The 48,635-nt window shown below is 74.2% G+C and carries 39 protein-coding genes and 4 pseudogenes; 24 read left to right on the top strand and 19 right to left on the bottom strand.

Annotated features, from left to right (window positions below):
- Window positions 1–93: 93 nt before the first annotated feature.
- The gene (locus tag ACFVHV_RS27680) at window positions 94–2,586 is read right to left on the bottom strand and encodes a Tex family protein (protein ID WP_380354380.1); all 2,493 of its coding nucleotides are present in this window, start codon (window positions 2,584–2,586) and stop codon (window positions 94–96) included.
- A 178-nt stretch (window positions 2,587–2,764) separates the two neighbouring features.
- On the opposite strand from ACFVHV_RS27680, the gene ACFVHV_RS27675 reads away from it, so the two are divergent.
- The 4 genes from ACFVHV_RS27675 (at window position 2,765) to ACFVHV_RS27660 (ending at window position 5,653) form a co-directional block, all read left to right on the top strand.
- Window positions 2,765–3,157, top strand: a complete 393-nt coding sequence (locus ACFVHV_RS27675) for a PPOX class F420-dependent oxidoreductase (protein WP_359912243.1) — start codon at window positions 2,765–2,767, stop codon at window positions 3,155–3,157.
- 92 nt (window positions 3,158–3,249) lie between these two features.
- Window positions 3,250–4,149 (top strand): aminoglycoside phosphotransferase family protein, encoded by a 900-nt coding sequence (locus ACFVHV_RS27670; protein ID WP_380354378.1) that lies wholly within the window; start codon window positions 3,250–3,252, stop codon window positions 4,147–4,149.
- 106 nt (window positions 4,150–4,255) lie between these two features.
- Entirely contained in the window at window positions 4,256–4,909 is a 654-nt protein-coding gene (locus ACFVHV_RS27665) for a TetR family transcriptional regulator (RefSeq protein ID WP_380354375.1), read from the top strand.
- Between the two features lie 9 nt (window positions 4,910–4,918).
- Window positions 4,919–5,653, top strand: a complete 735-nt coding sequence (locus ACFVHV_RS27660; RefSeq protein ID WP_359912252.1) for a tyrosine-protein phosphatase — start codon at window positions 4,919–4,921, stop codon at window positions 5,651–5,653.
- A gap of 64 nt (window positions 5,654–5,717) precedes the next feature.
- Here the strand turns inward: ACFVHV_RS27660 and ACFVHV_RS27655 are convergent, their stop codons facing one another.
- The gene (locus tag ACFVHV_RS27655; RefSeq protein ID WP_380354372.1) at window positions 5,718–6,656 is read right to left on the bottom strand and encodes a pentapeptide repeat-containing protein; all 939 of its coding nucleotides are present in this window, start codon (window positions 6,654–6,656) and stop codon (window positions 5,718–5,720) included.
- A 129-nt stretch (window positions 6,657–6,785) separates the two neighbouring features.
- On the opposite strand from ACFVHV_RS27655, the gene ACFVHV_RS27650 reads away from it, so the two are divergent.
- Window positions 6,786–7,448, top strand: a complete 663-nt coding sequence (locus tag ACFVHV_RS27650; RefSeq protein ID WP_359912258.1) for a GNAT family N-acetyltransferase — start codon at window positions 6,786–6,788, stop codon at window positions 7,446–7,448.
- A 6-nt stretch (window positions 7,449–7,454) separates the two neighbouring features.
- Here ACFVHV_RS27650 and ACFVHV_RS27645 read toward each other — a convergent pair whose 3' ends face one another.
- Window positions 7,455–8,246 carry an SGNH/GDSL hydrolase family protein gene (locus ACFVHV_RS27645; protein WP_380354369.1) on the bottom strand — a complete coding sequence of 264 codons (792 nt, stop codon included), beginning with the start codon at window positions 8,244–8,246 and terminating at the stop codon, window positions 7,455–7,457.
- Window positions 8,247–8,497: 251 nt separating this feature from the next.
- A pseudogene (locus ACFVHV_RS27640) lies at window positions 8,498–8,851 on the bottom strand (winged helix-turn-helix transcriptional regulator); the annotation flags it as partial.
- Between the two features lie 97 nt (window positions 8,852–8,948).
- Here ACFVHV_RS27640 and ACFVHV_RS27635 point away from each other — a divergent pair.
- Together ACFVHV_RS27635 and ACFVHV_RS27630 are read left to right on the top strand one after the other, a co-directional pair.
- Window positions 8,949–10,163, top strand: a complete 1,215-nt coding sequence (locus tag ACFVHV_RS27635) for a pyridoxal phosphate-dependent aminotransferase (protein ID WP_359912264.1) — start codon at window positions 8,949–8,951, stop codon at window positions 10,161–10,163.
- A gap of 31 nt (window positions 10,164–10,194) precedes the next feature.
- On the top strand, window positions 10,195–10,527 hold the full coding sequence (locus tag ACFVHV_RS27630) for a YnfA family protein (protein WP_359912267.1): 333 nt from the start codon (window positions 10,195–10,197) through the stop codon (window positions 10,525–10,527).
- A gap of 60 nt (window positions 10,528–10,587) precedes the next feature.
- On the opposite strand, the gene ACFVHV_RS27625 is transcribed toward ACFVHV_RS27630, so the two are convergent.
- The 3 genes from ACFVHV_RS27625 to ACFVHV_RS27615 form a co-directional block, all read right to left on the bottom strand.
- Entirely contained in the window at window positions 10,588–12,255 is a 1,668-nt protein-coding gene (locus ACFVHV_RS27625; protein ID WP_359912270.1) for a metallophosphoesterase family protein, read from the bottom strand.
- Window positions 12,256–12,451: 196 nt separating this feature from the next.
- A complete protein-coding gene (locus ACFVHV_RS27620; protein WP_359912273.1) occupies window positions 12,452–12,706 on the bottom strand; it encodes a hypothetical protein in 255 nt (84 codons plus the stop codon).
- 150 nt (window positions 12,707–12,856) lie between these two features.
- The gene (locus ACFVHV_RS27615; RefSeq protein WP_359912276.1) at window positions 12,857–13,273 is read right to left on the bottom strand and encodes a (2Fe-2S) ferredoxin domain-containing protein; all 417 of its coding nucleotides are present in this window, start codon (window positions 13,271–13,273) and stop codon (window positions 12,857–12,859) included.
- A gap of 188 nt (window positions 13,274–13,461) precedes the next feature.
- Here ACFVHV_RS27615 and lepB point away from each other — a divergent pair, with 188 nt between their 5' ends.
- Complete coding sequence (gene lepB / locus ACFVHV_RS27610) at window positions 13,462–14,094, top strand: signal peptidase I (RefSeq protein ID WP_359912279.1); 633 nt, start codon at window positions 13,462–13,464, stop codon at window positions 14,092–14,094.
- Between the two features lie 17 nt (window positions 14,095–14,111).
- On the opposite strand, the gene ACFVHV_RS27605 is transcribed toward lepB, so the two are convergent.
- Window positions 14,112–15,767, bottom strand: coding sequence for an FAD-binding dehydrogenase (locus ACFVHV_RS27605; RefSeq protein WP_380354363.1), 1,656 nt, complete (start codon window positions 15,765–15,767; stop codon window positions 14,112–14,114).
- A 369-nt stretch (window positions 15,768–16,136) separates the two neighbouring features.
- Between ACFVHV_RS27605 and ACFVHV_RS27600 the strand changes: the two genes are divergently transcribed.
- A complete protein-coding gene (locus ACFVHV_RS27600) occupies window positions 16,137–17,075 on the top strand; it encodes an SGNH/GDSL hydrolase family protein (protein ID WP_380354361.1) in 939 nt (312 codons plus the stop codon).
- A 144-nt stretch (window positions 17,076–17,219) separates the two neighbouring features.
- On the opposite strand, the gene ACFVHV_RS27595 is transcribed toward ACFVHV_RS27600, so the two are convergent.
- A complete protein-coding gene (locus ACFVHV_RS27595) occupies window positions 17,220–18,350 on the bottom strand; it encodes a HoxN/HupN/NixA family nickel/cobalt transporter (protein WP_380354358.1) in 1,131 nt (376 codons plus the stop codon).
- A 259-nt stretch (window positions 18,351–18,609) separates the two neighbouring features.
- Here ACFVHV_RS27595 and ACFVHV_RS27590 point away from each other — a divergent pair.
- The 4 genes and pseudogenes from ACFVHV_RS27590 to ACFVHV_RS27575 form a co-directional block, all read left to right on the top strand.
- Window positions 18,610–19,584: pseudogene (locus tag ACFVHV_RS27590) on the top strand (hydrolase); the annotation flags it as partial.
- Window positions 19,585–19,741: 157 nt separating this feature from the next.
- Entirely contained in the window at window positions 19,742–21,595 is a 1,854-nt protein-coding gene (locus tag ACFVHV_RS27585; protein ID WP_380354355.1) for a CocE/NonD family hydrolase, read from the top strand.
- A gap of 60 nt (window positions 21,596–21,655) precedes the next feature.
- Entirely contained in the window at window positions 21,656–22,651 is a 996-nt protein-coding gene (locus ACFVHV_RS27580) for a helix-turn-helix domain-containing protein (RefSeq protein ID WP_380354353.1), read from the top strand.
- Between the two features lie 129 nt (window positions 22,652–22,780).
- A complete protein-coding gene (locus ACFVHV_RS27575) occupies window positions 22,781–23,251 on the top strand; it encodes a hypothetical protein (RefSeq protein ID WP_380354351.1) in 471 nt (156 codons plus the stop codon).
- 70 nt (window positions 23,252–23,321) lie between these two features.
- On the opposite strand, the gene ACFVHV_RS27570 is transcribed toward ACFVHV_RS27575, so the two are convergent.
- The 5 genes and pseudogenes from ACFVHV_RS27570 to ACFVHV_RS27550 form a co-directional block, all read right to left on the bottom strand.
- Window positions 23,322–24,218 carry an aminoglycoside phosphotransferase family protein gene (locus tag ACFVHV_RS27570; protein WP_380354348.1) on the bottom strand — a complete coding sequence of 299 codons (897 nt, stop codon included), beginning with the start codon at window positions 24,216–24,218 and terminating at the stop codon, window positions 23,322–23,324.
- Between the two features lie 71 nt (window positions 24,219–24,289).
- Window positions 24,290–24,955, bottom strand: coding sequence for an HAD family hydrolase (locus tag ACFVHV_RS27565; RefSeq protein ID WP_380354345.1), 666 nt, complete (start codon window positions 24,953–24,955; stop codon window positions 24,290–24,292).
- A gap of 75 nt (window positions 24,956–25,030) precedes the next feature.
- Window positions 25,031–25,759, bottom strand: a pseudogene (locus tag ACFVHV_RS27560) (putative Ig domain-containing protein); the annotation flags it as partial.
- 201 nt (window positions 25,760–25,960) lie between these two features.
- Window positions 25,961–26,578: pseudogene (locus ACFVHV_RS27555) on the bottom strand (serine protease); the annotation flags it as partial.
- A gap of 175 nt (window positions 26,579–26,753) precedes the next feature.
- Window positions 26,754–27,656, bottom strand: a complete 903-nt coding sequence (locus tag ACFVHV_RS27550; RefSeq protein WP_380354342.1) for a hypothetical protein — start codon at window positions 27,654–27,656, stop codon at window positions 26,754–26,756.
- A gap of 150 nt (window positions 27,657–27,806) precedes the next feature.
- On the opposite strand from ACFVHV_RS27550, the gene ACFVHV_RS27545 reads away from it, so the two are divergent.
- Together ACFVHV_RS27545 and ACFVHV_RS27540 are read left to right on the top strand one after the other, a co-directional pair.
- Window positions 27,807–28,928 carry an alpha/beta hydrolase gene (locus ACFVHV_RS27545; protein WP_380354340.1) on the top strand — a complete coding sequence of 374 codons (1,122 nt, stop codon included), beginning with the start codon at window positions 27,807–27,809 and terminating at the stop codon, window positions 28,926–28,928.
- Between the two features lie 71 nt (window positions 28,929–28,999).
- Window positions 29,000–31,360, top strand: a complete 2,361-nt coding sequence (locus tag ACFVHV_RS27540) for a glycosyltransferase family 39 protein (protein ID WP_380354337.1) — start codon at window positions 29,000–29,002, stop codon at window positions 31,358–31,360.
- A gap of 129 nt (window positions 31,361–31,489) precedes the next feature.
- Here ACFVHV_RS27540 and ACFVHV_RS27535 read toward each other — a convergent pair whose 3' ends face one another.
- From ACFVHV_RS27535 to moaA, 3 genes are all read right to left on the bottom strand, one after another.
- The gene (locus ACFVHV_RS27535; protein ID WP_380354335.1) at window positions 31,490–33,055 is read right to left on the bottom strand and encodes an alpha/beta hydrolase; all 1,566 of its coding nucleotides are present in this window, start codon (window positions 33,053–33,055) and stop codon (window positions 31,490–31,492) included.
- Between the two features lie 70 nt (window positions 33,056–33,125).
- Window positions 33,126–33,896 carry an HNH endonuclease family protein gene (locus ACFVHV_RS27530; protein WP_359907996.1) on the bottom strand — a complete coding sequence of 257 codons (771 nt, stop codon included), beginning with the start codon at window positions 33,894–33,896 and terminating at the stop codon, window positions 33,126–33,128.
- Window positions 33,897–34,038: 142 nt separating this feature from the next.
- Complete coding sequence (gene moaA / locus ACFVHV_RS27525) at window positions 34,039–35,058, bottom strand: GTP 3',8-cyclase MoaA (RefSeq protein ID WP_359907999.1); 1,020 nt, start codon at window positions 35,056–35,058, stop codon at window positions 34,039–34,041.
- Between the two features lie 130 nt (window positions 35,059–35,188).
- Between moaA and ACFVHV_RS27520 the strand changes: the two genes are divergently transcribed.
- From ACFVHV_RS27520 to ACFVHV_RS27500, 5 genes are all read left to right on the top strand, one after another.
- Window positions 35,189–35,806, top strand: coding sequence for an NTP transferase domain-containing protein (locus tag ACFVHV_RS27520; RefSeq protein ID WP_380354331.1), 618 nt, complete (start codon window positions 35,189–35,191; stop codon window positions 35,804–35,806).
- Window positions 35,807–35,980: 174 nt separating this feature from the next.
- Entirely contained in the window at window positions 35,981–36,829 is an 849-nt protein-coding gene (locus ACFVHV_RS27515) for a hypothetical protein (RefSeq protein ID WP_359908005.1), read from the top strand.
- Between the two features lie 275 nt (window positions 36,830–37,104).
- Entirely contained in the window at window positions 37,105–37,947 is an 843-nt protein-coding gene (locus ACFVHV_RS27510; RefSeq protein WP_380354328.1) for a hypothetical protein, read from the top strand.
- Between the two features lie 160 nt (window positions 37,948–38,107).
- Window positions 38,108–39,031 carry a (2Fe-2S)-binding protein gene (locus ACFVHV_RS27505; protein WP_380354325.1) on the top strand — a complete coding sequence of 308 codons (924 nt, stop codon included), beginning with the start codon at window positions 38,108–38,110 and terminating at the stop codon, window positions 39,029–39,031.
- Window positions 39,032–39,245: 214 nt separating this feature from the next.
- Entirely contained in the window at window positions 39,246–40,352 is a 1,107-nt protein-coding gene (locus ACFVHV_RS27500) for a DUF2637 domain-containing protein (RefSeq protein ID WP_380354322.1), read from the top strand.
- A 62-nt stretch (window positions 40,353–40,414) separates the two neighbouring features.
- Here ACFVHV_RS27500 and ACFVHV_RS27495 read toward each other — a convergent pair whose 3' ends face one another.
- Complete coding sequence (locus tag ACFVHV_RS27495) at window positions 40,415–42,841, bottom strand: SpoIIE family protein phosphatase (RefSeq protein ID WP_380354319.1); 2,427 nt, start codon at window positions 42,839–42,841, stop codon at window positions 40,415–40,417.
- Between the two features lie 357 nt (window positions 42,842–43,198).
- On the bottom strand, window positions 43,199–43,573 hold the full coding sequence (locus tag ACFVHV_RS27490) for an ATP-binding protein (protein WP_359908016.1): 375 nt from the start codon (window positions 43,571–43,573) through the stop codon (window positions 43,199–43,201).
- 723 nt (window positions 43,574–44,296) lie between these two features.
- On the opposite strand from ACFVHV_RS27490, the gene ACFVHV_RS27485 reads away from it, so the two are divergent.
- The 4 genes from ACFVHV_RS27485 to ACFVHV_RS27470 all read left to right on the top strand — a co-directional run bounded on the left by ACFVHV_RS27485 (window position 44,297) and on the right by ACFVHV_RS27470 (window position 48,506).
- On the top strand, window positions 44,297–45,007 hold the full coding sequence (locus tag ACFVHV_RS27485; protein WP_359908019.1) for an urease subunit gamma: 711 nt from the start codon (window positions 44,297–44,299) through the stop codon (window positions 45,005–45,007).
- Complete coding sequence (locus ACFVHV_RS27480) at window positions 45,004–46,725, top strand: urease subunit alpha (protein WP_380354315.1); 1,722 nt, start codon at window positions 45,004–45,006, stop codon at window positions 46,723–46,725. The genes ACFVHV_RS27485 and ACFVHV_RS27480 overlap by 4 nt, the downstream gene beginning before the upstream one ends.
- Before the next feature lie 55 nt (window positions 46,726–46,780).
- Entirely contained in the window at window positions 46,781–47,830 is a 1,050-nt protein-coding gene (locus ACFVHV_RS27475; protein ID WP_359908021.1) for an agmatine deiminase family protein, read from the top strand.
- Window positions 47,831–47,906: 76 nt separating this feature from the next.
- Entirely contained in the window at window positions 47,907–48,506 is a 600-nt protein-coding gene (locus ACFVHV_RS27470) for a TetR/AcrR family transcriptional regulator (RefSeq protein ID WP_359908024.1), read from the top strand.
- The last annotated feature ends 129 nt before the right edge of the window (window positions 48,507–48,635 follow it).

Here is a 48,635-nt window from a genome sequence, read left to right as displayed (position 1 = left end):
TTTGTTTGTTTTTATTTTGTTTGGGGGTTGGGGGTGGGGGTGGCTGCTGGCCGCCGCCCCCCCCGCCCCCGGCCGTGATCCGTCCGTCCCGGCTCAGCGCCGCCCGGAGCGCCGGTCGCCCGAGCCGCCGTCGCCACCGCCGGTCAGGCCCGCGCGGCGCAGCGCGTCCGCCATGGCGCTGTTGGCGGGCGCACCGCCGCCGGAGCCGCCCCGGTCGTTGCCCCGGTCACCGCTCCCGCGCCGGTCCTGGCCGCCACGGCCGCCCTGACCGCCCTGGTTGCCCTGACCGCCGCCGCGGCGCTCCTGGCGCGGCGGGCGGCCCTGGCGGTCGCCCCGGTCGCCCCGGTCACCGCGGTCGCCGCCGCGCTCGCGCCCGACCTCGTCGTCCAGCCGCAGGGTCAGCCCGATCCGCTTGCGCGGCACGTCCACCGTGAGCACCCGGACCTTGACGATGTCGCCGGGCTTGACCACCTCGCGCGGGTCCTTGACGAAGTTCTTCGACAGCGCCGAGACGTGCACCAGCCCGTCCTGGTGGACGCCCACGTCCACGAAGGCGCCGAAGGCGGCCACATTGGTGACCACGCCCTCCAGCACCATGCCGACCTCCAGGTCGCCGATCTTGTCGACGCCCTCCTTGAAGGTCGCGGTGCGGAAGGCCGGGCGCGGGTCGCGGCCCGGCTTGTCCAGCTCGCCGAGGATGTCGGTGACGGTCGGGACGCCGAAGGTGTCGTCGGCGAAGTCCGCCGGACGCAGCGCCCGCAGCCGCTCGCCGTTGCCGATCAGCTCGCGCAGCTCCCCGCCGGTGGCGGCCAGGATCCGGCGCACCACCGGGTAGGCCTCGGGGTGCACGCTGGAGGCGTCCAGCGGGTCCGCGCCCCCGGGGATGCGCAGGAAGCCGGCGCACTGCTCGAAGGCCTTGGGGCCGAGCCGGGAGACGTCCTTGAGCTGCTTGCGGGTACGGAACGGGCCGTTGGCGTCGCGGTGCGCCACGATGTTGTCGGCCAGCGTGCCGGTGATCCCGGAGACCCGGGTGAGCAGCGGGGCCGAGGCGGTGTTGACGTCCACGCCGACGGCGTTGACGCAGTCCTCGACCACGGCGTCCAGGGAGCGGGAGAGCTTCACCTCGCTCAGGTCGTGCTGGTACTGGCCGACGCCGATCGACTTGGGGTCGATCTTGACCAGCTCGGCCAGCGGGTCCTGGAGCCGGCGGGCGATCGAGACCGCGCCGCGGATCGACACGTCCAGCTCCGGCAGCTCCTGCGAGGCGAACGCGGAGGCCGAGTACACCGAGGCGCCGGCCTCGCTGACCATCGCCTTGGTGAGCTTCAGCTCGGGGTGGCGCCCCAGCAGGTCCTCGGCGAGCTTGTCGGTCTCCCGGGAGGCGGTGCCGTTGCCGATCGCGACCAGGTCGACGCCGTGCTTCGCCGCCAGCGCGGCCAGGGTGGCCAGGGCCGCGTCCCACTTGTTGGCGGGCTGGTGCGGGTAGATCGTGTCGTACGCGACGACCTTGCCGGTGGCGTCCACCACGGCGACCTTCACGCCGGTGCGGAAGCCCGGGTCCAGGCCCATGGTGGCGCGGGTGCCGGCCGGGGCGGCGAGCAGCAGGTCGCGCAGGTTGGCGGCGAAGACCCGCACCGCCTCCTCCTCGGCCTCGGCGCGCAGCCGGGCGCGCAGGTCGATGCCGAGCCGGACCAGGATGCGGGTGCGCCAGGCCCAGCGGACGGTGTCGCCGAGCCACTTGTCGGCCGGGCGGCCGCGGTCCGCGATGCCGAAGCGGGCGGAGATGCGCTGCTCGTAGTCGTTCCCGCCGGGCAGGTCGCCCTCGGACTCGCCGTCGTACGGGGAGAGGTCGAGGTCGAGCACCTCCTCCTTCTCGCCGCGCAGCATCGCCAGGATGCGGTGCGAGGGGAGCCTGGTGTACGGCTCGGCGAAGTCGAAGTAGTCGGCGAACTTGGCGCCGTCGCCCTCCTTGCCGTCGCGGACCCGGGCGACCAGCCGGCCGCGGGTCCACATCCGCTCGCGCAGCGAGCCGACCAGGTCGGCGTCCTCGCCGAAGCGCTCGACCAGGATCGCCCGGGCGCCCTCCAGCGCGGCGGGGCCGTCCGCGACCGACTCGTTCAGGTACCGCGCGGCCAGCGCGGCCGGGTCCTGGCCCGGGTCGGCCAGCAGGGTGTCGGCGAGCGGCTCCAGGCCGGCCTCGCGGGCGATCTGCGCCTTGGTGCGCCGCTTCGGCTTGAACGGCAGGTAGATGTCCTCCAGCCGGGCCTTGGAGTCAGCGGCGAGCACCCGGGCCCGCAGCGCGTCGTCCAGCTTGCCCTGGGCCTCGATCGACTCCAGGACGGCCGCCCGGCGGTCCTCCAGTTCGCGCAGGTAGCGCAGCCGCTCCTCCAGGGCGCGCAGCTGGGCGTCGTCGAGGGAACCGGTGACCTCCTTGCGGTAGCGGGCCACGAAGGGGACGGTCGAGCCGCCGTCGAGCAGGTCGACGGCAGCCTTCACCTGCCCCTCGCGGACACCCAGCTCCTCGGCAATCTTCCGCTCGATCGCCTGCTGGGCCTGCCGGGCCACCTGTTCGACTGCCGTGGTCACGAAGCCGGTCACCTTCTCCATCAGTGCTTGCGCCGTACGCCCTGCATTCTGGCAGGTGCCGACGACGACGCCCGGCCGCACCCGGGACGGCCGGGCGTGGCGCGCCGTCCGGTGCCGTGCCGGGCGGCTCCACCGAGGCTTGAGCGGGGCCCAGTTGCCGCTTCCTAGGCTGGCGGGCATGGACACTCTGGATGCCGCCGCCGAGTTGGAGCGGCTCGCCGCCGCCAAGTACCTGCTGTTCACCACGTACCGGAGGAACGGCACTCCGGTCGCCACCCCGGTGTGGGTCGCGCGCGACGGTGACGCGCTGGTCTTCACCACCGTCACGAAGACGGGCAAGGTCAAGCGCCTGCGCAACCGTTCGGACGTGCTGGTCGGGCCGAGCGACATCCGCGGGAACCTGCTCGGCGCCCAGGTGCCGGCCGCCGCGGTGCTGGACCCGGACCGGGCGCCCGCCTACCGGAAGCTGCTGCGGCGCAAGTACGGGCTGCTGTGCGCGGTGGCGCTGACCGCCAACGTGCTGCGCTTCGGCAAGGGCGGCACCATCGGGGTGCGGGTCACCTTCGACTGATCGTCCGCCGATCGCTTTCGAATGGCCTTCGGAATGTGCGCAGTTCGGGAATCGGGCTGAACGGTAACGACCAGCGCTGTACGCTGCCGGGCATGTGCGCTGCCACCCGGATGCACCCCGACGGGCCGGTGGTCGACGCGGCCCTGGTCCGTCGGCTGATCTCCGTCCAGTTCCCGCAGTGGGAGCGCCTTCCGATCACCCCGGTCCCCGCCCCCGGGGCGGACAACGCGATGTTCCGCCTCGGGCCCGAACTCGCCGTCCGGCTGCCCCGGGTGGAGTGGGCCGCCGGGGGCCTGCGGCGGGAGCAGCAGTGGCTGTCCCGGCTGGCGCCGCGACTGCCGCTGCCCGTCCCGGCGCCGCTCGCGGTCGGCCGGCCCGCCGCCGGCTACCCGTGGGAGTGGTCGGTGCTGCACTGGCTGGACGGCGCCAACCCGGCCGTCAACGCGCTGGCCGCGCCCCAGGCCCTGGCCCGCGACCTGGCCGGCTTCGTCAACGCGCTGCGCGCCGTCGACCCGGCCGGCGCCCCGCCCTCCCAGCGCAGCGCCCCGCTCGCCTCCCGGGACGGCGCCACCCGCGCGGCCATCGCCCAGCTCTCCGGCTCGATCGACACGGGCGCCGCAACCGCCCTGTGGGACAAGGCGCTTCGGCTGCCCGAGTACGCCGGCCCGCCGGTCTGGATGCACGGCGACCTCACCCCGGGCAATCTGCTGCTCGCCCCCACCGGGCGGCTCTCCGCCGTCATCGACTTCGCCCTGATGGGCGTCGGCGACCCGACCGCCGACCTGATCGTCGCCTGGAACCTGCTGCCCGCCGCCGCCCGTCCGGCCTTCCGCACCGCCCTGCGCGCGGACGAGGCGATGTGGGCCCGCGGCCGCGCCTGGGCGTTCTCCATCGCCCTGGTGACGATCCCGTACTACCGCCACACCGACCAGGCGCTGACCGCCAACGCCCGCCACGTCGTCCGCGAGGTGCTCGCCGACCGCGGTGTCTAGGGGCGTCCGCCGTACGCGGTGGCGGCCCTCCCGGGCCGGGACACGCCCGCCGGAGGACCGGGTCCAAAACCTGTCCCGGTCAATCCCCGCTGCTAGCCTGAGGCGCATGACGGGACTGCGGGAGCTGAAGAAGGAGCGGACCCGGCGGGCCATCTCCGAGGCGGCCATCGCGCTGTTCCTGGAGCACGGCTTCGACCGGGTGTCGGTGGCCGACGTCGCGGCCGCCGCCGAGGTCTCCAAACCGACGCTGTTCTCCTACTTCCCCACCAAGGAGGACCTGGTCGTCCACCGCTTCGCCGACCACCAGGAGCAGGCCGCCGAGGTGGTCCGCGCCCGGCCGCCCGGCGAACCGGTGCTCGACGCGCTGCTGCGGGACTTCCTGGCCGGGCTCACCCGGCGCGACCCGGTCACCGGCCTCAACGACCACCCCGCGGTGCTCGCCTTCACCGGCCTGGTCCACGGCACCCCCAGCCTGGCCGCCCGGGTCGGCGAGTACGTGGCCCGCGCCGAGCAGTCGCTGGCCGAGGCACTGCGCGCGAGCCCCGGCCTGCCCGGGCCGCAGGAGCTCACCGCCACCCTGCTCGCCGCCCAGGTCACCGCCACCCAGCGGGTCCTCGCCCTGCACAACTGGCGCCGCATCCGGGACGGCCGCACCGCCGACGAGCTGTACGCCGAGGCCGTCGGGGACGCCACCGGCGCCTTCGGCCTGCTCGCCCACGGCTACGGCCCACCCCCCGGCGAGCGGCCCGCCGCTGACTAGAGTGCGCGCATGACGACTCGTCACCACTCCTTCGATGCCCTGCACAACTTCCGCGACCTGGGCGGCTACGCGGCCGCCGGCGGACGCTCCGTCCGGTGGGGGCTGCTGTACCGCTCCGACTCGCTCGGCAAGCTCGACTCCCCCGCGGACCTCGACCGGCTGCACGCCCTCGGCGTGCGGACCGTGATCGACCTGCGCTACCCCTGGGAGATCGCCGCCAAGGGCCGGGTGCCCGCGTTCGAGGGCCTGGAGTACCACAACCTCTCGATCGAGCACCGCCCGTACGACCAGGCCGAGATCGACCCGGAGCTCGACCCGTGGCGCTACCTCGCCGACCGCTTCGCCGAGGTCGCCGAGGACGGGGTGAAGGAGATCCGCCAGACCCTGGACGTGATCACGGCCGCCGACGCCCCGGTGGTCTTCCACTGCGCCTCCGGCAAGGACCGCACCGGGCTGATCGCCGCCCTGCTGCTCACCCTGCTCGGCGCCGGCGAGGACGACATCGCCGCCGACTTCGCCCTCACCGAGCTCGCCACCCCGCACTTCGTCGCCGACTGGCACGCCGCCCACCCCGGCCGCACCCTGCGCTGGCCCGCCTTCGGGCGCGCCCCGGAGGCCGTCATCCGGCTCACCCTCGCCGGCCTCGCCGACCGCTACGGCTCGGTCGAGGCCTACCTCACCGGCACCCTCGGCATCGACCGGGAGCAGACCGCCGCTCTGCGCGCCCGCCTGCTGACCGGCTGAGCCCCGCCTCCCCGCGCGGGAAGTCGGCCGGCCCGCCGGGGCTTCCGGAGATGTCGGAGACGCCCTAGCGTCGGCGTCCGCCCCGGGCGGGGCGGCTGCCGCCCTTGCCGGAGCGGGGCCCGGCCCCTCCTCCGGCCCGGCCGCCGGCCGCCGGGGCCGGGGCGGTCTCGGGCCAGTGGGCGGGCCGGGTGAGGCCGTCCGGGAGGCGGGTGGTGGCGTCGCCGCGGGCGGCGTTGAGCTGGGCCTGGGTGAGGAAGAGGGCCGTGCCGAGGTCCGCGCCGGCCAGGTCGGCGTCCCGCAGGTCGGCGCCGACCAGGTCGGCGAGGCGCAGGTCCGCGCCGGAGAGGTCGGCCGCGACGAGCAGGGCGCCGCGCAGGTTGGCCCCCCGCAGGTCGGCGCCGCGCAGGCGGGCACCGAAGAGGTCGGCGCCCCGGAGCTCGCGGCGGCGCGGGACGGCGGCGCGGACCAGTTCACCGGCGCGCAGCAGCAGCTCGCTGACCCGCTGCCGGTGGGCCGGGACGTCGACGGCGAGGATCTCCTCGGGGGTGCCGCCGGCCAGCCGGTCGGTCTGCGCCAGCGCCTGCCGCAGTTCGTCGTGGACGGGAGCGGCGGCGGCGAAGGTGAGCGCCTCGGTGAGGTAGCGGAGCAGCTCGTGCAGCTGCCGCACGACCGGGAAGACGTCGAACATCGCCTTGGCGCTGTCCGGTTCCTCGCGCCAGCTGCGGCCGCCGAAGGTCACCTGGGAGACCCGCTGCCCGGCGCCGAAGCAGTCGTAGACCGTGCAGCCCTGGAAGCCCCGGTCGCGCAGCTGGGCGTGGATGCCGCAGCGGAAGTCGGTCCGGAGGTTGTGGCAGGCGCTGCCGGCCGCCTTGTTCATGGCGAAGTCGCTGCCGGCGGCGAACGGCAGCGCGACGCAGCAGAGGCCGAAGCAGCTGCCGCAGTCGGATTCCAGCGGGGTCGGCGCGGCCGCCGTGGGGTCCTGCGGCGGCTCGGTCTCGCGCACGTTCCGGGGTCCTTCCAGCAGTCGGCGCCGGGCGGCGCCGTGAACCCGGAAATCCTACTGGCCCGACGACCCTCGCTGCCGGTAAGCTGTGCACTGCCTTTGAGACCATTACACACGGGGGTGGGCGACATGCGGGAACCGGACACCAGGGACCTGGTCCGGATGTGGATCTCCGGCTGGGCCGTCTCGCGCGGCTCCGCCGAGCCGGTGGACCAGCCCTGGGGCTGGAGCATCGACGTCGGCGCGCCGGCCGGCGAGGTGGGCCGGCACGTGCTGCCGGAACCGACCGAGGCCGACGTCCGCAAGCTCGCCGAGACCGTCACCGCGCCGACCACCTGGCTGAAGCTGTTCGCCGAGGACGCCACGGTGCGCCCCTGGCTGGACGAGCGGTGGCGCCTGGACGCGCCGGGCTTCCTGATGAGCGTGCCGCTCGCCGCCGAGCGGCCCGAGGTCCCGGCCGGGTACACCGTGACCGCCTGGGAGCGGGGCGGGGTCCTCCGGGCGCTGGTGCGCACCGGGGACGGGCACCTCGCCGCGCGCGGCCAGGCGGGCCTGGCCGGCCCGGTGGCCGTACCGGACCAGATCACCACCGTGCCCGAGCACCGCCGCCGGGGCCTGGGCGTCCTGGTGATGCGAACGCTCCAGTCCGCCGCGCACGAGCGGGGCGCGCACACCGGCGTACTGGTCGGCACGCCGGAGGGACGGGCGCTCTACGAGGCGATGGGCTGGACCACCCACGCCCCGATGGCGAGCCTGGTCCTCGACGCGCCGGGCGCCGGCGCCGGGGAGTAGCGGGCCTCAGCGGTACGGCAGCAGCTCCGGCCGCTTCGCCGGGCGGCCGTCGCCGGAGGAGCGGCCGGTGAGGCGGCGGCCGATCCACGGGCCGACGTGGGTGCCCAGCCAGCGGGCGTCCTCGCGCAGCCGCTCGGCGCGCCCGGCCGGGGCGGCGGCGGGCAGCGGGGCGCGCCAGTCGAAGGCCGCGGGGCGGCCGAGCGCCTCCAGCACTCCCGCGGCGACCCGGCGGTGACCCTCGGGCGAGAGGTGCAGGCGGTCCTCGGCCCACAGCCGGCGGTCGTCGAAGCAGGGCGCGGAGAACAGGTCGACCACGGCGAAGCCGTCCTGCCGGCCCAGCTCCTGGACGAAGGCCTTCATCCGCAGGATGGCGGGCAGCAGCCGGGCGCTGCCGGCCATGCGCCGGGTGGGGTCGGTGCTGGTGAACAGCACGACGGTGGCGCCGGTGGCGCGCAGCCCGGCGGCGCAGCGACCGAGCAGCCGCTCCACCGCGTCGATGTCGCAGCCGGGGCGCAGCACGTCGTTGAGGCCGCCGGCCAGGGTGACCAGCTCGGCCCCCATCGCGGTGGCGGCGGCGAGCTGCTCGTCGTGGATCTGGCCGATGAGCTTGCCGCGGACGGCGAGGTTGGCGTACCGGAAGCCGGCCTCCGGGGGCTGCGCGTCGGTGCGCTCGGCGGCCAGTGCCGAGGCGACCCGGTCGGCCCAGCCCCGGTAGTGGCCGTCCGGCAGCAGGTCGTCGCCCATGCCCTCGGTGAAGGAGTCGCCGACGGCGACATAGCTGCGGTAGGGGGTGGGCACGGGCTGGCCTCCGCTCTCCTGGAACGACTCCGGCGGTCCGACGATCGTACGTGCGTGCCCGTCCGGGGCGGCGACGGGCCCCGGCGCTCATCGCACGCCGATCGTTCGTTTATCGGCCCGGGACACTCTGAGGGCACACGGGGCGGCGGTCGGCGACGGGGGCCTTGCCGCCGCCCCGTCCGGGTGACCGGGCACGCCCGCGGTCGTCAGCCGGCCGCGACCGCCGCCGGCTCCTCCGCCACGCGGGGCGTGAACCAGTGCTCGCGCACGGCGTCGGTGGGCCGCTGCTCGCCGAGGGCGGCCAGCCCCCACTGCCCCAGCGCCTCGACGACCGGCCGCAGTTCACGGCCCCGCCCGGTCAGTTCGTAGACCGTCGCATTGGCGGGCCGCTCCAGCCGGCGGCGGGTCACCAGCTCCTCCGCCTCCAACTGCTTGAGCCGGGCGGCCAGGATGTCGGTGGAGACGCCGGGCAGGTCGGCGTGCAGGTCGGTGTAGCGGCGCGGGCCGCCGAGCAGCTCACGGACGATCAGGAGGCTCCAGCGCTCCCCCACCGCGTCCAGGGCGCGGGCGACGGCGCAGTACTGGTCGTAGCTTCGGCGTGACATGTGGATCAGCATAGCCAAGAGGTTGGACTTTCCAAGTACACACTTGGTAGAACAAAGCTGAAGCAACGGAGCGGTGGTGACGGTCGGGAGGCCGCAGATGGAGTTTCGACAGTCCAGCAAGCTGAATGACGTGTGCTACGAGATCCGGGGCCCGGTGGTCGACCAGGCCAACGCCCTGGAGGAGGCCGGGCACAGCGTGCTGCGGCTGAACACCGGGAACCCGGCCCCGTTCGGCTTCGAGGCGCCCGAGGAGATCATCCAGGACATCATCCGCAACCTGCCCAAGGCGCACGGCTACAGCGACTCGCGCGGCATCCTGCCGGCCCGCCGGGCGGTGGTGCAGTACTACCAGCAGCGCGGGGTCCAGGGCGTCAGCGTCAACGACGTCTACCTCGGCAACGGCGTCTCCGAACTGATCCAGATGGCCGTCACCGCGCTGGTGGACGACGGCGACGAGGTCCTCGTGCCGATGCCCGACTACCCGCTCTGGACGGCCGCGGTCCGGCTGGCCGGCGGCAAGGCCGTGCACTACCTGTGCGACGAAGAGGCCGAGTGGTACCCGGACCTGGACGACATCGCCGCCAGGATCACCGCCCGCACCAAGGCGATCGTCGTCATCAACCCCAACAACCCCACCGGCGCCGTCTACCCGAAGGAACTGCTGGAGGGCATCCTCGACCTGGCCCGCCGCCACCACCTGATGGTGCTGGCCGACGAGATCTACGACAAGATCCTCTACGACGGCACCGAGCACCACTGCCTGGCCGCCCTGGCCGACGACGTGCTGACCCTCACCTTCAACGGCCTCTCCAAGTCCTACCGGGTGGCCGGCTTCCGCAGCGGCTGGCTGGTCGTCTCCGGCCCCCGGCAGCACGCCACCGACTACCTGGAGGGCCTGACCATGCTCTCCGGCATGCGGCTGTGCCCCAACGTGCCCGCCCAGTACGCCGTGCAGGCGGCACTCGGCGGCCACCAGTCCATCAACGACCTGGTGCTGCCCGGCGGCCGGCTCACCGAGCAGCGCGACATCGCCGTCAAGGCGCTCAACGAGATCCCCGGCGTCAGCTGCGTCAAGCCCAAGGGCGCGCTGTACGCCTTCGCCAGGCTGGACCCGGCGGTGCACCGGATCGTCGACGACGAGCGGTTCGTGCTGGACCTGCTGCTGCGCGAGAAGATCCACGTCGTCCAGGGCACCGGCTTCAACTGGCCGCGCCCGGACCACTTCCGCTTCGTCACCCTGCCCCGGGCCGACGACCTGGAGACGGCCGTCAACCGGATCGGGCGCTTCCTGGCCACGTACCGCCAGAGCTGACGCCCCGGGACACACCCTTAGGCTCGACGGCATGACCGTCCTTCGCTCCGTCGCCCTGTTCGTCCTCGCCGCCGTCGCCGAGATCGGCGGCTGCTGGCTGGTCTGGCAGAGCGTGCGCGAGCAGCGGCCGTGGTGGCTGGCCGGCCTGGGGGTGGTGGCGCTCGGCGCGTACGGCTTCGTGGCCGCCCTGCAGCCGGACAGCAACTTCGGCCGGGTGCTGGCCGCGTACGGCGGGGTGTTCGTGGCCGGCTCGCTGCTGTGGGGCGTGGTCGTGGACGGCTTCCGCCCGACCCGCTACGACGTCCTGGGCGCGCTGGTCTGCCTGGCCGGGGTCGGCGTCATCATGTACGGGCCCCGGCGCTGAGGTCCTCCCTCACCGCCGGGGCCCGTCGGGCGCGTCCGGGGAGCGCCGGCCGCTCGGGGACTACCAGCCCCAGCCGCCGCCCTGGCCGTCGTCGTCGCGGTTCGAGTCCCAGCCCTCGCCGACCGTGCGCAGGATCGTGTAGTTGTCGATCTGCGTGCCGTCCTCGGCCAGCGCGGTGACCTTCATGACCGACTTCTGGCCCAGGTGCTTCGGGGTGACGTCGACCTTGATGAAGGAGTAGCCGGTGTAGCGCACCCGCGACCACTGGATGGTCTCGGGGGTCTTCACCTTGCCCTTGCTCCAGTAGTAGGTCTTGACCTCGTCCTGGTGGTTCTCGTGCCCCTCGTAGGTGTCCGGCACGTCGAACTTGTACAGGCTGCGACCGGCCGCACCCGCGGTGACGTAGACCACGCCGTCCTTGGCCGGCTCGATGGTGGCGCCGCTCGGCACCTGCTTCGAGACCTTGTTCCCGAGGATCGCGTCGGTGCGCTCGTAGATGTGGTTGTGGCCGTTGATGACCAGGTCCACCCGGTACTTCTCGAACAGCGGCACCCAGGCCTCGCGGACACCGCCCTCGGAGGCGTGCGCGACGGTGGTGGAGAAGGCGCAGTGGTGGAAGAAGACCACGACGAAGTCGACGGTCTCGTCGTTGCGCAGGTCCTTGAGGGTGCGCTCCAGCCACTTGGTCTGCTTGTTCGCCGAGACGCCCAGGTTGGCCGGGATCTCGTAGGAGACGTCGTTGGCGTCCAGCGAGATGACGCCGACGTTCTTGTAGCGGAAGGTGTAGACGCCGGGGACGGCGCGCGGGTCCGGGCCGTTGTTCGGCAGGAAGAAGCGGGCGTTCTCGCCGCCGTAGCCGTTCGGCGAGTACCAGGCCTCGATGTCGTGGTTGCCGTACGCGACCATCCACGGGATCTCGGCGGCGACCGTCTCGGTCTGCACCAGGAAGTCGTCCCAGGTCTTCGCGTTGAAGACGGACTTGTCCGGGTCGGTGCCGGAACCGGCCGGGTCGGCGTAGCAGATGTCGCCGGCGTGCAGGTGGAAGGCCGGGTTCTGGGCCTTGATGATGTGGTCGTTGCCGGCCGCGTGCGCGCTGACGCCCTGGTCGCCGAAGGCGGTGAAGGTGAACGGCTCGTACACCTTGCCCCAGCGGTGGTCGCGGGAGGGCGCGGTGCGGAAGGTGTGCAGGGTGGAGATCTGCTGCTGCGAGGCCGGGTCGAAGCCCTCGTGGCCGACACCGTAGTAGTAGACGGTGTCGGGGCGCAGGTCCTCCAGCGCCACGTGCAGGTAGTACTGGTCCACCGGCTGGCTGTTGGGGGTCAGCGCCGGGGTGTGCAGGGCGCGGACCTCGGCCTGGACCTTGTGGCTCAGCTCCCACGGGGTCTTTCCGAAGCGCAGGAACGGCTTCTTGACCGGGGCCGGCACCTGCCAGGAGACGCGGAACTGGGTGTCCGGCTCGGGGCCGAACTGGAGGTGACGGCCGGTCGGCGCGACCAGCGCGCCGTCGATGCCGCTGGTCGTGCCACCGGTCAGCAGCTGCGGGCCGGCCGGGGCGGCGAAGGCCGTCCCGCTGCCCAGTGCGCCGCCGACGGCGACGGCGCCCACGGTCACGGCACCGGCGCGCAGCATCCGGCGGCGGGAGAAACGGGCCCGCAGGTACTCGTGCTGCTCGGCCATGCTCATGCGGTCGGCAAGCTTGGCCGGCACGCCCATGTTGGGGATATCCATGCGCGGGACTCTTCCAGCGGCACGTTGATCGCGCACGGACGCCGGGTGAACGGGTCGCAGCGTACCCGTCATTCGAACGCCAATGTTCGACCATGATTCGGTAAAGGGCGTACCCGTACCGTCTCGACGCCGCATCATGGCCCCCACCGGTCCCCCGGGCTGAGTGGGCGTCACCGGACCCGGGCCGGGGCCGTCCTCAGCCGGAGGGCTCGTCCCACTGGGTGGCGGCCCGGTTGCCGGTGCCGTCGCAGGTGCGGCAGATCTCGTCCCGGTAGGCGTGCTTGGCCCCGGTCGCGTCCACCCGGTAGCGCACGTACACCCCGGTGCCGTCGCAGAGGAAGCAGTTGCCGCCCCCGCCGCCCACCTCGGTGGTGCCGGTGCCCTGGCAGGTCCGGCAGCTGAGACCGGCGGTCCGGCCGGTGCCCGCGCAGATGCGGCAGACCGTCGTCATCGGCTTCCTCCCTCGCGCGGAATCGGCTCGGCGCCGTCCGCGAGGGCCCGGCGCCACCGGTCATGGTAGTGGTGAAGGCACCCGGACCGACCCGGGTTCGCCCCGGGTAGACATGATCCGACGATCATCCGGTAGGACCGGAGCCCGGCCTCACTCCGGCAGGCCCTCGCGGACCCGCCGGGACACCGAGATCAACTGGAGGTCCAGCAGCCCCGGTGGATCGGCCAGGCCCGGGCCGCCCGCGCGCACCCAGGCGCCGATCTCGTCGATCATCTCGTCCATCAGCACGAAGCCCAGCCAGACCGGCCGGCCGCCCGCCGCCCGGCCCTCCGCCGAGGGGCCGACCACCACCACGTTCGACTGGGTGCACACGTCCAGGCACTTGACCGCCCGGACCCGGCCCGCCGAACCCACCGCCGTCCGCAGCCGCTCGTACTGGCCCGCATGGTCCACCCCGGGGTGCTTGGCCTCGGTGCCGCAGCAGCAGCCCCGGCAGACCGTGACGGTCACGGGGGCACCGGCGCCCCGCTTGCGGTCCCGGGCACCGTCGCGCTCTCGGCGGCTCATCGGCTCTGCTCCCCCTCGTGGTCGGCGGCGCGCTCCGCACCGGCCCCCGCACTGTACCCGCAGGCCAGGGGGCGCCCGCCAGACCCTTAGGATGCGCACGGCCCACGGGCCGCAACACGAGTCACGAACGACAAGGGGAGGACGGCCGGATGCCGAAGCGAAGGGGCCGCCGCGGTACACGGATATCGGTGGCCGTGGGAGTGGTCGGGATCCTGTGCGCCGTGCTCGGGTTCGCCGTGGTCGGCTCCGGCTACGGCTACCACCGCATGACGGGCGAGACGATGTCGCCGGAGCTGCGGTCGGGCACCGGGCTCTGGACCGAACGGGTCCGGCCCGCGGACGTGCGCCACGGCGAGGTCTACGCCGTCGACTCCCCCTGGACGCTGCAGGGCATGGTCGTCCAGCGGGCCATGGCCCTGGGCGGCGACCGCATCGCCTGCGCGAACGGGCAGTTCAGCCTCAACGGGAAGCCGGTCGACGAGCCGCCGGCCCGGCAGGCCCACACCTGCTACCTCGACTTCGACGTCACCGTCCCGCCGGGCCGGGCCTTCCTCATGGGGGACCGCCGCGCCGACGCCTTCGACTCCCGGATCAACCTGGCCGACCAGCAGGGCACCGTCGACCTCGCCAAGGTCGGCGAGCGGGTGGTGTGGCACAACGGCGCCGGCGACGAGGCGCTGCCCGGCAAGCTCGCCGGGGCGCTCGTCCTGGCCGCGCTCGGGCTGCTGCTGGCCGTCATCGGCCTGATCGCGGCGATCGTCCTCGCCGTCCGCGGCCGGGCCGCCCGGCCGCTGGGGCTGGAGCCGCCGGCCACCTTCTGACGCCGCCCCCGGCGCCGCTACCCGACCGCCCGGGCCGCCGCCCGTCCCGCCGTACGGCCCGAGAACAGGCAGCCGCCCAGGAACGTCCCCTCCAGGGAGCGGTACCCGTGCACGCCCCCGCCGCCGAACCCGGAGGCCTCGCCGGCCGCGTACACCCCCGGCAGCACCTCGCCGTCCGGCCGCAGCACCCGCGAGGACAGATCGGTCTCCAGTCCGCCCAGCGACTTGCGGGTCAGGATGTTCAGCCGGACGGCGATCAGCGGCGCGGCGCCCGGGTCGAGGATGCGGTGCGGGGCGGCGGTGCGGATGAGCCTGTCGCCGAGGTGGCGGCGGGCCCCGTGGATCGCGGTGACCTGGAGGTCCTTGGCGAAGGGGTTGGCCAGCTGCCGGTCGCGGTCCTCGACGGTGCGGCGCAGCTCGTCCGGGTCGATCAGCGGTTCGCCGGTCCTGGCGTTCATGCCCCGGGCGAGGTCGGCGAGGTCGCGGGCGACCACGAAGTCCCGGCCGTGCCGCAGGTGGCCCCGGACCGGGCCGGGGGCGCCGGGCAGCGCGCGCCCGAGCACGCCGCGCACCGACTTGCCGGTCAGGTCGGGGTTCTGCTCGGAGCCGGAGAGGGTGAACTCCTTCTCGACGATCCGCTGGTTGAGCACGAACCAGGTGTACTCGTACCCGGTGGACATGATGTGTTCGAGCGTCCCGAGGGTGTCGAAGCCGGGGAACAGCGGGACGGGCAGCCGCCTGCCCCGCGCGTCCAGCCAGAGCGAGGAGGGGCCGGGCAGGATGCGGATGCCGTGCCGGGCCCAGATCGGGTCCCAGTTCTCGATGCCCTCGGTGTAGTGCCACATCCGGTCGCCGTTGATCAGGCTGGCCCCGGCCCGGCCGGCGACCTCCAGCATCAGTCCGTCCACGTGCGCGGGCACCCCGGAGAGCAGCCTGGCGGGCGGGGTGCCGAGCCGGGCCGGCCAGGCCTTGCGGACCAGGTCGTGGTTGCCGCCGATGCCGCCGGAGGTGACGATCACGGCCTGGGCGCGCAGCTCGAAGCTCCCGGCGGCCTCGCGCGAGCTGGCCTCGCCCCGGCCCGCCGGGCTCGGCACCAGCACCTCGCCGGTGACGGTGTCGACGGCGCCCGCGGTGGCGGACAGCCCGGTGACCCGGTGCCGGAAGCGCAGGTCCACCAGGCCGCGCGCGGCGGCGGCGCGGACCCGCCGGACGAAGGGCGCCAGCAGCCCCGGCCCGGTGCCCCACGTGATGTGGAAGCGCGGCACCGAATTGCCGGGCCCGTCGGCGAGGTAGCCGCCGCGCTCGGCCCAGCCGACCACCGGGAAGAACCGCACGCCCATGCCGTGCAGCCAGGAGCGCTTCTCGCCCGCCGCGAAGTCCACGTACGCCTCGGCCCAGCGGCGCGGCCAGGCGTCCTCGGGCCGGTCGAAGCCGGCCGTACCGAGCCAGTCCCGCAGGGCGAGGGCGTGCGAGTCGCGGATCCGCATCCGGCGCTGCTCGGGCGAGTCGACCAGGAAGAGGCCGCCGAAGGACCAGTGCGCCTGGCCGCCGAAGGAGGCGGCGGGCTCCTGGTCGAGGAGGATCACCTTCCGTCCGGCGTCGGCGAGTTCGGCGGTGGCGGCGAGGCCCGCGAGGCCCGCTCCGATGACGATGACGTCGGCGTCCAGGGCCATGCGCAGTCCTCCGTCGGGGCTCGCGGTGGCGGCGCGTCCGGGACGCGTCGCCGCTGTGCGCCCGATACTGCGGTCTGCGGTGACGTCCGGTCAACCGGCGGGTAACAACCGCCCGCGTGAATTCCGCTCCGGGCCGTTTCGGAATTGCCGCCGGCAGTGGCGCGACAGCCGTTCGAGAGCCGTGCGATAGCCGTTCGGCATCCGGTGGGGCGAAATGCGGAATTCCGTCCGGGCCCGGCCTGACGGAATGTCGGCAATTTCCGCGCAAACCATGGACGTCCGGGAAACCTGGCAGTAACTTACCTGCGAGTAGCTGTGGCCCGGCTCGATGCGACCCCCACCCGTCGTTTCTCTCCCCCAGGAGGAATCGTGCTCCGCCCTGCCCGGAAATCCCGGCACCTCCGGAATTCCACCGCGCTCGCCGCCGTCGCCCTCGGTGCCGCACTCGCGCTCACCTCCACCAGCGCCCAGGCCGCCGGCGCCGCGCCGAAGCACTACGTGGCGCTCGGCGACTCCTACGCCGCCGGCGCCGGCGTGCCGAGCCAGTCGGCCGGTCTGTGCCTGCGCTCCGACCGCAACTACGGCCACCTGGTCGCCGCCGCCCTCAAGTCCGGCCGGTACACCGACGTCACCTGCTCCGCGGCCAAGATCAAGGCGATGACGCAGCCCCAGTACGACGCCTTCATCAGGGTCAACGACCCGCAACTGGACGCGGTGACCGCCGACACCGACCTGGTCACCCTCGGGATCGGCGGCAACGACCTCGCGGCCAGCGACCTCGGCCTCGGCGAACTGGTCGCCACCTGCATCGCCGGCGCCGTCGTCAACCCGCTCGGCACGCCCTGCAAGGACGTCTACCACCACGGCCACTGGGACTGGAGCAGCATGTCCTGGCAGTACGGCACCGACGACCTGGCCGAGCGGATCCGCACCACCATCGCCCCGCAGCTGGCCGACACCCTCAAGCGCATCCACGCCAAGGCGCCCGGGGCCAGGGTGCTGCTGGTCGGCTACCCGTCCGTGCTGCCCGCCGACGGCTCGAAGTGCATCCTGCGCCAGCCGGTGACGCCGGGCGACGTCGAGTACATGCACGGCGTGCTCAACAAGCTGAACGCCGCGCTGAAGTCCACCGCGGCCGCGAACGGCGCGACCTACGTGGACACCGCGACGCCGACCCTCGGGCACGACGTCTGCTCGGACGACCGCTGGATCGAGGGCGCGCTGCCCGGCTCGCCCGCCGTGCCGTTCCACCCCAACGCGACCGGCGAGCAGGTGATGGCCCAGGCGGTGCTCGCCGCGCTGAAGTAGCGCGGCCGCGGCGCCCGAACCGCCGCCCGCGCGGGTGCCGCGCCCCTACCGCCGCCCGCGCGGCGCCCGCCCGGCGCGCCCCCGGAAAGCCCCGAGGGGCCGGCGACCGAACCCCCGGTCACCGGCCCCTCGGTCCTGCGCGCCCTACTCGGACTTCGCGGAGGCGGAGGCGGAGGCGGCACCGACCGCGGAACCGGCGGCCAGCCCCGCCGACCACTTCTCCTCGACGTTGCCGAGCTTCCAGTAGGCGATCGCCGCGGCCCAGGTGAGCACGAACAGTCCGACGATGGCGTAGCCGACGAAGTTGAGGTCCAGTGCGCCGATCCAGGCGACCGGACCGCTGGTGATGTCCAGCTTCTCGCCGAGCAGGCCGATCAGCTCGATCGAGCCGATCACCAGCGCGACCAGCACCGACAGCCCGGTGACGGTCAGGTTGTAGTAGATCTTGCGGACCGGCTTGGAGAAGGCCCACTCGTACGCGAAGTTCATGAACGAGCCGTCGATGGTGTCCAGCAGGCTCATTCCGGCCGCGAACAGGATCGGCAGCGTGAGCAGCGCGTACCAGGGCAGCGAGAAGGCCGCCGCGCCGCCCGCCAGCACCAGCAGGGACACCTCGGTGGCGGTGTCGAAGCCCAGGCCGAACAGCAGGCCCACCGGGTACATGTGCCAGGGCTTGGTGACGGCCCTGGTGACCCTGCCGAGGATGCGGTTCATCAGCCCGCGCCGCTCCAGCTGGCGCTCCAGCTCCGCCTCGTCGTAGTCGCCCTCGCGCATCCGGCGGAAGACCTTGAGGATGCCGTTGAAGGCGCCCAGGTTGATCAGGCCGAGCAGCAGCAGGAAGGTGCCGGAGACGGCGACGCCGATCAGGCCGGTCATCTCGTGCAGCGTCGAGTCGTCGGACTCCACCTGGCCGGCCAGCGAGCGGATGCCGAGGGCCAGCAGCGCGCAGAGGCCGAAGACGATCGACGAGTGCCCGAGCGAGAACCAGAAGCCGACCGACAGCGGCCGCTTGCCCTGGCCCATCAGCTTGCGGGTGGTGTTGTCGATGGCGGCGATGTGGTCCGCGTCGAAGGCGTGCCGCATGCCGAGGGTGTAGGCGGTCAGGCCCATGCCGGCGCCGAACACCTGGCCGCCGACGTCGTAGTGCTCGGGCTCGACCACCGCGAGCAGGGTGAACCAGCCGATGACGTGGAGCGCGAGGATGAATCCGCCCATTCCGGCCAGGCGGATCCACTCCTCACGGGTGAGCCGGTCGCGCCAGCGGGGGGCAGTCATCTTCGTGTCCTTTCGGTCGGGCGGTCGGAAGCTGGGCCATCTTTCCGCCTCGGTGCGCGCAGTTGCAAGTCATGCGCAATTACGGATTCGTCTCCCCCCGCTCTCCCCGGCTTCCACCCCCCTCCCGAAGATCGTCACGACCCGTACAAGGCTTCGTAACCTCGGAGGGCTTTCACCCTGCGCTCTACGCGCGGATACTCCCGTTCTACGCGCGAAAACCTGAGCGCTGCCCCCTCAACTCCCCACGGAGGAACGGCACATGACGATCCGCATCCGAACCGCCGCGGCCCTCGCCGGAACGGCCCTGCTCACGGCCGGTCTCACCACCCCCGCCGCCACCGCCGCGCCCGGCCCCGCCGCGCCCGCCGCACTCACCGCGTCCGCCGCCAGGACCGCCACCGTCGGCGCCACCCCGCACCGGGTGCTGTTCGACAACAGCAAGGCCGAGACCGCGGGCAACGCCGACTGGATCATCAGCACCAGCCAGCCCGACCCGCTGGCCCAGAACGCCAACCCCACCACCGAGAAGAGCTGGACCGGCGCCCTGTCCGCCTGGGGCGTCGCCCTCCAGAAGACCGGCCAGTACAGCCTGAAGACCCTCCCGGCCGGGTCCACCATCAGCTACGGCACCGGCGCCGCGCTCGACCTCGCCAACTTCGACACCTTCGTGATCCCGGAGCCCAACACGCGCTTCTCCGCGGGCGAAAAGGCCGCGATCATGAACTTCGTGAAGAACGGCGGCGGGCTCTTCCTGGTCTCCGACCACAACAACAGCGACCGCAACAACGACGGCTGGGACTCCCCGAAGATCATCAACGACCTGCTGACCAACAACGGGGTGAACAACAACGACCCCTTCGGCTTCTCGGTCGACCTGCTCAACATCACCACCGACAACCCGCGCGCGGCCGACGCCCCGACCGACCCGGTGCTGCACGGCCCCTTCGGCACCGTCACCGGCTCCATCCTGCGCAACGGCACCACCTTCACCCTCAAGCCCGCCGACAACCCGAACGTCAAGGGCCTGGTCTACCGGACCGGCTACAGCGGCAACACCGGCGCGTTCTTCGTCACCAGCACCTTCGGCTCCGGCCGGGTCGCGATCTGGGGCGACAGCTCCCCGATCGACGACGGCACCGGCCAGTCCGGCAACACCCTGTACAACGGCTGGGACGACCCGGCGGGCACCGACGCCGCCCTCGCCCTCAACGCCACCGCCTGGCTGAGCAAGGCCTGACCTGGGGCGCCCCCACCGGGGCCCGCTCATCAGGCCCCCGCTCACCAGGCCTCCTCATCAGGCCCCTCTCATCAGGAAAAGGGCCGCTCCCTCCCCTACTGTCGGAAATACCGAACCGTCGGAAGGCCGACGCCCGGGACCGATGGGAGCGGCCATGCCGTCCTACCCCTTCCACACCACCCGCGAGGACCTGCGCATCCCGCTGCCCGACGGCACCCGGCTGGCCGCCCGGCTGTGGCGGCCGGTCGGTGACGAGCCCGGCCCCGCGCTGCTGGAGTACTCCGGCGGCCGCCTCACCGACCGGACCGCCGCCGAGGACGCCCGCCGCCACCCCTGGTACGCGGGCCACGGCTACGCCGCCGTCCGGGTCGACACCCGCGGGCACGGCAACTCCGAGGGCATCCCCGGCGAACCCGGCGGCGAACAGGAGCTGGCCGACGGCGCCGCCGTGGTCGACTGGCTCGCCCGCCGCCCCTGGTGCAACGGCCGGCTCGGCCTGCTCGGCACCGGCACCGCCGGCACCACCGCCCTGCGGCTCGCCGCCCGCACCCCCGGCACCGTCGGCGCCGTCGTCACCGCCTGCCCCGAGGGCGGCCACCGGCTCGGCGGGGCCGTGCTCGCCGCCGACCTGCACACCCGGCTCACCGCCCTGGTCGCCGACGCCGCCCTGCCGCCGGACCCGCGGCACGTCGGCGACGCCTGGCGGGCCGCCTGGCTGGCCCGGCTGGAGGCGCTGCAGCCGCCCGTCGACGACTGGCTCGCACCCCGCGAGAGCACCGTCCCGGTGTCCGTGCCCGCCCTCGCCGTGGCCGGCTGGGGCGACCCGTCCTGCTCCTTCGTGCTGCGGCTGCTCGCCGAGTCCCCCACCGCGCGCGCCCTGATCGGCCCCTGGCCGCACGGCCTGCCCGAGGCCGCCCTGCCCGACACCCTGCGCTGGTGGGACCACTGGCTGCGCGGCATCGACAACGGCGCCCTCAAGGAACCCGCCCTGCGCACCTGGCTCGCCACCCGCTGGACCGGGGACGAGGCCTGGCCGTCCCCCGACGTCCGGGAGATCCACTACGGCCTGGACGGGCCGCTGCGCACCGCCGGCACCGCCGCCCACGACCGGTACGTCCCGGTCCGGTCCCCGCAGCACACCGGCCTGAACGCGGGCGCCTACGTCCCCCACGGCCGTCCCGCCGACCGGCCGCCGGACCAGCGCGAGGAGGACGGCCGCTCGGTCTGCTTCGACTCCCAGCCGCTGCCCGAACCCGTCGAGCTGCTCGGCGCCCCGACCGTCCGGCTGCGGCTGCGCGAGGACGGGGCACCCGTCCAGGTGACGGTCCGGCTGTGCGCGGTCGGCCCGGACGGCACCTCGGAGCTGGTCACCCGGGGCTTCCTGGTCGCCGACGGGCCCGACGCCGAGGTCGAGCTCGCGGCCTGCGCCTGGACGGTCCCGGCCGGGCACCGACTGCGGCTCGCCCTCTCCTCGGTCTACTGGCCCTGGGTCTGGCCCCCCGCGGAGGACACCGGGTACGGCGTCGACCCGTCCCGCTCCACCCTGAGCCTGCCGGTGCGCCACCTCGCCGCCGACGTCGGCGCCCCGCCCGTCACCTTCGAGCCCCCGGTGCTGCCCGCACCGCTCGACATCCACCTCACCGAACCGCTCGCCGTCCGGCCCGAACACCTCACCGTGCACGACATCGGCCGCCACGAGTGGCGCGCCGAGCTCTCCCCCGCCACCGACGGCACCCGCACCCACCCCGACGGCCTGGTCCGCGACGAACACACCGTCACCGCCTACCGGGTGCTCGCCGGCGCCCCGCTCAGCGCCCAGGCCCGCACCGACCGCACCGTCCGGCTGGAGCGGCCCGACATCGGCTGGGACGTCACCGTCCAGACCCGCACCCAACTGCGCTGCGACGCCGAACACTTCATCAGCGTCGTCCAGCTGCGGGCGCTGGAGGCCGGCTCGGTGGTGTTCGCCCGGGAGTGGCAGCACCAGGTGCCCCGCGGGCCGTCCTGAACGCGACCGTTCGTGATGTGACAATGCCCTTACCAGAAGCGCGAGTCGGGGAGGGCGGGCATGCTGGACGAGTCGGTGTTCCGGACCGAGGACGTGGATCCACCGGACCGCTTCGAGTACTGGCGGCACCGACTCGCCGAGAGGAGCGCTCCGTTCGAGGCCAGCACCGGACACGCCGTCGACTTCCGGGCGGACCTGCGCGTCCTGACGCTCGGTGAGCTACAGCTCTGGCACATGGAGAGCCCGCCGATCACCGTACGCCGGCCGGCGCGCCTGATCCGCTCGTCCGACCCGGAGTTCTACCTCCTCTCGCTCCCCGTCCCCGGCGCCGGCCCCGCGGCCAGGTCCGACGGCCACGGCGAGTGGCGCCCTCGGGACCTGGTGATGTACGACAGCGTCCGACCCATCTCCCTCCAGGTGAACACCGACGATCCGCGCCGGCAGATCCACGGGACCTGGCTGACCATCCCCCGGCAGGCGCTGCCGCTGCCCCCGGACAAGGTGGCCGAGCTGATCGCCCGCCGGATGCCCGGGGGCGAAGGGGTGGGCGCCCTGCTCGTCCAACTGCTCGCCGGCATCGCCGCCGACACCGGCGCCTACCGCACCGGCGACGCGCCCCGGCTGGGCGCCGCCGCCCTCGACCTGGTGTCGGCACTGCTCGCCCACCACCTCGACGCCGAGGACGCCGTCCCGCCGGAGAGCCGGCGCCGGGCGCTGGTCCAGCGCGTACGGGCCTTCATCCGCGCCCACCTGCACGAGCCGGACCTCAACCCCGGCGCCGTCGCCGCCGCGCACCACATCTCGGTCAGCTACCTGCACCGCCTCTTCGAGGCCGAGGAGGAGACCGTCGCCGCCTGGATCCGCCGCCAGCGCCTCGAACGGGCCCGCCGCGACCTCGCCGACCCGGCCCTGGCCGCCACCCCCGTCCACGTCATCGCGGCCCGCTGCGGGTTCCCCCGCGCCGCCGACTTCAGCCGCGCCTTCCGCGGCGCGTACGGGCTGCCGCCCCGCGACTACCGCCACGGCGGCGCCGCGACGGCCACGGGTGGACGCTGAGCGAAGCGGACGTGGACCGGCTGCTAACGACAACCCCCCTGGGGGGTCGGCAAGCTGATGTCGTGTCCACCACGGGGGCTCCTCCGGTGGACACGGACCGACACCAGCACCCTCGAAGGGGGAACATCCATGTCCAGCAACGGAACCCGGCCCCGCACGACCCTGCGATCCGCCGCCGCCGTCGGCATCGCCGCCCTGACGCTCGGGCTCACCGCCCTCGGCGGCGGTCAGGCCGTCGCCGCGCCGCAGGCCGACCCGCTCACGTTCGGGACGCCCGTCACCCTGTCGGAGTCCGCGATCACGGCGGACAGCCTGCCGTGCATCACCAGCCCCGGGGTGAAGACCTGCTTCGACAAGGCCGGCGACAAGGTGCTCGTGCTCGACACCGCGAAGGACGGCTTCTCCGCCGTCGGCCGGTGGAGCACCGACTACGGCCGCACCGGCGCGTGCCGCAACGCCCTCGGCGTCGGCAAGTGGGCGGAGTGCAACTACGACATGCGCGAGACGGGGCACATCCAGCTGAACAACGCCCTCTACGACGGCGACACCGGGCTGCTGGTGCTGACCAACACGTACTCGGGCTGGCTGTCGATCGGCTGACCCGCCGGCGGCCCCGCCGCTCTCCGCCCGTACGACGGGCGGGGAGCCGCAGGGCGCGGCGCCCGTCCCGCTACGCGTGCTCGGCCAGGACCTCGGCGATGACGTGGCGGGCGATGGCGGTCATCCTCGGGTCGCTGTCCCGGTAGTAGGCGACCTCCAGCAGGGCGATCGACAGGGCCCAGCCGCGGGCCCGGGCCCAGGCCGCGTCGTCGGGGGCCGCGGCCGCGCGGAACGCCTCACGGGCGGCGGCGGGCAGGACGTACCAGGCGGGGATCAGGTCGACGGCCGGTTCGCCCAGGCCCGCACAGCCGAAGTCGATGACCGCGCTCAGCCGACCGTCCGGGGAGACCAGCAGGTTGCCGGGCTGGAGGTCACTGTGGAGCCAGACCGGGGGGCCGGCGGGCGCGGGGGCGCGCAGCGCGTGCTCCCAGGCGGCGGTCACGGCGGCGGCGTCGACCAGGTCCGGCACGGCCGCGATCGCCTTCCTCGTCCCGGTGTCCCGGTCCGCCAGCGACTCGCTGCGGTAGGCGGCGGGCGCGCCGGCCGGGTCGATCCCGCGCATCGCGGTCACGAGGTCCGCCAAGTCCCGGGCCAGCAGACCGGGTTCGGCAGTCCGGCCGGCCGTCGGGGTGTCGCCGTCGATCCAGCGCAGCACCGACCAGGGCCAGGGGCAGCCGTCGACCGGCCCGCCCACGGCCAGCGGGACCGGCACCGGGACCGGCAGCCGCGGGGCCAGGCGGCGCAGCCAGACGTCCTCCTTGGCGATCTCCTCGACCACCCCGGGGATCCGCGGGATGCGCACCACCAGCTCCGCCCCGAGCCGGTACATCGCGTTGCTGGTCCCGGCCGGTTCCACCGGCTCGACCGGCAGACCGGCCCATTGCGGGAACTGCTCGGCGACCATCCGGCACACCAGGGCCTCGTCGATGTCCAGTTCGTCGGCGTGCAGCTTGCGGGAGGAGGCCATGGTGCCCGACCCTGCCACCCGCCTGCCGGGCCGGGCAAGCGAATTGCCGCGCCAGGCCGGAGGGCGAGCCGCTAGCCCGGGTGGACCGCGCCTGCCGCGATCAGGCCGGGCAGCTGGCGCATGTCGTCGAAGACCACGGTGCCCGGCCCGGCCAGCCGCTCCGCGACCGTGACGCCGCCCGCGTAGCCGAGCGCGCGCATCCCTGCGGCGCGGGCGGCCTCGACGCCGGGCCGGCTGTCCTCGACCACCACGCAGGCGGCCGGGTCGACGCCCATCGAGCGGGCGGCGTGCAGGAAGAGGTCGGGGGCGGGCTTGCCGCGGGCGACCTCGGTGGCGCTGAAGATCCGTCCGGCGAAGTGGTCGTGGAGGCCGGTGCGGCCCAGGGTGTGGCGCATCTTCTCGTGGGTGCCGCTGGAGGCCACGCAGGTGGGCAGGGTGATCGCGGCCAGGGCTTCCGGGAGGCCGGCCACGGGGGTCAGCCCGGCGTCCACCGCCTCGGCGTGCAGTTCGACGAAGCGCTTGCTCCACAGGACGGCCGTCTCGGCGCCCAGCCGTTCGGCGACCGTCGCCCGGTTGGCGGCCTCGGACCGTCCGACGAAGAGCTCGATCGCCTCCGCCTCGGTCAGCGGCCAGCCGTGCTCCGCCCCCAGGCGCACCAGCACCCGGACGGCGATCACCTCGCTGTCCACCAGGACGCCGTCGCAGTCGAAAATCACCAGCTCTATCGGCTTGATCATCCGACCAGCATAGGCCGGTGCGCACCCGGGGGCGGTGACCGTCGAACCGGCCACCGCCCCTTGGGCGTTACCCGGTCAGCCGGTCTGGACGGAGGTGTCGTCGATCACGAAGCTGGTCTGGAGCGAGGCGTCCTCGGTCCCGGCGAACTTCACGGTGACGCTCTGGCCCGCGTAGGCCGACAGGTCGAAGGTGCGCTGCTGGTAGCCGGCCGCGGCGTCCACGTTGGAGTAGGTCTTCAGCGCGGTGCCGTTGACCGACACGGTCAGCTTGTCGTACGCGGTGCTGCCCGACTCGGCGGTGTCGATGTGCAGCCAGAAGCTCAGCGTCGCCTTGCAGCCCGACGGGATGCTCACCGTCTGCGACAGCGAGTCCGAGTGGGTCGAGCCGTAGCCGTTCATCCACGCCTTCCAGGAGCCGCCGTGGGCCGCCTGCGAAGAGCTGTTGTCCACCACGCCGCTCGACGTCGTCCACGGGGTGGCGGTGCCGGTCTCGAAGCCCGCGTTGCCCAGCAGCTGCGCCGGGGTGCAGCTGCCGCCACCGGTGGAGACCGCCCAGGTGAAGGAGATGGAGGCCGACTTGCCCGCGGCGTCCGTGACGGTGACGGTCACGGTGGAGCTGCCCGCGGTGGAGACGGTGCCCGCGATGACGCCGGTGGAGGAGTTGATCGACAGCCCGGCGGGCAGGCCGGTCGCGGCGTAGGACAGCGGGGCGGTGCCACCAGAGGCGTTGATCTGGAGGTTGACCGCACCGCCGACGGCGGTGGACTGGTTGCCCGGGTTGGTCACCGAGACGGCGCTGCCGGCCGGCTTGGTGAGCAGGCAGCCGGCCACGTTGAGGTCGATGGCCCGGGTGGAGGAGTTCAGGCAGGTGGTGAACCAGTACGTCTCCTCGCCGTAGCTCTGGCCCTTGTAGGCCTTGGTGGTGCCGTCGGCGGCCACCTCGCACGGGTTGTTGAGGGTGCACATGGCGCCGTCGTCATTGCCGGTGTTGTTGATGCCGATGATCCGCCCGCTGGCGGAGTCGACGATCGGCGAACCGGAGGTGCCGTGCGTGGTGTTGCACCCGGAGCTGTAGCGCAGCGAGTCGTGCCAGGTCCAGGCGTCCTCGCGCAGGGTCGGCACGAAGCCGTTGACGGAGCAGTTCCAGACCTGCTTCCAGTACGACGAGGGTATGTACATCGACGCGCCGTCGGTCGGGTGCGAGTCGCTGATCGTCAGCGCGGTGGCGCCGTACTTGGAGCTGATCGACCCGTAGGTGTCGGTGAGTTGGTAGAGGGCGACATCGGTGCCGGTCATGGTCGCGTAGAGCAGCTTGTCGGCCTGGACGGTGCCCAGGCTGTTGCCCGCGCCGTCCAGCAGGGTGCCGCTGCGGCTGGCGGTGGTGTTCTGGATGACCTGGCCGGCCGAGGGCATGGTCGGCAGGCAGTGCCCGTTGGTGAGCATCAGCGCGCGGTCGCCGGCCACCGAGGTGGGGTAACGGACCAGCGAGGCCGAGCAGTTGCTCAGGGCGATGGTGGACGTCAGGTCGGCCGCCTGGACGGCCTGCGCGGGGGCGGCGGCGAAGGCCAGCCCGCCCGCGACGACGGCACTGGTACCGGCCACCGCGACAAATCTCTTGAACATGGCTCTCCTTGTGGGGGATCGCGGGGTGTACGACTGGTCGCCGACGCCCGCGCCGCACGAAAGTGCCATGGCCACTTCAAGAGGTCAAGGATTGTGACCGAACTCGCCACTGCCCGGCACGGGTCGTGCCATCCGAAGGCAACGACCCGTCCCGGTATGCCCGTTACGGGTCGGGCTACGGCTGCGGGGCGGAGTTCACGGTCTGCCCCTCGATCTTGGCTCCGCCCTTGCCGTCGTTCACGCCGATGACCACGTTCCAGGCCGCCACGCTCGGCGTGAAAGCATACGATTCCTGGTACTTGATGAACTGACAGTTCTCGGTGAACTGCTTCGCCTCGGAGTCCCAGTCCACCCCAGTGGTGTAGTAGAAGTCGTACGAACCGTCCTCGACACCCTCGACAGTGGCCAGCCGGCCCTTGGTCGCGTACACCGAGGCCACCGACTTCCCGCCCTGGGCGAGCGTGAAGACCGCGTCATTCGAACCCTGGTTGTCGAACTTCAACGTCCCCTTGCCGCCCTTCCCGCCCTCGCGGACCATGGTCCCGTTCTCAAGGGACCTGGGCTGCGGCTGCGGAGCGGGCAGCTGCGGGACGGTGAACGCGGTCCGGTACCCAGCCGTCGTCAGCTTGGCCAGAGCCGCCGAGACGCCCTGCAGCGCCTGTCCGGCACCGAGACGTGCCTGGGCGACACCCAGCCCGCAGAGCTTCTTGCTCCAGATGTCGGCGCTGAGCGCCGAGGTCTCGAGCGTGAGCGCTTCCAGGGCGTTCACCAGATCTGTGCGCGCCGCCTCCGCCCCCGCCGGGGTCACGGCGGAGTTCAGGCTCCGGGCGGCACGACCGGCGTTGGAGCCGACGACACCGAGCGCCTTCGCGAGATCGGCAGGGGTCGTGGCCGCCGCCGCCTTCCCCAACCCGCTATCAACCGGTTCGAGGGCCTGACCGAGCACCGTGCCGTAAGGCGTCGCCGAGGCGCTCGGCGCCGCCGTCCCACCCCCGCCGGAGCAGGCCGCGAGCAGCAGCACCCCGCCGACCGCCAGACCCGCCCCACCCGAAGACCCCGCGAACCGCATCGACTTCACGACCCCACCCCACTGTCATCCGCCGCGCACTCCCCGTACGCGTCGGGGCGACATGCTGCCGAGCACGAACCACCCGGGTCAACCCGATAAGGACGATCATCGGAAGGGGCCGCCCCGGGGCCTCCACGGAGGTCAACTACGATCGGGCTCGTGCTCAGTCTCACCGGACTCCCGCTCCAGATCATCGCCTCCCTCCTCGCGATCGCCGTCTTCGCCGCCACCATGTGGCTCTGGCCGCGGTTCGGCGGGAAGGGCTGGAAGGCGTGGCTGGGCCGGATCGGCGCGTTCCTCGCCACCCAGGTGTCGGTCCTGGCCGCGATGGGCCTGATCGCCAACAGCTACTTCGGCTTCTACAGCTCCTGGACCGACCTGCTCGGCACCAGCGGCGGGCTCGGCACGGTGGTCGACCACCAGCCCAACGCCTCCGGGGTGGCCGTCACCGGCGAGCAGAAGTTCTACTCCGCCCAGGGCTCGGACCCGGAGCGCTCCGGCCTGATCCAGAAGGTCGACGTCAAAGGGGCCGGCAGCGGCCTGACCACCGAGGCGTACGTCTACCTGCCGCCGCAGTACTTCCAGCCGGAGCACGCGAAGCAGCGCTTCCCGATGGCCCTGGTGCTCACCGGCTACCCGGGCACCCCGGAGAAGCTGATCTCGCTGATGCAGTACCCGGCGTCCACGCTGAACGCGATCGAGCAGAAGAAGCTGCCGCCGACCGTCCTGGTGATGACCCGCCCCACCCTGGTCGGCGACCGGGACACCGAGTGCGTGGACGTGCCGAACGGCCCCCAGGTGGAGACCTTCTTCACCACCGACCTGCCCAAGGCCCTCGCCACCACGTACCGGATCGGCACCGACCCGGCCAACCGGGCGGTGATCGGCAACTCCACCGGCGGCTACTGCGCGCTCAAGTTCGCGCTGCGCAAGCCCGACGCCTACCGCTCGGCGGTCGCGCTCTCCGGCTACTACAGCGCCGCCCACGACGCGACCACCGGTGACCTGTTCGGCGGCAACGACCGGCTGAAGCAGGAGAACGACCTGCTGTGGCGGCTGAAGAACCAGCCGCCCGCCCCGGTCAACCTGCTGCTGACCACCGCGTACGACGAGAACAACTACGACGAGACCAAGGCCATGATCGCGGCCTTCAAGGCCCCCACCACGATGTCCTCCATCACGCTGGACACCGCCGGCCACAACTTCCACACCTGGACCCGGGAGATCCCCCCGGCCCTGGAGTGGCTGGGCAAGCACCTCGCCGTACCGCCGTCCGCCTGACTTTCCGGATCACACGCGCCTCACACCCCCGTCTCACGGTTCTCTCAGGCACGCCACCGACGGTATGGCGCATGACCACGAGCAGCTACTCCCCTCCGGCCGGCGAACCGTGGCCCGAGGCCGCGAACTTCCCGCCACCGGAGGTGCCGCCCGGCCCGGCCCGGCCGGACCCGGCGCCGCTCTTCCCCGAGCAGCCCCTGCCGCCCGCCGGCCCCAAGGGTCCGGCGTCCTGGTCCGGCCGGCTACGCACCCTCCCGGCCCGCGCCTGGCGCGGGCGCGCGGACGACCCGCGCTGGGTGCGCCCGGCCCTGCTGGCGCTGCTGGCCGCGACCACCGTCCTCTACCTGTGGGGCCTGAGCGCCTCCGGCTGGGCCAACTCCTTCTACTCGGCCGCCGTGCAGGCCGGCTCCCAGAGCTGGAAGGCCTTCTTCTTCGGCTCCTCGGACGCGGCGAACTTCATCACCGTCGACAAGCCCCCGGCCTCGCTGTGGCCGATGGCCCTGTCGGCGCGGATCTTCGGCCTCTCCTCGTGGTCGGTGCTGGCCCCGCAGGCGCTGATGGGAGCGGCCACCGTCGGCGTGCTGTACGCGACGGTGCGGCGCCGCTTCTCCCCGCTCGGCGGCCTGCTGGCGGGCGCCGCGCTGGCCCTCACCCCGGTCGCGGCGCTGATGTTCCGCTTCAACAACCCGGACGCGCTGCTGGTGCTGCTGCTGACGCTGGCCGCGTACGGGCTGGTGCGCGCGGTCGAGGCGGCGGGCACCCGGTGGCTGGTGTTCACCGGGGTGGTGTTCGGCCTCGCCTTCCTCACCAAGACCCTGCAGGCCTTCCTCGTGCTGCCCGCGTTCGCGGTGATCTACCTGGTCGTCGCGCCCACCGGCCTGTGGCGGCGGGTGCGGCAGCTGCTGCTCTCGGGCGCGGCGATGGTCGTGGCCGGCGGCTGGTGGGTTGCGGTCGTCGAGCTGCTGCCCGCCTCGGCCCGCCCGTACGTCGGCGGTTCGCAGGACAACAGCTTCCTCTCGCTCACCTTCGGCTACAACGGCCTCGGCCGGATCAACGGCGACGAGACCGGCAGCGTGGGCGGCGGCGCCCGGATGCCGGCCGGGCTCGACCTGCCGGGCGGTGCGATGCGCGGCGGCGGCCACGGCTGGGGGCAGACCGGGCTGACCCGGATGTTCGGCACCGACATCGGCGGACAGATCGCCTGGCTGCTGCCGGCCGCGCTGATCCTGCTGGTGGCCGCCCTCTGGGCGACCCGCCGCTGCGCCCGCACCGACACCGCCCGCGCGGCCTTCCTGGTCTGGGGCGGCTGGCTGCTCTCCACCGCGCTGATCTTCAGCTTCATGTCCGGGATCTTCCACCAGTACTACACGGTGGCGCTGGCCCCGGCCGTCGCGGCGCTGGTCGGCATGGGCGTGGACGGCCTGTGGCGGGCCCGGCACCGGCTGCCCCGGGCGCTGGTGCTGGCCGGAACGCTCGCGGTGACGGCGGTCTGGGCGTTCGTGCTGCTCGGCCGCAGCCCGGACTTCGTGCCGTGGCTGCGCTGGGCGGTGCTGGTCGGCGGGCTGCTCGCGGCGGCGGCACTGGCCGCCGGTCCGCTGGTCGTCGGCTCGCCGGCCGCCGGGTCGCCGGCCGGGCGGTTCTCCGGCCGGACCGGCGCGCGGATCGCCTCGGTGGCGGGCCTGGTGGGCCTGGCGGCGGCACTCGGCGGTCCGGCGGCGTACGCGGTGGACACCGTGAACACGCCGCACACCGGCTCGATCGTGACCGCCGGGCCGGGCGTGGACGGCGCGTCCGGACCGGGCGGCACGGGGCGCAAGGGCGGCAGGGGCTTCCCGGGCGGGCAGAACGGCCAGGGCTTCCCCGGCGGCCAGGGCTCCCCGGGCAGCGGCGCGGGGGCGGGCACCGACCACGGCAACGGCCGCCACGAGCGCGGCACCGGCAGCGGCACCGGCTTCCCCGGCGCGCAGGCCCCCGAGGGCACGGGCACCGGCGGCCTCCCCGGCGGCGCCGCGGCCGGCGGCCCGCCCCCCGGCGGCATGGGCGGCCTGCTCGACGGCCCCAAGGTGACCGGCGAGGTCGCCGCCATGCTGAAGGAGAACGCCGACCACTACACCTGGGCGGCCGCCACGGTCGGCTCGCAGACCGCCGCCGGCTACCAACTCGCCACCGGCGAACCGGTGATGGCCCTCGGCGGCTTCAACGGCACCGACCCCTCGCTGACCCTGGACGGCTTCCGGACGTACGTCCAGGAGGGCAAGGTGCACTGGTTCATCGGCGCCGGCGGCTCCCACCGCGGCTTCGGCGGCGCGGGCGGCGACGAGGGCGGGCAGCAGAACGAGTCCGCCCGGATCACGTCCTGGGTGGCCGCCCACTTCACCGCGAAGACCATCGGCTCGACCACCTTCTACGACCTGACGGCCCCCACCTCCTGACGGTGGGCCCGCAACCCCGGAGGGGGCGTGCCGCGTTCGCGCGGCGCGCCCCTTCCGCCGTCCCCTTCCGCCGTCCCCTTCCGCCGTCCCCTTCCGCCGTCCCCTTCCGCCGTCCCCGGCCGCCCGTCCTCAGTCGGTCGCGCAGTGGGTGCCCGCCTCCGGCAGCCGTCCGTCCACCAGGTAGGCGGCCACCGCGTCCCGGACGCAGCTGCTCCGGTAGTAGGCCATGTGCCCGTCGCCGTCCCGGGTGAGCAGTACGCCGTGCTCCAGCCCGCCGGCCAGCCGCTGCGCCCAGGCGTACGGGGTGACCGGGTCGCCGGTGGAGCCGATCACCAGGACCGGCGCGCTGCCCGGTGCCCGGACGGGCTGCGGCAGCTCGGGCGAGCGGTACGGCCAGGCCCGGCAGTCCGGGACGAGCAGGGTGCCCGTCGGGTCGTGCCCGGTGGTCAGCGGGGCGCGGGCGGCGAGTTCGGCGAGGGCCGGGCGCAGTTCCGCGTCGGTGGGCGGCGGCGGGCCGTCCGCGCAGGAGATGGCGGCGAAGGCGTCGGCCACGCTCTGGTAGCGGCCGTCCTCGCCGCGTCCGTAGACGCTGTCGGCGAGGGCGAGCAGGCTCTCGCCCTCGCCCCGGGTGACGGCCGGTTCGATGGCGTCGCGCAGCCCGGACCAGGACTGGTGGCCGTCGGCGAGCGCGTCCAGGACGGCGCCCCAGCCGAGCGCGGCGGTGAGCGTACGGCCGTCGGCGGTGCGCAGCGGGTGCTCGCGCAGGCCGTCGAGGAAGCGGGCGAGGCGCTGCGGGGCGGTGGCCGGGTCGGGGCCGAACGGGCAGGAGTCCCCGTCCTCGGTGGCGCAGTCGGCGGCGAAGGCCCGGAACCCGTCCTCGGCGGCGACGGCCTGTTCGATGCCGAGCCGGGCGGTGGGGACGCCGTGCTCGACGGCGCCGTCGAGGACGAGCCGGCCGGTGCGCTCGGGGAACTCCTCGGCGTAGCGGGCGCCGAGGTGGGTGCCGTAGGAGAAGCCGAGGAAGTCCAGCCGGCGTTCGCCTAGGGCGCCGCGCAGCACGTCGAGGTCGCGGGCGGTGTCGCGGGTGCCGAGGTGCGGGAGCAGGTCGGCGTGCCGGGCCTCGCAGGCCTCGGCGAGGACCCGGCCGCGGCCGTAGTCCGGGTCGTCGGTGGCGTCCCACTCGTCGCGGGTGGAGTCGTCCAGGCACTGGACCGGGACGGTGTCGCCGGTGCCGCGCGGGTCGAAGCCGACCAGGTCGTAGCGGTCGTGCAGCGGCCCCTGATAGTTCTTCCAGCCCCAACGGACCATCTTGACACCGGAGTTTCCGGGCCCTCCGGGGTTGAGCAGCAGGGCCCCGAGCCGGTGCTCGCGGTCCGCGGCGGGCACCTCGGTGACAGCGACGTCGATGGTGCGGCCGCCCGGGTCGGCGTAGTCCAGCGGCACCTTGAGGGTGGCGCACCGCACGACGGCCGTGTCCGGGTCGGTGCCGTCGTCGCCGGGGCAGGGCTGCCAGTCGATGTGCTGGTCGTAGAGCGCGCGCAGGGCGGGTGTCGCGGTGGCGGCGACCCGCTCGTCCAGCGGAGGCCGGGCGACACCGCCCGTGCAGCCGCTCGACAGCGCGAGGGCGAGGACGGCGGCGAGGGCGGGCACGGCGCGCCCGGACGAGCGGGGGAACCGGGAAGTGATCGGGGGCACCGCCCACGAATACCATCCGACCTGCGTCCGAAGCACATCGCACCCGCCCCCGGCCGGGGTCGACGGCCCGTCAGCCGTCGCACTGCTGGAGCATGGCCTTCTTGTCGGCGTCGGTGACGGGCAGCTGGTACTTCAGCGAGACCTGGGCGAAGCGCACCGCGTAGGAGCAGCGGATCCCGGTGTCGGCGGGCAGCCAGGCGGCCGGGCCGGAGTCGCCCTTGGAGGCGTTCTGCGAGCCGTCGGCGGGGATCAGGTTGAGCGGGTCGTTGGCGATCTGGACGCGCTTGGCCTTGTCCCACTTGCTGGCGCCCATCTGCCAGTCGTAGGAGAGCGGCATCACGTGGTCGATCTGGATCTTGGAGGCCTGCTGCTTGGTCCACTGGACGCTCTTGCCGGTGTACGGGTCCCAGATGGTCATCGCGGTGACCGTGCAGTCCGAGCCGTCCTTGTGCTCGACGCCGGTGCCGTCCCGGGCGAGCAGGTCGTTGCGGGTGTCGCACTTGTTGCCGCCGAACGGGACGCCGTCGACGTTGTCCGTCCAGGCGGGGCCGAACTCGTTGCGGTCGTAGCCGTCCTTGGTGCCGACGGCGGCGGTGGCGACCTTGGCGATGACGTCCCGGCCGGCCTTCCGCTCCTCGGGGGTGGTCAGCGGCGCCAGGCCGGGCTTGGTGCCGTCCGGGTTCTGCAGCGGGCTGGTGCCGGTGGCCCCGGCGACTGCGCCGCCACCGGGCTTGGGGCCGGTCGACTTGTGGTCGCGGCCGCCGATCAGCCAGCCGACCAGCGCGAGCGCGCATATCAGGAACACGGTGGCGGCGGACAGGGTGGTGCGGCGGGCGGGCACGGAGAACTCCCGGGATCAGGGGCGGGGTGACGGCGAACCAGCAGATCAGCCGCCCCGAGAGCAGGTCAAGCCGACGCCACGGGCCGGCCCGGAGCATGTCGAAGCTCACACCCGCTCAAGCCGCCCCGCCCCGGCGGGGCGTTCAGCCGCCGATGGCCGACATCGGACGGTCGGGCCGGACGAACCGCGCGCTGCCGATGGCGTGCCCGGGCCCCTTGCCCGCCACCGCCACCCGCCAGGCCGCCTCGATCGCCGCGTCGTCCGCCCCACCGCGCAGCAGCGCCCGCAGGTCCGACTCCTCGGTCGCGAACAGGCAGGCGCGCAGCTGCCCGTCGGCGGTCAGCCGCACCCGGTCGCAGCCGCCGCAGAACGGCCGGGTGACGGAGGCGATCACCCCCACGACCGCGTCCGTGCCGGCGATCCGCCACTCCTCCGCCGGGGCGTTGCCGGGCCGGCCGACCGGCCGCAGGTCGAACCGCTCCCCCAGGCGCGCCAGGATCTCCTCCGCCGTCACCATCGCCGAGCGCTCCCAGGCGCCTTGCGCGTCCAGCGGCATCGACTCGATGAAGCGCATCCGGTACCCGTTCGCGAGGGCGAAGGCGGCCAGCTCCACGATCTCGTCGTCGTTCACCCCGCGCACCGGCACCGCGTTCACCTTCACCGGCCCCAGCCCGGCCGCCTTCGCCGCCGCCAGCCCCGCGAGCACGTCACCGATGCGGTCCCGCCGGGTGATCGCCGCGAACCGCTCCGGGCGCAGCGTGTCCAGGCTGACGTTCACCCGCCCCAGCCCCGCCTCGCGCAGCCCGGCGGCCGTACGCGCCAGCCCGATCCCGTTCGTCGTCAGCGACAACTCCGCGCCCAGCGCCGCGATCCGCCCGACCAGCCCGGTCAGCCCCCGCCGCAGCAGCGGCTCCCCGCCCGTCAGCCGCACCGAGCGCACCCCCAGCCGCTCCACCGCGATCCGCACCAGCCGCACGACCTCGTCGTCCCCCAGCACCTCGGCACGCGCGAGCCAGGCGGGCCCCTCCGCCGGCATGCAGTACGTGCAGCGCAGGTTGCAGCGATCGGTCAACGACACCCGCAGATCGGTGTGGACCCGGCCGAAGCGGTCCACCAGCGGGCGGGGCGCGGCCCCGGGTACGGGCGGGGGTGCGGTGTTCATCGCCCCAGTACAGGGGGCCCGGGCCCGGCCCGGCCAGCGGCCGAACCGCCGGGCCGCGGCCGCCGCGCGCGGCTTCCCCTTGTGGCTTCCCACAATGCGCGCCCCGGCCCCGACCGGGCAGGCTGGCCCCATGCAGACTGCGCCGACACCCGCCGGACCGGGCCCGGTCGCCGCCCTGGTCCTGGCCGCCGGGGGCGGGCGGCGCCTGGGCGGGCGGCCCAAGGCCCTGCTCCGCTACGGGGGCCGGCCGCTGGTGGAGCACGCGGTGGCGGTGGTCCGGGCCGGCGGCTGCGCGGACGTCACGGTGGTGCTGGGCGCGCAGGGCGGGCGGGTGCGGGCCACCGCGCACCTGCCGGGCTGCCGGCTGGTCGGCAATCCGGACTGGGCGCAGGGCATGGGCTCCTCGCTGCGGGCCGGCCTGGCCGCCCTGCCGCCGCACGCCACGGCGGCGCTGGTGATGCTGGTGGACACCCCGGGCGTCACCCCGGCCGCGGTGGCCCGGCTGCTGGCCGCCCACCGGGCGGGCACCGAACTGGCCGCGGCGGCCTACGGCGGGCGGCGCGGGCACCCGGTGCTGATCGGCGCCCGGCACTTCGCCGAGGCGGCGGCGGGCGCCCGCGGCGACGCCGGGGCCCGCGCCCTGCTGACGGCGCACGCGGCGGAGCTCGTCCTGGTCGAGTGCGCCGACGTCGCCGCCCCGGACGACCTCGACACCCCCGCCGACCTGGCCCGCTGGTCCGCCGGGTGAACGTCCCGGTCCGGCCCGCCGGACATCCCCCTCGGGGAGGATTCCGCCCCCACCCGAGCGGGCAGGATTCCCTGATCCGTCCCTGAGGATTGCCTCATTCCGCGCCCGGCGCCGGACATTTCGGGGAGCATGGGAAACGTCCCACCCACCCGCCCCCGACGGACGGAGCCCGCGATGGCCGGACTGCCCGACGACTTCACCGGACACGACCCCACGCGGCCGGGGCCGGGCGGTGGCGCCCGGGCGATCCGCTGCCCCGCCTGCCGCCGCGAGCACCTCTACGAACCTCCCTCCCTGCCCTGCCCGTGCGGGGCCTCGCTCAAGGTGCCGCTGCTGCGCGGCGGGGTGCCGGTGCAAGTGCGCTTCCGGTCCTGGGAGGACTCCTGGCTGAGCATGCGCTGCCCGCACTGCGGCCGCTCCGACCAGTGGCCGCAGCCCGAGTTCACCTGCAACTGCGGCGCCACCGTCCGGCTGCCGGTGGACCGCGCCACCCGGCTGGGCGGCGGCACCGCCGCCCCGCTCGCCGCGCCCGGCCCGCAGGCCGCCCGCCCGTACCCGGCCCACCCGATGAACGCGCCCGCCCCGGCCCCGCCCGCACCGCCCTCGGCCGGCCGCCCCCGCCCGTTCCGCCACCGCGCGCCGTTCCGCCCCCATCCGGTGCGCACCTCGCAGGACGCGGTGTTCACCGCCGCCCGCTACCTGGAGTGGCTGGGCTTCGACGACCTGGAGCTGACCGAGGCCCAGGAGCGCGACGGGGTCACCCTGCTGGGCAGCCGGATGGTCGCCCAGGTGGACACCTGGACCGAGCCCGCCGACGTGAAGTCGGTCGAGTGCCTCTGGCTGCAGACCCTGCACGCCGAGGAGATGGCCGCCGCGATGTTCACCCTCGCGGGTTATTCGCACCAGGCCACCGTGCGCGGCGAACAGCTGCTGGTCGCCCTGTTCAGCCTGGACCTGGCGGGTGTGCCGCAGCCCGCGAACGGCGCCGCCGAGGCCCTGATGGAGACCGGCTGGACCTCTTGACCCACCGGGCGGCCCGCCGGGCCGCCCCCACCTCCGCCCCCACCTCCCCCTCCCGTGTCTCCTCCGGCGTCTCCTCCCGTGCGCACCCCTAGATCATTTTTCCTCCAAAAGCAACAACCTTCGCTCGTGATCTGGTGCACAAGCTCACCCCCGTGTTGAATTGCGGCCACAGCGCGGGCCTTTCGCCCTGTCGTCGCCATGCGTGCGGGTCGTGGCGGCAGGGCCTCAGGGGCAGGTCCGCGCGCTTGCCGGATGGCGCACACAAGGAGGTGGCGTTGTCGGAGCACGGATGGAACCCGAGCGGCCCGGAGGAGCGGGGGCGGGCGGCAGCGGAGGAACCGGGCGACACCGTGTGGCGGCTGAGGTCCCGGGGGTGCTGGCAGGAGGCCGCCGAACTGCTGCGGCCGACCGCCGAGCACGACCCGGAAGCGGCCCTGGGGCGGGCCGAACTCCTCATCGAGCAGTGCCTGTTCACCGCGGCGCACTGGACCCAGGCGGAACAGGCGCTGCGCCTGGCGGAGGCACTGGCCTCCGGCACCGAGCAGCGCGCGGCCGCCGCCTGCGCCCGCGGCTTCCTCGCGTACGTGGCGAGCGTGCTCGGCCCGCGGGACCGGCTGGACGAGGCGCAGGCCGCCCTCGGCCGCACCTCGGCGCTGCTGCCGCCGGACGCCCCGGGCCGACCGCTGCTGGACTTCCGGCGCGGACTGGTGGCCGAGAACCTGCTGCGCGACCGCAGCGCCGCGTGGATCGCCTACCGCCGGGCGCACGAGGGCGCCGGCGAGCGCGGGGACGAACTTCTGCGCTCGTACACCTGGCGGCACCTGGCCGCGCTGGCGCTCTCGCGCGGGGACCGCGGGAACGCCCGGGAGGGCTTCGAGGCCTCCCTGCGGCTGCGCGAGCAACTCGGCTTCACGGTGGGGGTGGCACCGGCGCTCGCGGCGCTCGCCGAGGTGTCCGAGCCGCCCGAGGCCGCGCGGCTGCGGGCCGAGGCGGCCCGGCTGGTGGCCGGCCTGGGCGGCGTGCCGGTCTGGCTCGCACGCCAGTTGGCCGCCTCCCGTGCGCCGGGGCCTCCCTCGGACGGGCGCATCGCGAGCGAGACCGGAGGAACAATCAGCTAAGGTGAGGCTAACCTGGCCGGGGGGAGCAGTACCCCGGCCAGGTCGCCTTGCCGTTCCCCGGGCACCGCCATGCCCCGGTCCGGCCGCGTCCGACGGGCCCGTGCCGCCGGGCACCGCCGGGCGGACCATGGGCGCCCCGGTCGACCCGATGGGGCCGCCCATGACCGCGAGCAGCACCCGGCCCGGCCCCAGGCCGCGCGTCCCCCGCACCACCGGGACGCGCACCGCCGTCCCCGCCCCCGCTCCCACCACACCGGGCGCCCCCTCGTACCACCGGCTGTCCGGACTCACCCCCGTTCTGACGGTGCGCTGCGCCCCGCCCCGGCGCCGCGACGGCTGGCTGCCCGCCGCCGACCTCACCACCCGCCCCGAGGCGGTGCGCGAGCTGATCGCCCACGACGCCCGGCAGGGCCTCGCCCGCTACGGGCAGCCGCTGCGCCCGGACGTCGCGGCCGGCTTCGGGCTGCACCGCTTCGTCTGGCCGGTCTCACTGCTGTTCACGCTGCCGTGGTTCCTGGAGCGGCGCGTCCCGCTGCTCGCCCTGCGGGACGTCGCGCTGCGCAGGCGCCCCGACGCGGTCGAACTGACCGTCCGCGCGACGGAGTTCGCCTGCCTGCCGGAGGACCCGGCGGCCGGCTCCGGGCAGGCCCGGACGGTGCCGGACGAGCCGGCGCTGGCCGCCGCCCTGCGGTCCGCCCTGGGCGCCTTCCTGGCCCCGGTGCTCACCGCCTTCGGCCCGGAGGCCAGGCGCGGACCCCGGGTGCTCTGGGCGATGGCCACCGACGCGGTGGTGGAGGGACTCTGGTACGCGGGCGGGCTGCTCGGGGAGCAGGAGCGGGCGCGCACCGAACTGACCGCGCTGCTGGCGCCCGGCGGGGCCCTCGACCCCGCGCGCACGCCCGGCGCGGACGACCGTCCCGCCCCGGCCCCGGCACCCTTCACCCCGGGCGCCGGCTTCGCGCCCCCGGCGCCCGGGGCGGAGAGCGCCCCGCCCCCGGTCCGGTCCCGGGCCAGCTGCTGCCTCGTGTACACCGCCGATCCGAGGGACATGTGCGGCGGCTGCCCGCGCGTCACGCGGCGTTGACGAAAAGCCGTTCGACATCGGGTTCGAAAAGCCCGCCATTCCTGGAAAAACCCACGTCGCATTCCTATGACCATGCGATGGTCACCGGGTCAGAAATCCCTCTCCTCAGCGCATTGACGGCGAATCGGCCATTCCTCCGCGCGGAATCCGCCATGATGGTCCCCGCCATCACGGCGCAGAAAAGCGACGCAGGAAAGCGAGGCTGGTTCCGGCGATGAAATTGTCCGACATACCGCTCGGATGGGCGATCACCGTGGTCGTGGGGCTGCTGGTCAGCGCACTCCTGGTGGCCCTGCTCCGCAGCCGGGGGGCCACCTCCTCCACCGCCGGCCCCGATTCCTGGGAACGTTCCGAGGAACGGCGCCGCCGCAAGGAATCCCTGTACGGCGGCGCCTCCTACACCCTGTTGTTCTGCTGCGCCGGCGTCGCGGCCGCCCTCTCCTTCCACGGCCTGGTCGGCTTCGGCGTGCAGAACCTCGGCCTGTCCGGCGGCTGGGAGTACCTCGTCCCGTTCGGGCTCGACGGCGCCGCGATGTTCTGCTCGGTACTCGCCGTCCGCGAGGCCAGCCACGGCGACGCGGCGCTCGGCTCCCGGCTGCTGGTCTGGCTCTTCGCCGGCGCCTCGGCCTGGTTCAACTGGGTGCACGCCCCGCGCGGGCTGACCCACGCCGGCGCCCCGCAGTTCTTCTCCGGCATGTCCCTCTCGGCGGCGATCCTCTTCGACCGGGCGCTCAAGCAGACCCGCCGGGCCGCGCTGCGCGAACAGGGCCTGGTCCCCCGCCCGCTGCCGCAGATCCGCATCGTCCGCTGGCTGCGCGCCCCGCGCGAGACCTACGCGGCCTGGTCGCTGATGCTGCTGGAGAACGTCCGCAGCCTGGACGAGGCGGTCGACGAGGTGCGCGAGGACAGGCGGGAGCGCACCGTCGAGAAGCAGCGCCGCAGGCTGGAGGGGCGCCGGGAACGGGCCGAGATCCGGGCGATCAACCGCTCCAACAGCGCCTGGCGGCGCGTCGGCGGTGCGACGGCACGGCGGCTGGAGGCCGGCCCGGAGCCCGCCGTGGCCGCCGTGGCCCCCGGAGCGGGGCGTCCCGGGGTGGAACGGTCCGCGGCGGAGCGGGTCCGGACCGAACGTCCCGGAGTGGAGCGGGCCGCCGCGCCGCGCGAGGTGGAGCCGGCCGAGGGCGCGGTCGTCCAGCCGGGCCTGCCGGCGCGTCCGGAGCGGCGAACCATCGACCTCACCATGGAGGAGGACACCGTCACCCTGCCCCGGCTGGACTCGCTGGAACGCAAACTGAAGGACCTGGAGCAGCAGTTCGGCTGATCCCCTCCGGCCCGGTCCCCCCGGGCGGCGCGCCGCCCGGGGAGCCGGAACCGGACGGGGGGTCAGGCCGCTGCCGCCGCCGTCCCGCTGAGTTCGAACCACATCCGCTTGCCGGTGCCGCGCGGCTCCACGCCCCAGGAGTCCGCGAGCGCCTCCACCAGCATCAGCCCGCGCCCGGAGGAGGCCTGCTCCCCCGGCGTCCGGCGGGTCGGCCAGAGGTCCGACTCGTCCTCCACCTCGACCCGCAGCCGGGCCCGGCCGCCGTCCGCCTCCGGCTCCCGGTAGAGCCGGGCGGTGAACATGGCGTCCCGGTCGGTGTGCCGGATGGCGTTGGTGACCAGCTCGGAGGAGAGCAGCTCGGCGGTGTCGATGAACTCGGCCACGCCCCAGCGGCGCAGCGCGTCGCGCAGCTCGGCCCGCACCTCGGCCACCCGCGCCAGGTCGGCCTGGCCGATCCGGCGGCGCAGCTGCTGGGCGGTCAGGCCGCCGGCCGGGCCGTCCCAGCGCAGGAGCAGCAGCGCTATGTCGTCCTCGCGCTCGCTGGAGTCGGCGGCCTGGGAGGCGATCCGGTCGGCCAGCTCCTCCAGCGGGTCGCGGGCGGCCTGCGCGGCGTCCGGCAGCGGGCGGGCGAGCGCCCGGGTGAGCCGGGCGACGCCCTCGTCCAGGTCCATGCCGCGCGCCTCGACCAGGCCGTCCGTGCAGAGCACCACGGTCTCGCCCGGGTCCAGGCTGAACCGGGTGACCCGGTACTCCTGGTCCGGGTCGATGCCCAGCGGCAGCCCGCCGGCCACCGGCACCACGGCGGCGGTGCCGTCCGCGCGGCGCACCACCGGGTCGAGGTGGCCGGCCCGGACGGCGTAGACCACGCCGTAGTCCACGTTGACCTCGGCGTAGGCGCAGGTCGCGAAGTGGTCGGTGTCGAGGTCGGCGAGGAAGCGCGAGGCGCGGGCCATCACGGCGGCGGGCGGGTGGCCCTCGGCCGCGTAGGCGCGCAGCGCGATCCGCAGCTGACCCATGATCCCGGCGGCGTGCACGTCGTGCCCCTGGACGTCGCCGATCACCAGGCCGACGTGTCCGCCGGGCAGCGGCACCACGTCGTACCAGTCGCCGCCGATCTGGAGGCCGGAGCCGGCCGCGAGGTAGCGCACCGCCGTGGTCACGCCCGGGACGGACGGGACGGTGCGCGGCAGCATCACCCGCTGGAGGCCGGCCGCCAGCTCGTGCTCGGCGTCGTGCAGCCGGGCCCTGGCCAGCGACTGGGCGACCAGCCCGCCCAGGGTGGTGAGCAGGGTGCGCTCGTCCGCGTCGAGCTCGCGCTCGTCGTCGAAGCTGACCACGCACACGCCGATCGCCCGGCCGCTGGCCACCAGCGGCAGGTACGCCCAGGAACCCCGGCCGGTGCGGCTGGTCGGCTCCCACACCTCGGGGTAGCCCTCGCGGAACTCCTCGCGGGTCGAGACGAAGACCGGCGTACGGTGGCGCAGCGCCTCGGCCGCCGGGTGCCCGGGCGGCAGCACGGTGCGGTCCCAGACCGCCAGCGTGTCGGCGCGGTAGCCGGAGGCCCCGAGGATCTGCGCCCGGCCGGCCTCGAAGGAGGCCAGCACCAGGCCGTCCGGCGGCAGCCCGGGCAGCGGCAGCTCGGTGAACACCCGGGCCACGTCACGCACGGTGACGGCTTCGGAGAGGGCGCGCGCCGCCTCCTTGATGAACCGGGAGCGCTCCTCGCGCAGCAGGGCCATCCGGTCGGCGTGGTCCCGCTTGTGCAGCTCGACGGTGGCGTCCCAGACGAAGCCGACCATCCGGGAGGCCCGGCCGAAGGCGTCGGCGAGCACCCGGCCGCGGAAGCGCACCGCGCGCATGCCGCCCCTCGCCCCGACCGTGCGGTAGTAGGCGCCGCACTGGCCCAGCTCGGCCACCGCGCGCTCGACCCGGCGGCGCACCACGGGCGCGTCCTCGGGGTGCAGCAGGGCCAGGAAGGAGGCGGCGGTGCGGTCGAAGCGGCCCTGCTCCAGGGCGTCCAGTCCGACGATCGTGCAGGCCCGCTGGTCGCCCTCCAGGACGTCGCGGCGGATGTCCCAGTCGAAGGAGCCGATGCCGTTGGCCGCCATCGCGGGCTCCAGCCAGTCCGGCATGGTGTCCGCGGAGGACGGCGGCAGTCCGCCCGACAGCACGGGCGCCAGGCGGGCGGCGGCGAGGCTCGGCGACGGGCGCACCGCGGAGCCGCGGCGCGTGGTCTGGGCGGGCGGCCGGGCCCGGCCGGTCCCGGTGGTGGTGGCGCCGACGGGCTGCCCGGGAGTGCGCGGCTCCGGGGCGCCCGGCTGCTCGGCGACGCGCGGCTCGACGGCCCGCTGTCCGACCGCTCGCGGCCCGGCGGCTCTCGGGTCGGCGGTGCGCGGCTCCACGCTTCGCGGTTCCACGGTTCGCGGCTCGACGGCGGGCGCCGCGCCGGGAGGAAGTGCCGGCCCCGGCGACTCGGGCTCAGTGGGCATGCTGCTCCTGCCGCTGCCGTGGCGGACCGCGCCGACCGTCCGGACGGGCCGCATGGCGGTGTGATGGGTCGTGCTGGATAGGACGGTGCGACGGACGGTGGCCAGTCGAGGTTCGGTCTCCCCGCTGCTTCCCGCACGTGGACACACATTCCCACCATCCTGGCCAATGTTCGGCCGAGCGGCAATGCCAACGGGCCGGAAACCTTCCGTTCCGCCTTCTGTTCCGGGCTTCCTTCGACAGCGAATCAATCGACGGCGAACAATCGTACGACCCCGATGGCGGGCCCGGCGGCGACCCGGCGACCCGGCGACCCGGCGACCCGGCGACGAGAGACTGTGCCGGCGCCGGGGCCGGGATCAGGGCGTGGCGAGTTCGAACCAGGTGACCTTGCCGTCGCCGCGCAGCTGTACGCCCCAGGAGTCCGCGAGCGCCTCCACCAGCAGCAGGCCGCGCCCCGAGGTCGCGTACTCGGCCTCCGGATCGCGGCGGCGCCCGGGAAGTCTGCTGGTGCCGTCCTGCACCTCGATCCGCAGCCGGTGGTCCGGGTCGAGCACCGCGTCGAACACCGCGCCCTTGCCCGTGTGCAGCAGCGCGTTGGTGACCAGCTCGGAGGAGAGCAGCTCGGCGGTGTCGGACAGCTCCGGCACCCCCCAGTGGCTCAGCGCCGAACGCAGCCGCCGCCGGACCGCGCCCACCCCGACCAGGTCCGCCGGGTCGAGCGTGAGGTGCAACCGCCGGTGCAGGGCACAACCCGGAGCCGGTGCACCCGGCAGGGTCGTCCCGGTGCTGCCGGTCGGCCCCTGGACCGGCCCGGACCGGTAGGCGTCGCCGGAACTCGTCCGCTGCCGCGGGAATCGCGACTGACCGTCCATCAACCCATGCCCCCGCCCTGAAATCCGGGCCCCCGCCTCCGGATCCCCCGCCGGCCGGGTGGCCCCCTCGTTCTGACCACTCATCCTCATGCCCAGTTGACGGCGTTTGCAACAGTGTGCGTCCGATCACGTGGGGTGAAAGGGGCACGGGGTGGTTCGCGTGATCCAACTGCCCGCGCCGGACAGGTTTGCGAAGCGCAGAGGCGATTTTCGAGGGCGCCGTCACCCGATCCCGCGCACACCCGGCGCCCGTACGGACCGTGCGCCCGACCGCGCGCCCCCGCCCCGCTCCCGCCGCGCGCCCGCCCCGGGCGGCGGGTCTGCACTCCGGGTCTGCACTCCGGGCCTGCGCGGCGGGTCCGGGCGGCGGTCCGCGGACCCTCCCGGCCCGCCGCCCCCGTGCCGCCCCTCACCCCCATCCCCCGCCCAGCAAGCCGAACCCCCGCGGAGCGGCAACGCTGGACAGGGCGGCCCGGTGCGGGTTCAATGACCCGAGATGTTTGAACGATGTTCTAACATCGCCCCCGACAGCCCCCAGGGCCCCGAGCCGACCCCGTCCCCGGCGACCGCGAGCGAGGAACCGTGCGACTGACCCCCACCGAGCGGGACCGGCTGCTGATCTTCACAGCAGCCGAGCTGGCCCGCGCCCGCCGCGCCCGGGGCGTGCGCCTCAACATCCCCGAGGCCACCGCCCTGATCGCGGACGCCGTCTGCGAGGCCGCCCGCGACGGCCGGCGCCTGGCCGAGGCCATCGAGGCCGGCCGCTCCGTGCTGACCGCCGACGACGTCCTGCCCGGCGTGCCGGACGTGGTCACCGTCGTCCAGGTCGAGGCCGTCTTCGAGGACGGCACCCGCCTCGCCGTCGTCAACGACCCGTTCAAGGGCGCCGGCTCGCTCGGCGACGAGGCCCCCGGCGGCGCGCTGATCGGCGACGGGGCCGGCTACGACCCGGTCGAGGAGACACTGCTGCTCCCCGTGCACAACACCTCCGCGGTGCCGATCTCGGTCACCTCGCACTTCCACTTCTTCGAGGCCAACCCGCGGCTCGCCTTCGACCGCGCCGCCGCCTACGGCACCCACCTGGCCGTCCCGGCCGGCTCCTCGGTGCGCTTCGACCCCGGCGCCACCGTCGAGGTCGGCCTGGTGCCGATCGGCGGCGGGCGGGTCGCGATCGGTTTCGCGGGGCTCGTGGACGGCCCGCTGGACGCGCCCGGCGCGAAGGAGGCCGCCCTGGCGAAGGCCCGCGCCACCGGCTACCTCACCCACTTCGACGACGCGGAGGTCGAGTCGTGACGTCCATCACCCCGCACGACTACATCTCGGTGCACGGCCCGCGCGCCGGGGACCGGGTCCGGCTCGGCGACAGCGGACTGATCGTCCGCGTGGAGTCCGACTCCCAGGCGCCCGGCGACGAGTTCCTGGCCGGCTTCGGCAAGACCGCCCGCGACGGCCTGCACCTCAAGCCCGCCGCGGTCCGGGACACCTGCGACGTCGTGATCAGCAACGTGCTGGTGATCGACGCGATCCAGGGCATCCGCAAGACCTCGATCGGCCTGATCGGCGGCCGGATCGCCTCGATCGGGCGGGCCGGCAACCCGGACACCCTGGACGGCGTGGACGTGGTCGTCGGCACCGGCACCACGATCGTCTCCGGCGAGGGCATGATCGCCACCGCCGGCTCCATCGACACCCACGTCCACCTGCTCTCGCCACGGATCATGGAGGCCTCGCTGGCCTCCGGCGTCACCACCGTCATCGGCCAGGAGTTCGGCCCGGTCTGGGGCGTCGGCGTCAACTCGCCCTGGGCACTGCGCCACGCCTTCAACGCGTTCGACGCCTGGCCCGTCAACATCGGCTTCCTGGGCCGCGGTTCGTCCTCCGACGAGGCCCCGCTGATCGAGGCGCTGGCCGAGGGCGGGGCGTCCGGCTTCAAGGTGCACGAGGACATGGGCGCGCACACCCGCGCCCTGGACACCGTGCTGCGGGTCGCCGAGGAGTACGACGTCCAGGTCGCCCTGCACACCGACGGGTTGAACGAGTGCCTGTCGGTCGAGGACACCCTGAAGGTGCTGGAGGGCCGGACCATCCACGCCTTCCACATCGAGGGCTGCGGCGGCGGACACGTCCCCAACGTGCTCAAGATGGCCGGCGTGCCGAACGTCATCGGCTCCTCCACCAACCCGACGCTGCCGTTCGGCCGGGACGCCCTCGGCGAACACTTCGGCATGATCGTCTCCGCGCACGACCTCAAGGTCGACCTGCCCGGCGACGCCGCGATGGCCCGCGACCGCATCCGGGCCGGCACCATGGGCGCCGAGGACGTCCTGCACGACCTCGGGGTCATCGGCATCACCTCCTCCGACGCCCAGGGCATGGGCCGGGCCGGCGAGACGGTGCGCCGCACCTTCGCCATGGCCGGCAAGATGAAGGCCGAACTCGGCCCGCTCGACGGCACCGGCTCGTACGGCACGACGGACAGCGGCGACGACAACGAGCGCGTGCTGCGCTACATCGCCAAGCTCACCATCAACCCGGCCATCGCCCACGGCCTCGCGCACGAGGTCGGCTCCATCGAGATCGGCAAGCTCGCCGACATCGTGCTGTGGCGCCCGGACCACTTCGGCGCCAAGCCGCAGCTGGTCCTCAAGGCCGGATTCCCCGCGTACGGCGTGGTCGGCGACCCCAACGCCTCCACCGACCGCTGCGAACCGCTCGTCCTGGGACCGCAGTTCGGCGCCCACGGCGCGACCGCCGCCGACATCTCGGTGGCCTTCGTCGCCCAGGCCGCCGCCGACGGCGCGTACCTCGACCGGGCCGCCGACGGACTGCCCACCCGCCGCCGCCGGGTCGGCGTCCGGGGCACCCGCGGCATCGGACCCCGCGACATGGTGCGCAACGCCCGCGTCGGCCACGTCGAGGTCACCGAGACCGGGCTGGTCTCGCTCGACGGCTCGCCGCTGCGCTCCGAACCCGCGGACAGCGTCTCGCTCAGCCGCCTCTACTTCCTCTGACCCCCCCCCGCATTCCGACCCCCCGCGCCAAGGCCCCGGACCTCTTGAGGACTCGATGACGACCACCCCCACGCCCGCCTCCCTCGGCTACCGGATGCCCGCCGAGTGGCACCCGCACGAGCGCACCTGGATGGCCTTCCCCACCACCAACCCCACCTTCGACGGCCCCGAGCAGCTGCACGCCGCCCGCCAGGCCTGGGCCGCCGTCGCCGACACCATCGTCGGGTACGAGCCGGTGACGCTGATCGTCAACACCGGTGAGACCGAGGAGGCCCGCAAGTACGTCTCCGAGCGGGTCGACATCGTCGAGCGCCCGCTGAACGACGCGTGGATGCGCGACATCGGCCCGTCCTTCCTGATCGACGGCAAGGGCTCGCTCGCCGCCACCGACTGGATCTTCAACGGCTGGGGCGCGCAGTCCTGGGCCCGCTGGGACAAGGACCAGCACATCGCCGAGCACATCGGCGAACTGACCGGGGTGCAGCGCTTCGCCTCCCGGCTGATCAACGAGGGCGGCGGCATCCACGTCGACGGCGACGGAACGGTGCTGGTCACCGAGACCGTCCAGCTCGGCGAGGGCCGCAACGCCGACTGGACCAAGGAGGAGGTCGAGGCCGAGCTGCACGCCTTCCTCGGCACCACCAAGGCGATCTGGCTGCCGCGCGGACTCACCCGCGACTACGACGAGTTCGGCACCCGCGGACACATCGACATCGTCGCCTCCTTCGTGCGCCCCGGCGTCGTGGTCGCCCACGTCCAGCCCGACCCCTCGCACCCGGACCACGAGGTCTGCCGCGAACTGGTCGCCGTGCTGCGCGCCTCGACCGACGCCCGGGGCCGGCCGCTGGAGGTCGTCGAACTGCCCGCCCCCACCGTCCTGCTGGACGAGGACGGCGAGCCGGTCGACTACTCCTACATCAACCACTACGTGGCCAACGGCGCGGTCGTCCTGTGCGCCTTCGACGACCCGCGCGACCAGGAGGCCGCCGCCATCCTCGCCGAGGCCTACCCGGGCCGCACCGTCGAACTCGTCGACGCCCGCGAGATCTTCGCGAACGGCGGCGGCATCCACTGCATCACCCAGCAGCAGCCGAAGGCGCTCTGACGCCCCGTCCGGGCGGGGGCCCCGCGCCCCCGCCCGGACGGCTTCCGAGGCCCCGTTCCACCGAGGAGACCCGCACATGGCCGACCCCCGCCCGCGCCGGCCGGCCCGCCCCCGCGAGGAGGTCTTCGCCACCGCCCGGGCCGCGATCGCCGAACACGGGCTCGCCAAACTCACCATGGCCGGTCTCGGCAAACAGCTCCAGATGAGCGCCGGGCACCTGCTCTACTACTTCGGCAGCAAGGACCAGCTGCTGCTGGAAACCCTCCGCTGGAGCGAGGAGCAGCTCGGCGCCCGCCGCCGCGAGGCCCTCGCCGACCCCGCCCTCGACCCCTGGCAGCGCCTCGACGCCTACCTGCGCCTCTACCTGCCGGAGGGCGCTGGCGACCCGCGCTGGATCCTCTGGGTCGAGGTGTGGGGCCGCTCCCCCGCGAGCGCCGAGATCCGCCAGGGCCAGCAGGAGATCGAGGCCCCCTGGCAGGCCGACCTGGTCGCCCTCGTCGAGGAGGGCGCCGCCGCCGGCCACTTCACCCCCGGCCCCGCCGCCGACCGCGCCCTGCAGATCCGCGCCCTGCTCGACGGCCTCGCCGTCCCCATCGCCATCGGCCTCCCCGACGCCCACCGCCCCGCCGCCCTCACCCAGGCCACCGCCGTCACCGGCATACTCCTGCGCACCTGAGCCCACCCGCGGCTCCCGCCCCCTGCCCGGGGGGGGGGTGGGGGCGGGCGCGCGGAGGAGCCCCCGACCCCCCCCCGCGCCGCCCCGCCGGGGGGGCGGGGCGGCGGACCGGCGCGCGGCGGCGGAGGC

This window comes from Kitasatospora sp. NPDC127116, assembly GCF_042677365.1.
Lineage (GTDB): Bacteria > Actinomycetota > Actinomycetes > Streptomycetales > Streptomycetaceae > Kitasatospora > Kitasatospora lactacystinica.
The sequence above is the reverse complement of the archived record's forward strand: the minus strand, read 5'-3'. Positions and strand labels throughout refer to the sequence as shown.

What these genes read in the sequence shown, in the direction of transcription:
- ACFVHV_RS27675 (WP_359912243.1), top strand. Translation starts at nt 2,765, where the DNA reads ATGGACACTCTGGATGCCGCCGCCGAGTTGGAGCGGCTCGCCGCCGCC.
- ACFVHV_RS27670 (WP_380354378.1), top strand. Translation starts at nt 3,250, where the DNA reads ATGTGCGCTGCCACCCGGATGCACCCCGACGGGCCGGTGGTCGACGCG.
- ACFVHV_RS27665 (WP_380354375.1), top strand. Translation starts at nt 4,256, where the DNA reads ATGACGGGACTGCGGGAGCTGAAGAAGGAGCGGACCCGGCGGGCCATC.
- ACFVHV_RS27660 (WP_359912252.1), top strand. Translation starts at nt 4,919, where the DNA reads ATGACGACTCGTCACCACTCCTTCGATGCCCTGCACAACTTCCGCGAC.
- ACFVHV_RS27650 (WP_359912258.1), top strand. Translation starts at nt 6,786, where the DNA reads ATGCGGGAACCGGACACCAGGGACCTGGTCCGGATGTGGATCTCCGGC.
- ACFVHV_RS27635 (WP_359912264.1), top strand. Translation starts at nt 8,949, where the DNA reads ATGGAGTTTCGACAGTCCAGCAAGCTGAATGACGTGTGCTACGAGATC.
- ACFVHV_RS27630 (WP_359912267.1), top strand. Translation starts at nt 10,195, where the DNA reads ATGACCGTCCTTCGCTCCGTCGCCCTGTTCGTCCTCGCCGCCGTCGCC.
- ACFVHV_RS27625 (WP_359912270.1), bottom strand. Translation starts at nt 12,255, where the DNA reads ATGGATATCCCCAACATGGGCGTGCCGGCCAAGCTTGCCGACCGCATG.
- ACFVHV_RS27620 (WP_359912273.1), bottom strand. Translation starts at nt 12,706, where the DNA reads ATGACGACGGTCTGCCGCATCTGCGCGGGCACCGGCCGGACCGCCGGT.
- ACFVHV_RS27615 (WP_359912276.1), bottom strand. Translation starts at nt 13,273, where the DNA reads ATGAGCCGCCGAGAGCGCGACGGTGCCCGGGACCGCAAGCGGGGCGCC.
- ACFVHV_RS27605 (WP_380354363.1), bottom strand. Translation starts at nt 15,767, where the DNA reads ATGGCCCTGGACGCCGACGTCATCGTCATCGGAGCGGGCCTCGCGGGC.
- ACFVHV_RS27595 (WP_380354358.1), bottom strand. Translation starts at nt 18,350, where the DNA reads ATGACTGCCCCCCGCTGGCGCGACCGGCTCACCCGTGAGGAGTGGATC.
- ACFVHV_RS27585 (WP_380354355.1), top strand. Translation starts at nt 19,742, where the DNA reads ATGCCGTCCTACCCCTTCCACACCACCCGCGAGGACCTGCGCATCCCG.
- ACFVHV_RS27580 (WP_380354353.1), top strand. Translation starts at nt 21,656, where the DNA reads ATGCTGGACGAGTCGGTGTTCCGGACCGAGGACGTGGATCCACCGGAC.
- ACFVHV_RS27575 (WP_380354351.1), top strand. Translation starts at nt 22,781, where the DNA reads ATGTCCAGCAACGGAACCCGGCCCCGCACGACCCTGCGATCCGCCGCC.
- ACFVHV_RS27570 (WP_380354348.1), bottom strand. Translation starts at nt 24,218, where the DNA reads ATGGCCTCCTCCCGCAAGCTGCACGCCGACGAACTGGACATCGACGAG.
- ACFVHV_RS27565 (WP_380354345.1), bottom strand. Translation starts at nt 24,955, where the DNA reads ATGATCAAGCCGATAGAGCTGGTGATTTTCGACTGCGACGGCGTCCTG.
- ACFVHV_RS27540 (WP_380354337.1), top strand. Translation starts at nt 29,000, where the DNA reads ATGACCACGAGCAGCTACTCCCCTCCGGCCGGCGAACCGTGGCCCGAG.
- moaA (WP_359907999.1), bottom strand. Translation starts at nt 35,058, where the DNA reads ATGAACACCGCACCCCCGCCCGTACCCGGGGCCGCGCCCCGCCCGCTG.
- ACFVHV_RS27520 (WP_380354331.1), top strand. Translation starts at nt 35,189, where the DNA reads ATGCAGACTGCGCCGACACCCGCCGGACCGGGCCCGGTCGCCGCCCTG.
- ACFVHV_RS27515 (WP_359908005.1), top strand. Translation starts at nt 35,981, where the DNA reads ATGGCCGGACTGCCCGACGACTTCACCGGACACGACCCCACGCGGCCG.
- ACFVHV_RS27505 (WP_380354325.1), top strand. Translation starts at nt 38,108, where the DNA reads ATGACCGCGAGCAGCACCCGGCCCGGCCCCAGGCCGCGCGTCCCCCGC.
- ACFVHV_RS27500 (WP_380354322.1), top strand. Translation starts at nt 39,246, where the DNA reads ATGAAATTGTCCGACATACCGCTCGGATGGGCGATCACCGTGGTCGTG.
- ACFVHV_RS27495 (WP_380354319.1), bottom strand. Translation starts at nt 42,841, where the DNA reads ATGCCCACTGAGCCCGAGTCGCCGGGGCCGGCACTTCCTCCCGGCGCG.
- ACFVHV_RS27475 (WP_359908021.1), top strand. Translation starts at nt 46,781, where the DNA reads ATGACGACCACCCCCACGCCCGCCTCCCTCGGCTACCGGATGCCCGCC.
- ACFVHV_RS27470 (WP_359908024.1), top strand. Translation starts at nt 47,907, where the DNA reads ATGGCCGACCCCCGCCCGCGCCGGCCGGCCCGCCCCCGCGAGGAGGTC.